The 56,458-nt window shown below is 67.4% G+C and carries 52 protein-coding genes, 1 tRNA gene and 1 pseudogene (1 of these 54 cut by a window edge); 32 read left to right on the forward strand and 22 right to left on the reverse strand.

Annotated features, from left to right (window positions below):
• Positions 1-52 precede the first annotated feature (52 nt).
• Positions 53-1,375, reverse strand: a complete 1,323-nt coding sequence (locus tag F3H13_RS05890) for an RNA-guided endonuclease InsQ/TnpB family protein (RefSeq protein ID WP_149798125.1) — start codon at positions 1,373-1,375, stop codon at positions 53-55.
• Between the two features lie 148 nt (positions 1,376-1,523).
• On the opposite strand from F3H13_RS05890, the gene F3H13_RS05895 reads away from it, so the two are divergent.
• From F3H13_RS05895 to F3H13_RS05905, 3 genes are all read left to right on the forward strand, one after another.
• Positions 1,524-3,572, forward strand: a complete 2,049-nt coding sequence (locus F3H13_RS05895; RefSeq protein ID WP_149798126.1) for an ATP-binding protein — start codon at positions 1,524-1,526, stop codon at positions 3,570-3,572.
• Positions 3,573-3,690: 118 nt separating this feature from the next.
• Entirely contained in the window at positions 3,691-5,181 is a 1,491-nt protein-coding gene (locus F3H13_RS05900; RefSeq protein ID WP_149798127.1) for a carotenoid oxygenase family protein, read from the forward strand.
• A 70-nt stretch (positions 5,182-5,251) separates the two neighbouring features.
• Positions 5,252-5,971, forward strand: a complete 720-nt coding sequence (locus tag F3H13_RS05905) for an SDR family NAD(P)-dependent oxidoreductase (RefSeq protein ID WP_149798128.1) — start codon at positions 5,252-5,254, stop codon at positions 5,969-5,971.
• Between the two features lie 174 nt (positions 5,972-6,145).
• On the opposite strand, the gene F3H13_RS05910 is transcribed toward F3H13_RS05905, so the two are convergent.
• Together F3H13_RS05910 and F3H13_RS05915 are read right to left on the reverse strand one after the other, a co-directional pair.
• Entirely contained in the window at positions 6,146-6,502 is a 357-nt protein-coding gene (locus F3H13_RS05910) for a DsrE family protein (RefSeq protein WP_149798129.1), read from the reverse strand.
• A 100-nt stretch (positions 6,503-6,602) separates the two neighbouring features.
• The gene (locus F3H13_RS05915) at positions 6,603-8,357 is read right to left on the reverse strand and encodes a hypothetical protein (RefSeq protein ID WP_149798130.1); all 1,755 of its coding nucleotides are present in this window, start codon (positions 8,355-8,357) and stop codon (positions 6,603-6,605) included.
• Between the two features lie 450 nt (positions 8,358-8,807).
• Between F3H13_RS05915 and F3H13_RS05920 the strand changes: the two are divergent.
• The 3 genes and pseudogenes from F3H13_RS05920 to F3H13_RS05930 all read left to right on the forward strand — a co-directional run.
• Positions 8,808-10,010: pseudogene (locus F3H13_RS05920) on the forward strand (glycosyl hydrolase family 28-related protein); the annotation flags it as partial.
• 343 nt (positions 10,011-10,353) lie between these two features.
• Positions 10,354-11,142: a TSUP family transporter gene (locus F3H13_RS05925; protein ID WP_149798132.1), complete on the forward strand. Its 789-nt coding sequence runs from the start codon at positions 10,354-10,356 to the stop codon at positions 11,140-11,142.
• A gap of 98 nt (positions 11,143-11,240) precedes the next feature.
• Positions 11,241-12,104, forward strand: coding sequence for a hypothetical protein (locus F3H13_RS05930; protein ID WP_149798133.1), 864 nt, complete (start codon positions 11,241-11,243; stop codon positions 12,102-12,104).
• Positions 12,105-12,156: 52 nt separating this feature from the next.
• Here the strand turns inward: F3H13_RS05930 and F3H13_RS05935 are convergent, their stop codons facing one another.
• Positions 12,157-12,900: a competence/damage-inducible protein A gene (locus F3H13_RS05935; protein ID WP_149798134.1), complete on the reverse strand. Its 744-nt coding sequence runs from the start codon at positions 12,898-12,900 to the stop codon at positions 12,157-12,159.
• A gap of 87 nt (positions 12,901-12,987) precedes the next feature.
• On the opposite strand from F3H13_RS05935, the gene F3H13_RS05940 reads away from it, so the two are divergent.
• Positions 12,988-15,450 (forward strand): penicillin acylase family protein, encoded by a 2,463-nt coding sequence (locus F3H13_RS05940; RefSeq protein WP_149798135.1) that lies wholly within the window; start codon positions 12,988-12,990, stop codon positions 15,448-15,450.
• On the forward strand, positions 15,447-15,860 hold the full coding sequence (locus F3H13_RS05945) for a hypothetical protein (protein ID WP_149798136.1): 414 nt from the start codon (positions 15,447-15,449) through the stop codon (positions 15,858-15,860). The genes F3H13_RS05940 and F3H13_RS05945 overlap by 4 nt, the downstream gene beginning before the upstream one ends.
• Positions 15,861-15,863: 3 nt before the next feature.
• On the opposite strand, the gene F3H13_RS05950 is transcribed toward F3H13_RS05945, so the two are convergent.
• A complete protein-coding gene (locus F3H13_RS05950) occupies positions 15,864-16,229 on the reverse strand; it encodes a cupin domain-containing protein (protein WP_149798137.1) in 366 nt (121 codons plus the stop codon).
• 178 nt (positions 16,230-16,407) lie between these two features.
• Between F3H13_RS05950 and F3H13_RS05955 the strand changes: the two genes are divergently transcribed.
• From F3H13_RS05955 to F3H13_RS05975, 5 genes are all read left to right on the forward strand, one after another.
• Positions 16,408-17,316 (forward strand): DUF7260 family protein, encoded by a 909-nt coding sequence (locus tag F3H13_RS05955; protein WP_149798138.1) that lies wholly within the window; start codon positions 16,408-16,410, stop codon positions 17,314-17,316.
• Positions 17,317-17,990: 674 nt separating this feature from the next.
• Positions 17,991-19,007, forward strand: a complete 1,017-nt coding sequence (locus F3H13_RS05960) for a VOC family protein (protein ID WP_149798139.1) — start codon at positions 17,991-17,993, stop codon at positions 19,005-19,007.
• An 81-nt stretch (positions 19,008-19,088) separates the two neighbouring features.
• Positions 19,089-19,946: a TatD family hydrolase gene (locus F3H13_RS05965; RefSeq protein WP_149798140.1), complete on the forward strand. Its 858-nt coding sequence runs from the start codon at positions 19,089-19,091 to the stop codon at positions 19,944-19,946.
• A gap of 84 nt (positions 19,947-20,030) precedes the next feature.
• Entirely contained in the window at positions 20,031-20,612 is a 582-nt protein-coding gene (locus F3H13_RS05970) for a DUF2150 family protein (protein WP_004595207.1), read from the forward strand.
• Positions 20,613-20,687: 75 nt separating this feature from the next.
• Positions 20,688-21,170, forward strand: a complete 483-nt coding sequence (locus tag F3H13_RS05975) for a DUF456 family protein (RefSeq protein WP_149798141.1) — start codon at positions 20,688-20,690, stop codon at positions 21,168-21,170.
• A gap of 21 nt (positions 21,171-21,191) precedes the next feature.
• On the opposite strand, the gene F3H13_RS05980 is transcribed toward F3H13_RS05975, so the two are convergent.
• Both F3H13_RS05980 and F3H13_RS05985 read right to left on the reverse strand, forming a co-directional pair.
• Positions 21,192-22,001: a DUF63 family protein gene (locus F3H13_RS05980; protein ID WP_149798142.1), complete on the reverse strand. Its 810-nt coding sequence runs from the start codon at positions 21,999-22,001 to the stop codon at positions 21,192-21,194.
• Positions 22,001-22,450, reverse strand: coding sequence for a universal stress protein (locus tag F3H13_RS05985; RefSeq protein WP_149798143.1), 450 nt, complete (start codon positions 22,448-22,450; stop codon positions 22,001-22,003). The genes F3H13_RS05980 and F3H13_RS05985 overlap by 1 nt, the downstream gene beginning before the upstream one ends.
• Before the next feature lie 306 nt (positions 22,451-22,756).
• Between F3H13_RS05985 and F3H13_RS05990 the strand changes: the two genes are divergently transcribed.
• Both F3H13_RS05990 and F3H13_RS05995 read left to right on the forward strand, forming a co-directional pair.
• The gene (locus F3H13_RS05990; protein WP_149798144.1) at positions 22,757-24,001 is read left to right on the forward strand and encodes a glycosyltransferase; all 1,245 of its coding nucleotides are present in this window, start codon (positions 22,757-22,759) and stop codon (positions 23,999-24,001) included.
• A gap of 136 nt (positions 24,002-24,137) precedes the next feature.
• Complete coding sequence (locus F3H13_RS05995) at positions 24,138-24,938, forward strand: glycoside hydrolase family 16 protein (RefSeq protein ID WP_149798145.1); 801 nt, start codon at positions 24,138-24,140, stop codon at positions 24,936-24,938.
• 585 nt (positions 24,939-25,523) lie between these two features.
• Here F3H13_RS05995 and F3H13_RS06000 read toward each other — a convergent pair.
• On the reverse strand, positions 25,524-26,444 hold the full coding sequence (locus F3H13_RS06000; protein ID WP_149798146.1) for a DNA adenine methylase: 921 nt from the start codon (positions 26,442-26,444) through the stop codon (positions 25,524-25,526).
• Between the two features lie 57 nt (positions 26,445-26,501).
• A complete protein-coding gene (locus F3H13_RS06005) occupies positions 26,502-26,801 on the reverse strand; it encodes a DUF7344 domain-containing protein (protein ID WP_149798147.1) in 300 nt (99 codons plus the stop codon).
• Positions 26,802-27,138: 337 nt separating this feature from the next.
• Between F3H13_RS06005 and F3H13_RS06010 the strand changes: the two genes are divergently transcribed.
• A complete protein-coding gene (locus F3H13_RS06010) occupies positions 27,139-27,426 on the forward strand; it encodes a hypothetical protein (protein ID WP_149798148.1) in 288 nt (95 codons plus the stop codon).
• 100 nt (positions 27,427-27,526) lie between these two features.
• On the opposite strand, the gene F3H13_RS06015 is transcribed toward F3H13_RS06010, so the two are convergent.
• Both F3H13_RS06015 and F3H13_RS06020 read right to left on the reverse strand, forming a co-directional pair.
• Positions 27,527-28,579: an NAD(P)/FAD-dependent oxidoreductase gene (locus F3H13_RS06015; RefSeq protein WP_149798149.1), complete on the reverse strand. Its 1,053-nt coding sequence runs from the start codon at positions 28,577-28,579 to the stop codon at positions 27,527-27,529.
• 70 nt (positions 28,580-28,649) lie between these two features.
• Positions 28,650-29,210 carry a universal stress protein gene (locus F3H13_RS06020; protein ID WP_149798150.1) on the reverse strand — a complete coding sequence of 187 codons (561 nt, stop codon included), beginning with the start codon at positions 29,208-29,210 and terminating at the stop codon, positions 28,650-28,652.
• Positions 29,211-29,597: 387 nt separating this feature from the next.
• Between F3H13_RS06020 and F3H13_RS06025 the strand changes: the two genes are divergently transcribed.
• The 4 genes from F3H13_RS06025 to F3H13_RS06040 all read left to right on the forward strand — a co-directional run bounded on the left by F3H13_RS06025 (position 29,598) and on the right by F3H13_RS06040 (position 33,867).
• A complete protein-coding gene (locus F3H13_RS06025) occupies positions 29,598-29,894 on the forward strand; it encodes a hypothetical protein (RefSeq protein WP_149798151.1) in 297 nt (98 codons plus the stop codon).
• Positions 29,895-30,068: 174 nt separating this feature from the next.
• Positions 30,069-31,499: a Fe-S cluster assembly protein SufB gene (gene sufB, locus F3H13_RS06030; protein WP_149798152.1), complete on the forward strand. Its 1,431-nt coding sequence runs from the start codon at positions 30,069-30,071 to the stop codon at positions 31,497-31,499.
• 4 nt (positions 31,500-31,503) lie between these two features.
• Positions 31,504-31,644, forward strand: coding sequence for a DUF7563 family protein (locus tag F3H13_RS16700; RefSeq protein ID WP_432508932.1), 141 nt, complete (start codon positions 31,504-31,506; stop codon positions 31,642-31,644).
• Positions 31,645-32,529: 885 nt separating this feature from the next.
• Positions 32,530-33,867, forward strand: coding sequence for an OFA family MFS transporter (locus F3H13_RS06040; protein ID WP_149798154.1), 1,338 nt, complete (start codon positions 32,530-32,532; stop codon positions 33,865-33,867).
• Positions 33,868-33,900: 33 nt separating this feature from the next.
• Here F3H13_RS06040 and F3H13_RS06045 read toward each other — a convergent pair whose 3' ends face one another.
• A complete protein-coding gene (locus F3H13_RS06045; protein ID WP_149798155.1) occupies positions 33,901-34,305 on the reverse strand; it encodes a hypothetical protein in 405 nt (134 codons plus the stop codon).
• Entirely contained in the window at positions 34,302-34,910 is a 609-nt protein-coding gene (locus tag F3H13_RS06050; RefSeq protein WP_149798156.1) for a class I SAM-dependent methyltransferase, read from the reverse strand. Before F3H13_RS06050 ends, F3H13_RS06045 begins: the two co-directional genes overlap by 4 nt.
• 171 nt (positions 34,911-35,081) lie before the next feature.
• On the opposite strand from F3H13_RS06050, the gene F3H13_RS06055 reads away from it, so the two are divergent.
• The gene (locus tag F3H13_RS06055) at positions 35,082-35,846 is read left to right on the forward strand and encodes a pirin family protein (RefSeq protein WP_149798157.1); all 765 of its coding nucleotides are present in this window, start codon (positions 35,082-35,084) and stop codon (positions 35,844-35,846) included.
• Positions 35,847-36,334: 488 nt separating this feature from the next.
• Positions 36,335-36,859, forward strand: coding sequence for a hypothetical protein (locus F3H13_RS06060; RefSeq protein WP_149798158.1), 525 nt, complete (start codon positions 36,335-36,337; stop codon positions 36,857-36,859).
• A 22-nt stretch (positions 36,860-36,881) separates the two neighbouring features.
• Here the strand turns inward: F3H13_RS06060 and F3H13_RS06065 are convergent, their stop codons facing one another.
• On the reverse strand, positions 36,882-37,925 hold the full coding sequence (locus tag F3H13_RS06065) for a succinylglutamate desuccinylase/aspartoacylase family protein (protein WP_149798159.1): 1,044 nt from the start codon (positions 37,923-37,925) through the stop codon (positions 36,882-36,884).
• Positions 37,926-38,035: 110 nt separating this feature from the next.
• Between F3H13_RS06065 and F3H13_RS06070 the strand changes: the two genes are divergently transcribed.
• The gene (locus F3H13_RS06070; protein WP_188128007.1) at positions 38,036-39,391 is read left to right on the forward strand and encodes a putative ATP-dependent zinc protease; all 1,356 of its coding nucleotides are present in this window, start codon (positions 38,036-38,038) and stop codon (positions 39,389-39,391) included.
• A gap of 430 nt (positions 39,392-39,821) precedes the next feature.
• On the opposite strand, the gene F3H13_RS06080 is transcribed toward F3H13_RS06070, so the two are convergent.
• Both F3H13_RS06080 and F3H13_RS06085 read right to left on the reverse strand, forming a co-directional pair.
• Complete coding sequence (locus tag F3H13_RS06080; protein ID WP_149798161.1) at positions 39,822-40,103, reverse strand: HalOD1 output domain-containing protein; 282 nt, start codon at positions 40,101-40,103, stop codon at positions 39,822-39,824.
• A gap of 174 nt (positions 40,104-40,277) precedes the next feature.
• Positions 40,278-40,874: a DNA-3-methyladenine glycosylase family protein gene (locus F3H13_RS06085; protein ID WP_149798162.1), complete on the reverse strand. Its 597-nt coding sequence runs from the start codon at positions 40,872-40,874 to the stop codon at positions 40,278-40,280.
• Positions 40,875-41,005: 131 nt separating this feature from the next.
• On the opposite strand from F3H13_RS06085, the gene F3H13_RS06090 reads away from it, so the two are divergent.
• Positions 41,006-42,994, forward strand: a complete 1,989-nt coding sequence (locus F3H13_RS06090; RefSeq protein ID WP_149798163.1) for a 3-hydroxyacyl-CoA dehydrogenase/enoyl-CoA hydratase family protein — start codon at positions 41,006-41,008, stop codon at positions 42,992-42,994.
• Between the two features lie 509 nt (positions 42,995-43,503).
• Here the strand turns inward: F3H13_RS06090 and asd are convergent.
• The 4 genes from asd to F3H13_RS16135 form a co-directional block, all read right to left on the reverse strand.
• Positions 43,504-44,550, reverse strand: a complete 1,047-nt coding sequence (gene asd / locus F3H13_RS06095) for an aspartate-semialdehyde dehydrogenase (protein WP_149798164.1) — start codon at positions 44,548-44,550, stop codon at positions 43,504-43,506.
• 703 nt (positions 44,551-45,253) lie between these two features.
• On the reverse strand, positions 45,254-45,964 hold the full coding sequence (locus F3H13_RS06100) for a hypothetical protein (RefSeq protein WP_149798165.1): 711 nt from the start codon (positions 45,962-45,964) through the stop codon (positions 45,254-45,256).
• A gap of 138 nt (positions 45,965-46,102) precedes the next feature.
• A complete protein-coding gene (locus F3H13_RS06105) occupies positions 46,103-47,182 on the reverse strand; it encodes a hypothetical protein (RefSeq protein WP_149798166.1) in 1,080 nt (359 codons plus the stop codon).
• Positions 47,179-47,322 carry a hypothetical protein gene (locus F3H13_RS16135; protein ID WP_188128008.1) on the reverse strand — a complete coding sequence of 48 codons (144 nt, stop codon included), beginning with the start codon at positions 47,320-47,322 and terminating at the stop codon, positions 47,179-47,181. Before F3H13_RS16135 ends, F3H13_RS06105 begins: the two co-directional genes overlap by 4 nt.
• 243 nt (positions 47,323-47,565) lie before the next feature.
• On the opposite strand from F3H13_RS16135, the gene F3H13_RS06110 reads away from it, so the two are divergent.
• A complete protein-coding gene (locus F3H13_RS06110) occupies positions 47,566-48,300 on the forward strand; it encodes an MBL fold metallo-hydrolase (RefSeq protein WP_149798167.1) in 735 nt (244 codons plus the stop codon).
• An 80-nt stretch (positions 48,301-48,380) separates the two neighbouring features.
• Positions 48,381-49,205: a hypothetical protein gene (locus F3H13_RS06115; protein WP_149798168.1), complete on the forward strand. Its 825-nt coding sequence runs from the start codon at positions 48,381-48,383 to the stop codon at positions 49,203-49,205.
• Between the two features lie 115 nt (positions 49,206-49,320).
• On the opposite strand, the gene F3H13_RS06120 is transcribed toward F3H13_RS06115, so the two are convergent.
• Positions 49,321-49,393 (reverse strand) — tRNA-His (locus F3H13_RS06120).
• A 160-nt stretch (positions 49,394-49,553) separates the two neighbouring features.
• On the opposite strand from F3H13_RS06120, the gene F3H13_RS06125 reads away from it, so the two are divergent.
• From F3H13_RS06125 to F3H13_RS06145, 5 genes are all read left to right on the forward strand, one after another.
• Positions 49,554-50,009, forward strand: a complete 456-nt coding sequence (locus F3H13_RS06125) for a DUF5814 domain-containing protein (RefSeq protein ID WP_149798169.1) — start codon at positions 49,554-49,556, stop codon at positions 50,007-50,009.
• A gap of 582 nt (positions 50,010-50,591) precedes the next feature.
• Positions 50,592-51,488, forward strand: coding sequence for a COX15/CtaA family protein (locus F3H13_RS06130; protein ID WP_149798170.1), 897 nt, complete (start codon positions 50,592-50,594; stop codon positions 51,486-51,488).
• Between the two features lie 181 nt (positions 51,489-51,669).
• Positions 51,670-52,494 carry a basic amino acid ABC transporter substrate-binding protein gene (locus F3H13_RS06135; protein ID WP_149798171.1) on the forward strand — a complete coding sequence of 275 codons (825 nt, stop codon included), beginning with the start codon at positions 51,670-51,672 and terminating at the stop codon, positions 52,492-52,494.
• A gap of 76 nt (positions 52,495-52,570) precedes the next feature.
• Positions 52,571-53,410 carry an amino acid ABC transporter permease gene (locus F3H13_RS06140; RefSeq protein ID WP_149798361.1) on the forward strand — a complete coding sequence of 280 codons (840 nt, stop codon included), beginning with the start codon at positions 52,571-52,573 and terminating at the stop codon, positions 53,408-53,410.
• The gene (locus F3H13_RS06145) at positions 53,407-54,135 is read left to right on the forward strand and encodes an amino acid ABC transporter ATP-binding protein (RefSeq protein ID WP_149798172.1); all 729 of its coding nucleotides are present in this window, start codon (positions 53,407-53,409) and stop codon (positions 54,133-54,135) included. The genes F3H13_RS06140 and F3H13_RS06145 overlap by 4 nt, the downstream gene beginning before the upstream one ends.
• Positions 54,136-54,150: 15 nt before the next feature.
• On the opposite strand, the gene F3H13_RS06150 is transcribed toward F3H13_RS06145, so the two are convergent.
• Positions 54,151-55,221 (reverse strand): zinc-dependent alcohol dehydrogenase family protein, encoded by a 1,071-nt coding sequence (locus tag F3H13_RS06150; RefSeq protein WP_149798173.1) that lies wholly within the window; start codon positions 55,219-55,221, stop codon positions 54,151-54,153.
• A 155-nt stretch (positions 55,222-55,376) separates the two neighbouring features.
• On the opposite strand from F3H13_RS06150, the gene F3H13_RS06155 reads away from it, so the two are divergent.
• Positions 55,377-56,458, forward strand: the 5' portion of a protein-coding gene (locus tag F3H13_RS06155) for a sensor histidine kinase (RefSeq protein ID WP_149798362.1). Its footprint extends 13 nt past the window's final position; the window shows 1,082 of its 1,095 coding nt (coding positions 1-1,082); it begins with the start codon at positions 55,377-55,379; the stop codon falls past the right edge of the window.

Raw genomic sequence — 56,458 nt, forward strand, 5'->3', positions numbered from 1 at the left:
TTGACATCCTCCTCCGCGTGAACGCGGAGGAATCCCGACCGCGTTTGGGATATTAGGGTTTGCAGTCTACCACTTGTTCCTGCGGTTGGAATCCGCTGGACAAGTCGTATAGGTGGACTGCGGGCTGTGCCAACCAGCCGGTACTCCTATCTCCGAACGACTGTCCGGGAGACTCGGAGTTACTTTTCTCGTTGATATTGAGTCGGATGTTCTCCGCTCCGTTCACGTCCGCGTTGAACGCCGCATCGCACTCCTCACAGACATACAGGCCACGCTCGACGCGCTGGCTGTCCTCCTCTCTCCCGCACATACAACACGTCTTGCTCGTGGCACTCTCGTCCACTTCCACAACTTCGATCCCCTCGACCTTCGCTTTGTATTCGAGGATGTTGGTGAAGCGGTTGAATGCCCACCCGTGTAGATCGAGGTTGCCGTGCTTGCCCCAGTTTTTCGAGTTGCCGTTCTCGTCCTCACGGACGCCCTCCAAGTTACCGATATTGATACGGCCAACACCCTTCTCGATACATCGTTGAACGATGTGTTTGGCGAGACCGTGGAAGAAGTGGGTGCGGCGTTCCGACCATTTCGCATGGAGACGTGTGGCTCGTTCACCACCGCTGTCGTCGCACTTGGCAATTTCCTTCGGGAAGTAGTACCCGTCCTGTTTCAGACGGGTTCCGGGGTACAGGTCGGCGTCTTCGGTACTGTAGGCGACAGCGGCGAAGTTGCTGATGCCGAGGTCGATGCCCGCTGTCTCGGTACCGGGAGCGGTGGGTGTCTTGGTTTCGTCTGTACAGACGAGGTGTAGTTCCCACCGCTCTTTCGCTTGGTCGTAGACGGCGCGAACCTGTTGAAGGTTCTCGACGGTGACGCCGGGACGCGTCTCGTATTCAACAAGGATGTATTCCCGCGCTCGGGGGTGTTCCTTGTGGTTCGCGCCCTTCGAGAGTCGCACTCGATTGTTCTTGGTGTCGTGGCGGATGCCGTTCTGCTTCCACGTCACCGTGCTACGCGGGTGTTCTTCGTGGACGCGGTTGCCGTCGGTGTCGTAGTAGTTGCGTTTGCGGTAGCCGGGCGGATTCGCCCTGTCGTCGGACTTCCTCTTTTCGTACCACGAGTTGAAGGCTTCAGCGAGTTCCTCCAGAACGCGCTGACTGGACTGCGAATGTAATCCCTTGTACTTGTTGTGGGTCTTCAACTCGTCTTTGAGGTCGCCGTGATCGGGAATCTCCCCGGTTTCTTCCCAGACTTCTCGGGAGTGGTAGTTGGCGACGTTCCAGAGTTTGCTGGCGCTCCACCCGTGCCGGTCGAGTATCTCAGCCACTTGATTGTGGTTAAGAATTTTGGCGCGGTGGGTGCGGTGAACCTCCAGCATTCTGAACGCCTATATAACCTGTTATACGAGCTTTTCTTGTAAAGGTTCGGCTGAGAGCGTGGAATATCCGGCCTTGCTATCGGCGGTGGATTGTTGAACGGGTTGTCGGATTCATCCCGCGCCTAAAGGCGCGGGTATTCTCCTTGCGATTTATAATCTTGGAACTGTCGGACAAATATACGTCGGCGTCTTTGCGCTCAGCGGTCTGATCTGTTTTGCCGCCATCGGTCGGGCACAGGAGTTTCAGGACCCCGACGTCCGCCGCGGACTGGTATGGTTACTCGCCACTGCCGGCGGGTGGGTGCTGTTTAGAGTTGCTGGGTTTTTGCTTCCCGACCCGTTTCGTGTGCCGGCGTACATCATCGGGCTCGCCGTTGGCTTCGCTACCGTGTGGGCGTGGCTCTACTTCTGTTCTGCCTACTCTGGACGACGATACCATCGAAACACGTCGTTGCGACGGGTGAGTGGGGCCATCTTCCTCGCCGTAATCGCGGTCAAAGCAACGAATCCCATCCACGGAGCGTACTTCACAGCGACGGAAGTGTCGACGCCGTTCGTTCACCTCGCGGTGGAACACAACGTGCTCCACTGGACCGCGACGGGCCTGTCGTACGTGTTGGCGGCGGTAGGGCTGTTCATGATCTTTCAACTGTTCTTCGAATCCGGATACGACACCCGACCCCTCAGCGTGCTATCGGCCCTGATCGGCCTCCCAGTCGTGCTCGATATCGTCGCTCAGTTCACGCCACTACTCATTAACATCATCTACGCGCCCGTCGGGGTGGCGGTGTTCGCAGTCGGTGTGCTGTTCGTCTTCGAACGCCGCTTCCTCGCGGTACAGCGAGCGTCTCTCGGCGACGACCTGTCCATCTATCTCGACGAACGGGGCCGTATCCGCGACTACTCGGCGGCCATCAGGGAGGTGCTCCCGGAACTCGACGGAGCGACGGGTGACCGGCTCTCCGAGACTGTTCCCGCAGTCGTTGCGGCGCTCGAGACCGACGATCAGATACTCGAACGCGAGCAGTCCGGCGAACAGCGGTACTACTTCGTCTCGACGAGTACCACCATGTTGGGTGAGTCTGGAGCGCAAATCCTCCTGCTATCCGACGTGACGCAGACGGAGCGCCAGCGCCGCCAACTCGCCGACCGCGAGACCGAACTCAACGAGCAGAACGAGCTGTATCGAGGCGTCATTGACGCTAGTTTCGGCGTCGTCTTCCGAATCGACAAACAGGGCCGGTTCACCTTTGCCTCGCCGTCTGTCGAGGGGTTCCTCGGCTACTCGCCGACGGAACTCGAAGGCCAATCGATCTCGGTCACGCTACCGAACGAGTCGACGACCGAACGGGCGTGGGAGGAGATCGAGCCGATACGCAACGGCGAACGTAACGTGGTGCGGGACTTTCCACTAGAGCGGAAAGCTGGGACGACCGTGTTCACAGACGTACGCGGCGTTCCAATTTATGAGGCGAGCGTTCCCACCGCCGAGCGAACGACCGAAGATATCGTCGGCATTCAGTTGATGGTCCGTGACGCGACGAACCGCCGCGAGCGTGAGGGCCTCATCAGCGTCATCAATCGCGTGCTACGCCACAACATGCGGAACAAGATGGGTATCATCACCGGGTACGCGGAGATGCTCGAGAACCGACTCAGCGGCGACGACGCCAAAAAAGCGTCACAGATCAAAGACACGGCCGACCTGCTGTTCGATCTGACCGAGTCGGCCCAGCAACTCGAGGAGTTCCGGGACCTGTCACCCGATCTCGAACCGGTCGATATCACCCCGATGCTCGAGGACACCGTCTCGGAACTCCAGATGCAGTATCCCGAGGCGTCCGTGACTGTCAACGCTCCTGACACCGTCGTTGCGGATACCCACGACCGTCTCAAAACAGCGCTCTGGGAGGTCCTCGAAAACGCGGCCGAACACGGCGGCGATCCGCCGGTCATTGAGATCGACGTGACAGACACGGAGACTGGCGTGACGATCGCTGTCAGGGATACCGGACCGGGTCTTCCCGAGATAGAACAGGAGGTCCTCGAGTCGAGCAGGGAGACGCCGCTGGTTCACGGCGAGGGGCTCGGCTTGTGGCTGGTCCACTGGATCGTCACCAGCCTCGACGGCGAACTCGAAACGACGGTGGCGGATGCGGGGACGACGGTCACGATCCGCCTCCCGAAGCCCTCGTGAAGGGGGCGCTCTGCGGTTAGCCGTTCCCGCCTCGTTCCACTCGACGGAAAACGGCGGCGACGCAGGAGGGGCAGCGACCGCCGTCAGACCTTAGCCTGCCGCGCCCTCGTTGATTGTCATGGACTCGCACGCCGGATTTCACTCGCTTCACGGGGAGACGGCGGCGTCGGTTCCGATCAGGGGCGACCTGCCACCGTGGCTTCGGGGCAGCCTGATCCGGAACGGACCGGGGGCGTTCTCGTTTCCGAACGGCAGCGACGTGGACCACTGGTTCGACGGCCTAGCGATGCTGTACCGCTTCACCTTCGACCCGGGCGACCGCGCCGGATCGGGTTCGGCGGGCGACGGCGACGCCGTCCACTACCGCAACCGCTTCCTCCGGACGGACGCGTACGAGGCGGCGACGAGCGGCGAGTTCGAGGGCGGGTTCGCCACCGGGGAGACTACCCTCCGCTCGCGGCTGTCAACCTTCCTCGCGGAGCCGTACGACAACGCGAACATCGTCGCCGAGCGGATCGGCGACGAGTACGTGGCGCTGACCGAGTCGCCGAGGGGGGTCCGGTTCGACCCGAACACGCTCGCGACGACCGGCCACGTCGACCGCGAGGGAGACGCCCCGAGCGGCCAGCTCTCCTGTGCTCATTTCAAGCGCGACCCGGCGACGGGCGCGCTCGTCACCGTCGACACCGAGTTCGGTCGGACGAGCCGATACCACGTCACCGCGTGGACCCGAGACGGGGACCGGCGCCACGTCGGCAGCGTCGACACCGATCGGCCGGCGTACATGCACAGCTTCGCGCTCACGCCCCGCTACGTCGTCCTGACGGAGTTCCCGCTCCGGCTGGACCCGCGCCGATTCCTGAAACCGGGCCGGCAGCCACCGTTCATCGAGCAGTTCGAGTGGGAGCCGGAGCGCGGGACCAGGATCGTCGTGTTGGACCGAACGACGGGCGACGTCGTCGCTGAACCCACCGCAGGCCCTCTCTTCGGCTTCCACCACGTCAACGCCTTCGAGCGGGACGGCGGGACCGAGGTCGTCTTCGACCTCGAGACGGTCCCGGACGCGACCGCGATCGATTCGCTGTACCTGAAGAACGTCCGTGCCGGCGAGATGGGGACGATGGCGGGCCGGATCGAGCGGTTCACCGTGGACCTCGGGTCGGCGACCGGTGCGGACAGGTACGGCGGCGGCGACGCGGCTGTGACTCGAGAGTCGTTATATGACGGCGGCAGCGCGCTGCCGACCGCGTCGCCCGCGCGGTGGTGCCGCCCCCACCGCTACGTCTACGCCATGGGGATGGACACGCCGGTCACGGAGTGGGCGCGTCGGATCATAAAGGTCGACGCAGAAACCGATAACGTCGAGACCTTCGACGACGGCGGCGACTACTTCGGCGAACCCCTGTTCGTCCCGGCTCCCGACGGCGACGCAGAGGACGACGGCGTCGTCGTGACCGTCGCGCTCAACGTCGACGCCGACCGGTCGCGGCTCCTCGTCCTCGACGGCGAGACGCTCGACGAGCGCGCCCGGGCGACGCTGCCGCACGCGCTTCCCTTCGATTTCCACGGCCGGTACTTCCCGGAGATCCGGGCGTCGGCGAGCGAGTGAGAGACGACCGCGGTCGGCTTGTCACCGACGAAGGGCCCACCGTTTTCACGCGCCGGTCCGTATCACGGCTATGACTCGCACGGCAGTCATCGCTGGCGTCGGTCCGGGGCTCGGAGAGTCGCTCGCGCGGACGTTCGCGGCGGAGGGGTGTCGGGTGGCACTTTTCGCCCGCTCGACGGAGTACATCGAGGAGCTCGCCGACGACCTCCCCGACCCGGGCGAGGGGCTCGCGGTCGCGACGGACCTCACCGACGTCGACGCGGTCCGGGAGTCGTTCGAGACGGTCCGCGAGGCGTTCGGGCCGGTAGACGTGCTCGTCAACCACGCGAGCGCCGCGTCCTGGACCGGGCTCATGGACACGAGCGTCGAGGCGTTCGAGGAGGCGTGGGCGGTCAACGGCCGCGGTGCATTCGTCTGCTCGCAGGAGGCGGTCGACGACATGCTCGAGACCGGCGGCGGCACGGTGATCTTCACGGGCGCGACCTCGGCGGTGCGGAGCCGCGGCGGGGCGATCGGGTTCACGGCCGCGAAGTTCGCCGCCCGCGGGATGGCGATGGACATCGCACAGGAGTTCGGCGGCGACGGCGTCCACGTCGCGCACGTCGTGATCGACGGGCAGATCGACTCGCCCGAGGCCCGCGAGCGCCAGCCCGACCGCGGGGCCGAGACGTTCCTCGACCCCGACGAGATGGCCGAGACGTACTGGCACCTGATCGAACGGGACGACGTCGGCACCCAGCCGTTCGAGGTCCATATCACGAACGGGCCGAACCCCTCGGAGTTCATCTAACGGGGCGGCGGCGAGGGACGGGAAGTTCCGGACGGGCGGGCTCGACTCTTCGTCCGAGTGGACCGCCGAGAACCGCGGCGTCACCGCCGACAAATGCCCACGGCCGGAGAACGGTCGGTCGTCCGGGGCGGTCAGCTCCGACCTCCGTCAGGGCGCCAGGGGGCGCTCCGGCGCTCAGAACGTGATGATCTCGTAGTCGTCGTCGACGAGCGAGCGGATGCTCGGGTGGCCCTCGTACTCGTCGAGCGTGACGAGCCCGGAGTCGGCGACGGCGTCCTCAACGCCGAACGCGCCGGAGCAGAAGTCACAGACCGCCGCGTCGTCGCGGACCGCCTGATACAGCTCGTGGTAGTCGCTCTCCTCGTCTTCCAGCTCCGGGATCCACTGCGTCCCGGCGCCGTCGAAGATCAGCTCCAGCTCGTCCCCCTCGGTCTCCGCGAACTCCTTTGCCGCTTCGAGGGCGTTCGCGAGGCGGCCGTAGTCGGCGTGCGATTCGTTGCCGGCGAGAATCACGATTGCTGCTTTTGCCATCGTGACTCTTTATAAACCACACTCGTACAAAACCCGTCCGCGGCTGTGTGTTCGGAGCGTCATTTCGACACTCGACGACGCGTCGGACCGCCGCCGACTCTCACGACCCGCCGACGGCGCTCCGGACGACGCGCTGTGCTCGATAGAGGGTGTACGCGACGGAGAGGCCGACGAGGGCGACCACCGCCCCGACGGCAGCGAGCTCCGGACCGGACGCTGGGGGTAGCAGGTCGTCGTCGGGTCCGCAGTTCCCGCACCCGTCCTCGCCGCAGTTCCCGCACCCGGGTAGGTCCGCGTCGGCGGTCTCGTCGGCCGCCGCTCCCTCGTTTCGAGAAGCCGATGCGGTGGAATCGGTCTCGGCGCGTACGTCCGCAGCCGGGGCGTCCGACGAGTCCGTGCGCTCGGGCGTCACGGCGTCGGCACCGGCCGCCGTTGACGCCTCGTCTGTTTCGTCGGTCACACCGACCGGCTCGGGGGATGCGTCGACCGATTCGGCGGTCGAGTCGGTCGATTCGGGGGTTGCGTCGGCCGCTCCCTCGGACGCATTGGCCGCTCCCTCGGACGCGCGGGTCGCGCCGTCCGCCTCGTCGAACAGGTGCGGCGCGTGCGACCGGAGCGCGTCCAGTCCCGCCTCGATTTCCTCGCGGTCCTGGTGGCCGACCGCAAACGCGGACAGATCCTCGACCATCGAACGCGCACGCTCGGAGCGGTCCGTCTCGACGTAACAGCGGGCGGCGTCGAACATCGCCCGGCCGAGCCAGTGCGCGAAGACCGGGTTGTCGTACCGCTCTTCGAGGGCTTCGAGCCGTTCGAGCTTCGCCTCGCCGGCTTCCACGTCACCGTCGAAGAACGACGCTCGCGCCGAGAAGAAGGTCGCGACCGCCGTCCACGTCGCGCTCGACGGCGTCGAGAGCCGCTCGTGGTGGGCGGCGGTCTCGCCGGCCCAGTGTTCGACCCGGCCGACGTCGGCCGCCTCGAAGCCGGCGCGCGCGGCGTTCGCCGTCGCGACCGGGAGCCACCGGACGATCGACTCCTCCTGTGCCGGGTACCGGTCGGCGAGCGCCTCGATCCGGCCGATTCGCTCTTCGATCGCCTCCACGTCCGTCCGCTTGGCGTCGGCGTTCGTCCGCCCGGCGAGGACGCCGGCGAGCCCGGCGGCGACCTCCCCGTCCGGATGCGCCCGGAACAGCTCCTCCGCGCGGGCGACGCGGTCGCCGCGGGCGTCCGTTCCGGGAGGCGTGTCAGCCCCGTCGAGCGCGTCGTCGCCGCCGAGGGGGACGTCGTCAGACTCCTCGGCTCCCCCGTCCGCGCCGAGATACAGTTCCGCGTGAGCGTACGCCCGCAACAGCGAGGCGGCGACGTCCGGCTCGGCGTGCGCGTCGTACACCGTCTCGAGCCGGTCCAGCAACGGTTCGATCCGACCGCGACGGTCGCCTTTTCCGTTCGCGTGGATCGTCTCGGCGGTCGCCCGGGCCAGCGGCGCCGCGATCACCGGGTCGGGACGTCGGTCGTACAGGTCCTCGATCCGGCCCCTGTACGCCTCGATCCGGTCGGGGTCGATCGCGGTCGCGTAGAGGTCGTCGCGGTCCCGCACGCTCGTCGCGTTCGCGAGGGCGTTCGCGAGGTGGACGTCGACGTCGGCGGCGCCGCTCCGGCCGCGCAGTCGGTCCAGCCGCGCGATCATCTCGGCCTCGGCGTCGAACTCGCCGCGCTCGCCGTAGGCGTCGGCGAGCGCGACGAGGGCGTCGGTCAGCCGCGCGCGGTCGTCCGCGTCCCGCTCGGCCGGTGCCGTCGCGTCGATCGCCTCGACGCATCGCTCGAGCTCGCCGACCGACCGCGTGTCGCTAGATACCATATGTGTTGATTCGTGGTTGGGGCGAACCGACGTAAACGCTCGGCTTCGAGCGCGAGCGCGGTCACGACGACCGGGAAGGCGGCCCCCCGCCCCCACGCCGTACAACACGTGGGGCAGCGTCCCCTGTTTCAAGTGTGCCGCAGACTGCTCGTCACCGACGAACGGGGCCCAGATGGCGGCCGTCGGCGGGGGAAGCCATCGTGATCTGCGACGCGCGCCGACGATCCGACAGCGGTTACGTTCTAATGACAGCGCGCGAACGGACGGGTACCGGGGTTACCGGTCGGTTGCGGTCGGGGCGGGAGGTGCGGTGTTTATACACCATCGAAGCGGGTGGACGGCATGAACCGCTCGCAGTTACGGCGACGGGAGTTCCTCGGCGCAGTCTCGGCGGGCTGCGGAGCGGTCGCGGGGTGTACCGGTCGACATCGCGGTGCGTCGGACGACGACGGCGTGTGGAACGTCGCGTCTCACGGAATCGAGGGAGACGGGAACACTGCCGTCGGCGAGGCCGTTCACAGCCTCCTCGATGAGGTACATGACGCTGGCGGCGGGATCGTTTACTTTCCGCCCGGGCGGTATCTGTTCGACCGGACGCCGCTGGTAGGCGACGATACGATTCTCACCGGGGCGGGACGGGCGACTGTCTTTGAGGGTTCTCGCCCCGGCGACATCACGGGAAAGGCGCTCCTGTCCAACAAGGGATTCGACGCGACGGGATACAACGGTGCCGCGAACTGGGGGGTTCGGAACGTCCGTATCGACGCTCCGGATTCGAACGGCATCATGCCTGCTCACGCGGAAAACGTTCGACTCGAGTCGATCTACGGCGACGCCATTCACCACCATCATATCGACATCGTCTCGTCGAAAAACGTCGTCGTGGACGGGTACTGGGCGAGTCGAGGTGGAGCGGGCGACTCGGATGCCCCGCTACAGGTCGACGCACAGCAGTCCGGAACCACGTCGAACGGGGTGTGGAGCGGGACCGACACCGACCTAGCCGCGGACGACGGCACGCCCACGAGACGGTGCCGGATCACGAACTTCGAGATCGACCCCGAAAACGGTCCGCAACACGGCATCCACCTCCATCGGGGACCCCACGAGTCGATCGCCATCACTGACGGGTACATCTCCGAGTGCCGATACACCGCGATTCGCTCCGACCCCGACGAGCTGGTGACGGATCTGACGATCGACCGCGTCTCGTGTCTCGGAAACGCGCGCGGGATCACGCTGGGTCACGTCGACGGCGGACGAAGCGGATTGACCGTCAGCGACGTGACGATCGAGACCGAGGACGAGGAGACAGCCGCCGGGTCGGGACTGTACGCGGCCGGATTCAACGAGAGCGGTCTCTCGAACGTCGTCGTGACGGGCGAGTTTACGAACTCGATCATCTTCGACGAGATGACCGATTTAAAAATGAGCAACGTAACGGCCACGGGGGCCACGGATCAGGCGTTCCGCTTTCGCGAGAACGTTGAGGCGACGCTCACGAACGCCCGTGCGGAGGACTGCGGCGGCGCAGGTATCTATTCAGGCCCCGGAAGCAGCGTCGCCTACGGCGGCGTCACGTTCGAGAACGTCGGGAGCGAGGTCGCAGCCGACGGCGAGATACGCGAGTGGGCTTCGTCGACGAGCTCGTAGCGACGCTACTTTTGACGCGTCACCAGTGCCGGAGTAGTCGAACAGTCTCGGACGAGTCGCCAGCTAAGCGTTCTGTGTTTCGAACGGGTATCAGAATGTCTCTTTCGAGTAGCCGAGACTTCTCGAGGAGAATCCGTGGGCACACGCTATCGGCCGTGTCACTCCTTGGATCTGAAACAGCGGTCCGACGAACCGGGTTTATAAGTGGCGCGACGCGGGTATGACTCTCTGCCGATTGTAAGAGAAGATCACACACGACCGCCGCCCCAATGTCGGTCCACGTGCGTCCACTCACGTCGCACACCCAGCAGCGATTTATCAGCGAGCGCCCCGTCTCGGCTGTATGACACTCGCGCTCTCGGCCGGACTGGTGGCGGGGATCGCCGTCGTCGTCGCGGTTGCGGGCGCCGTCAACGGGGTCGCGGGGTTCGGCTTCGCCGTCGTCGGGACGATGGTCCTCGCGACGGCGCTCGACCCCGCGACCGCCGTCGCGTTCATGATCCTCCCGATGTTCGCCGTGAACCTCGCGCTCGTGGGGGACCTCACCCGCCAGGAACTGCGCACCTGCGGCGCGCGGTTCGCGCCGCTGCTCGTGGCCGCGCTCGTCGGCACGATAGCGGGAATGGCGCTGCTCGACCGGCTCCCGGAGGCGCCGGTGCGCGTGCTGCTCGGCCTCGTCTCGCTCGGCTTCGTGGCGAGCGCACAGCGCGCGGTCCCGCTGCCGTCGCTGTCCGGCGCAAGCGACCGCGAGGCCGCCGAGTCACCGGTCACCATGGCGGTCGTCGGCGCCGTCTCCGGCGTCCTCTTCGGCGCGACGAACGTCGGCGTCCAGCTCGTCGCGTACGTCCGGCGCTTCGACCTCTCGCACGGGCTGTTCGTCGGCGTCGTCGCGCTGGTGTTCGTCGGGATCAACGGCCTGCGCGTCGCCGCCGGCGGCGCGCTGGGGCTCTATCCGGACGCGGCGTTCGCCCTCGCGTCGGCGGCGGCCGCCGTGCCCGCGGTCGCCGGCGTCGCGGTCGGGAAGCGCCTCCGAAGTCGCGTGGGCGATCGGCTCCGGCGCGGCGTCGTCCTCGGCCTGCTGACGGTCATCGGCGTCAGGCTCGTGCTCGGCGGCGCGGCGGGAATCTTCTGACCGCCGGCGGCGTCGCGCCGGCGCCGGAGATCCAGAACGAACACTACGTCGACGGCGACGCGGTCGCGAACGACACGCCCGGACAGGCGACCGTCGAGATGGAGTCGACAGCGCCGTCACAGACCGTCCTCGTCGATCCCGACGTCGAGCCGCAGGGCGCGGTGCCCGCGAGCCCGCTCGCGCTGCTGGGCCTCGGGGGGTCTGAGGTCGCTGACCGCGACATCCGGCCGCTGGCGAACGCGCTTATCGAGAACGGCCACGACGTCGGCGTCTACGTGCCGGACCCGGAACAGCAGCGGCGAAGCGTCGCTCGGGGCGGCGAGCAGGGGCCGACGCAGCTCGGCGAGCGGCTCGCTGAGGCCGACGCGTTCGTGACGTTCCGCACCGACTACGACAAGCGGGAACTCGAAGAGATTGAGTCGTTCGTCGAGTCGGGCGGCCACGTGATCGTGGCGACCGAGCCCGACGCCGCCTTCGACCAGCCGGGGGCGGCCGGCCTCGACGCGACGCTCGACGTCACGACGAAGCCGGGCTACGTGTACAACATGGCGGAAAACGACCTCAACTACCAGCGCGTGTATGCGTCGCCGGCCGACGACGCCGACAGCGCGCTGACCGAGGGCCTCGACCGCGTCGTCCTGCCGTCGGCGACCCCGGTCGGGACGACGGCCGCCGGCAGCGACGTGCTCGCCCCGATCGACGGCAGCGAGCTGTCGACGACCCGAGCGCCCACTGAGGCGCCGCTGCTCGTTCGGAACGACGAGGTGGTGATGGTCGGCGACAGCGACTTCCTCTCGCCCGAGAACGCCGCGCGCGCCGACACCGACGTGCTGGTCGGCAACCTCGCCGACTTCCTCGTGTCGAACGACCGGACGCCGCCGGGGACGGCCAACGGGACGCCGCCGACGGGTCCCACTCCGCCCGGGTCGGACGGTCCGACGGGTAACGAGACGGCCGGGTGATCCGGACCGACGTAATCGGCGGTCGACGGCGACCCGCAGCGACTCCCCTTTTTTAGTCCCAGTCCCGCGACACTGGCGTCTCGCTGGCATTGACGTGCTCCAGCAGCCACGCCGTGGCCGCGTCGAGTTCGTCGTCGTCGGTGGCGGTCACCTTCAGCCGGTTGTGGTCGGCCTCGCGGTCGGGGTAGCAGCCGACGGCGACGTCGAACTGGTCCATCGCCTCCTCCAAGGCGGCGATGATGTTCGACTCCGGCTCGACGGTGTAGCAGAACCGCGAGCGCCGGTCGCCCGCGAACTCGTCGGCGACGGCCTCGAACGTCGCCTTCAGCTCGTCCGGGATGCCGGGCATGACGTAGACGCCCTCGATCACGCAGCCGGGCGCGAGCCCCGCCTCGGTCACCAGCGGCCGGCTTCCCTGGGGGACCGACGCCTCGGCCTCGACGTCGACGTCGAACTCGCGGTCGGGCACCCGCTCGCGGATCGCGGCCAGTCGGCGCTCGACCGACTCGCGCGTGAGGTCGGTCGGGGCCATCTCGCGGTCGAAGGCGTCCGCGACCGCCTCCATCGTCACGTCGTCCGGGGTGCTGCCGATCCCGCCCGTGACGATCACGGCGTCGAAGTCGGCGGCGTACTCCCGGACCCGCGCCGCGATCTCGGCCCTGTCGTCCGGGATCGAGAGGATCCGCGGCACGGCGACGCCGCGCTCGCTCAGCTCGGCGGCGAGCCAGTTGGCGTTCGTGTTCACCGTGTCGCCCGAGAGCAGTTCGTCTCCGACCGTGATCAGCGCGACCTCCATCGGTCCGCCGTACGGCCGGGCGACGGATACGTCTCTCGCCGGATTCCGATCCGAATAATAATGAGGGACCGCGGCGTCGGTCGGGAGGTGACACGCGACACCACGCGGCGCGCGGTCCTCGCGAGCGTCCTCGCCGCTGGGACAGCCGGGCTGGCGGCGAGCGACGCGGCCGACCTCCTCGACTCGTTCGCCCCGCTGTCGGGCGAGGCGTGGGACGCGGCTGACCGCTCGCTCCCGGACCGCGTCGAGAGCCCGCACGGGGCGGCGACGGTCGCCCGCGACGAGTTCGGCGTGCCGCAGGTCGAGGCCGATACGGAGCCGGCGGCGTACTTCGCGGTCGGCTACTGTCAGGCGTTCGACCGGCTGTTCGCGATGGACCTCCAGCGCCGGGTGATGCGCGGCCGGCTCTCCGAGGTGATCGGCGAGGCGACGCTCGGCGGCGACGAGTTACACGTCGCGATGGGGTTCGCCGACGCCGCGGAAGCGACCTGGGACGTCGTCGCCGAGACGCGCGCCGGCCCCCTCGTCGAGGCGTTCGCCGACGGCGTCAACGCCGCGACGGAGGACCTCCCGCTCCCGCTGGAGTTCGAGCTGATCGGCTACGAGCCCGAGCCGTGGACCCCGGTCGACTCGATGCTGATGGAAAAGCAGATCTCGTGGACGCTCACGGGCAACTTCGGCGAACTGCGGCGCGCGCTCGTCGCCGACCGCCTCGGCGCGGAGCGCGCGGCGACCCTGTTCCCGACGCGGTACGACCACGAATACCCGATCCTCGACGGGACCGAGACCCGGCTTTCCGAGGCGACGGCGAACGCGCGCGATGCGGACCGGCGCGCTTCGGGCGGCCGACCGGTCGGTTCGCCGGCCCCCGTCGACCCCGCGCTGACCGACTGGCTCTCCGGCTTCGAGTCGCCGACGGGCGTCGGCTCCAACAGCTGGGTCGTCTCGGGCGATCACACCGCGAGCGGGACGCCGATCCTCGCGTACGACCCGCACCTCTCCCTCCAGGCGCCGCCGCTGTGGTACGAGCAGTCGGTCGAGACGCCGGAGCGGTCGGTCCGGGGCGCGACGTTCTCCGGCGTCCCGTTCGTCATCGCGGGCGCGAACGACCGCGGCGCGTGGTCGTTCACCAACCTCGGCGCCGACGTCCTCGACTGCTACCGGTACGAGATCGACGACGCGGGCGACCGCTACCGGTACGACGGCGAGTGGCGCGACTTCGAGACCGACGAGCGCGAGGCGATCCCGGTCGCGGGCGGCGACGACCGGGAGCTCCGCGTCCGGCGCACCGTCCACGGCCCCCTGATCGAGCGCGAGGGACGGACGGTCGGCGTCGCGTGGACGGGCCACACCGCGACGCGCACCACGGCCGCCATCGAGGCGTACGGGCGAAGCGAGGGGATCGACGACCTGCTGGAGGCGACGCGCGACTTCGACCTGCCGACCCAGAACCTCGTGTACGCGGACGCGGACGGCCGGACGCTCTACTTCGCGACCGGCCGGCTGCCGATCCGGCGTATCGACGGCGAGGTCGTCGACGGCGACCGGATCTTCGACGGCTCCGCCGGCGAGGGGGAGTGGGCGGGGTTCGAGCCGTTCGGCGAGTCCTCGTGGGAGGGGTTCGTCCCCTTCGAGGAGAAGCCGCACGCGATCGACCCCGACGTCCTCTCGACGGCCAACCAGCGCCCGATCGACGACCCGGTCCACTACGTCGGCGTCGGCTACGCGACCCCGTACCGCGGCGCGCGGATCGCCGACCGGCTCGACGAGGGGGTCGGCGGGAGCGAGGGCGGGGACGGCGACTCCGGCGGCGAAGGACCGACCGACCCCGACTTCCACCGCGGCCTCCAGAGCGACGTGCGGGACGGGCGCGCGGCCGAACTCGTCCCCGAACTGGTCGAGGCGGTCCGCGACCGGCACGGCTTCGACCAGGACGTGATCAGAGCGGCCAACGACCTCGACGAGTGGGACTACCGAATGGAGCGCGACTCCCGCGCCGCGCTGGTCTTCGCCCGCTACCTGCCGAAGTTCCGCGAGCGCGTCTTCGGCCCGACCTTCGACGACGCCGACCTCGGCGAGGGGTACTACCCGAGCGACTGGACGCTCGCGCGGCTCCCCGACGACGACCCGCTGTTCGACGGGCGCCCGCGGGGCGCCCTCGCGGTCGCCGCCCTCCTCGACGCGCTCGACGAGATCGAGGAGGCGGGGTGGGACCGGTACGGTGACTACAACACCACGCGGGCGATGAGCCACCCGCTCGGCGGCGAGGCGCCGTTCCTGAACTACGAGGAGCTGCCCGCTGACGGCTCGCCCGCGACCGTGAAGAACTACCGCGTCGAGTCCGCGGTCGGATCGAGCTGGCGGATGGCCGTGCGGCCGGGGACCGACGCGACCGCGGTGCTGCCGGGCGGGAACTCGGGCGACTACTTCTCCGAGCACTACGACGACCAGCTCCGGCGCTGGCTCGACAACGACCAGCGCCCGATGCCGCTCGGGGCCGGCGGCGACCCAGTGGTGCGGTTCGAGCCGTCGACGGAGGGGTCGCAGTGAGCGACTCACCCGAGTCGGCCTCGGAATCGACCGAGCGTTCGGAGTCGGCTGCGCCCTCGGAGTCGACCGCGTCTTCAGGGTCGCCTTCGCTCCGCGACCGCGTCAGGACCGAGCCGCGCCCGCACGCGGTCGCGGTGATCGGCGCACTCGTCGCCGGCGTCGGGCTCGCATCGCTCCACTGGCTCGGGCTGATCGCAGCGGGCGCGCTCGCGTCGCTCGCGGCGCCAACGGTGCGCCGTGGGGCGGGGTACGCGCTGGGTGCCGGCGTGGTCTGTCTCGCCGCGTTCGCGGCCTCACTCGGGCCGGCGGCCGGTGCGGCGTCGGACATGCTTCCGGTCGTCTACGTCACGGTCGGCGCGGGGCTGGGGCTGCCGCTGTTCGGGTCACTGACCCGTGCGGTCGTGCCGTGAGAGTCAGTCGAGGCGTTCGAGGTCGGTCACGGTCTCGTCGGTCTCGACGTCGCCCGTGTTGCGCGTCTCGCTCGGTTCGAACAGTAGGATTTCGGCCTCCGGCTCGGCGACGGGTCGGTGTTCGGTCCCGCGCGGGACGATCGTGAATTCGCCTTCCTCCAGCACCGCGTCCGCCTCGTCGCGGAACTCGATCCGGAGCCGGCCCGCGTTGACAAGGAACAGCTCGTCGGCGTCTTCGTGGTGATGCCAGACGAACTCGCCGTCGGCCTTCGCGAGCTTGACCGCCTGCCCGTTGAGTTCGCCGGCGAGCCGCGGGGACCACGGCTCGTCGAACGAGTCGAACGCCTCCGCGAGGGACACCGTCTCCATATCGGCGGTGGGGGGCGGAGGGATAAAGTCGCTGTCCACCGGTGTCGAGACCGACCGGGGGCGACCGCCGAGATGCGGTAAGGGGGATATATACTGCTCCGGAGCGGTCCGGACGTCTCGGCTGGCCGCGATACCCCTCATATAAGGGTTTACGGGGGATCTGCGTGTGCCGCGTCGTATGGCAGCGACTCACGCGGACGAGGGGAGCGAGCCGATCCGGGCGGCGCGGGCCGCGCTCCGCGTCGAGCGGCGCCGCATTGTCGACGAGCGCGAGGCGTTCCAGGCGTTTCGCGGTCGGGTGTCGTCGATTCCGGACGTGAGCGGGAGCGCGGGCGCGTCGGACCCCGCCGCGGCCGACAGGTTCTCCGGTGCGGGCGGACCGGCCGGCGTCCGCGGCGCAATCGGGGGAACGACGGGGGGAACCGGCGGTGCGGCGTCGCCCGGCTCCCGGCTCGTCGCGGTGCGCGACGCCTACCGGGCGACGGTGATGTCGGTCCCGCACTACGAGGCGGAGTACGACGACACCTACGAGCGGAGCGTCGCCGAGGAGTTCGGTCCCGAGCTCGCGTACGCGCTCACCCGCACGGACTGCTTCCACGAGGAGTACAAGCGCTCGCTGCTGAGCGCCGTCGAGACCGCGGTTCAGGAGCGCGAGGCGTTCCTCGACGCCGTGGAGTCGGAGATCGAATCGGTCGAGCGCGCGGACTCGCGGCTCGAACCGATCCGGACGGAGATCGAGGCGATCGAAGACGAAGTCGGCGGCGACGAAAGAGCAGTCGACGGCGACGGGGGCGACTCGGCGGGCGACGGTGGCGACGCGGCGGCTATCGGGTTCGGCGCGCTCGACGCCTGCCGGACCCGGACCGCGGCGCTCAGAGAGGACTGCGACCGCATCGCGGCCCGCCGTCAGCGCGTCCTCGCGGACCACGAGCGCCAGCTATCGCTTGGCGACGAGATCGACCTGCCGGGGTACTGCTACCAGGACCTCGACGTCACGTACCCGGTTCTCGCGGCCGTCGGCGCGGTCGGCGACCGACTCGAAGGGCTCAAGGGGAGGATCGAGAAGGCGATGGCGCGATCTCGCTGATCCGTCGGGCCGGCTCGATAGAGGGACTGCGATCGCAACTGTTCTACTCGAACGCGGTCGATACGGACGCGCGACGGCATTTATATACGGAGGCGATCCAGCGGTTAGTCCTCCAAAGCCCCAGCCGCTCGCTTATAAGTGACTGACTGGAGATCGGCGGAGAACACTTCCAAAGCCCCAGCCGCTCGCTTATAAGTGACTGACTGGAGATCGGCGGAGAACACTTCCAAAGCCCCAGCCGCTCGCTTATAAGTGACTGACTGGAGATCGGCGGAGAACACTTCCAAAGCCCCAGCCGCGAGGCCGCAGTACGCTCGTTGCGCTCCTCGCTCGCTTCGCTCGCTGCGGTGCTTACGTCGCCTACTGCGGCCTCGCGACTGCCCCTTTGAGTCCCGCCCCGCACAGCAACCGCACCTCACGCCTCCCCAACCTCGCGGCTCACGGCTCGCGGCTTCGCCGCTCGCGTTCGCCGCGTCCCTCGCGCGTGCTGCCTCGCGGCCGCCGGGGGCGGCCGCTCGCAGGCACGCGCCACTACCCGTGTTTATAAATGACGTCGTCGCCGGTCACGGCCATTTATAAACCATCTCCGACTGTCGGGTTTCGTCGACACACCTCTTACCCGGTAACACCCGTGTCCGCGCCGATTCAAGTCCCTCCGGGACGTAGCATGTAGCATGACAGACGAATCAGCGAACGCCGGAGACGGCCCGACTCCGACCCCCGGAATCCACCACGTGACCTGCGTCGCGGGCGACCCGCAGCGCAACCTCGAGTTCTGGGTCGAGACGCTCGGCCTCCGACTGGTGAAGCGCTCGATCAACCAGGACGACCCCGGGACGTACCACTTCTTCTACGGCGACGCCGAGGGCACGCCCGGCACCAGCATGACGTTCTTCCCGTGGACGGACCTGCCGGAGGGCGATGTCGGCGCCGGGCAGGTCTCTCGGACCGCGTTCCGCGTGCCCGAGGGGAGCCTCGACTACTGGGAGGCACGGTTCGACGAGCGCGGCGTCGACTACGACGCCCGCGAGGAGCGCTTCGGCGAGACGGTCCTCCCCTTCCGCGACCCAGACGGGCTCCCCGTCGAACTGGTCGCGGTCGATATTCCGGACGACGACCCGACGACCGCGTGGACCGCGTTCGTCCCCGAGTCGGCCGCGATCCGCGGCTTCCACTCCGTGACGCTGTGGCTCGACGACCCCGAGCGCACCGAGCGCCTCCTCCGGACGATGGGGCTGGAGGCGGAGGCGACCGAGGCGGACGCCGCGGCCGGAAGCGACCGAACCCGCTTCGTTGCGGGCGGGGACGTGGGCAAGTACGTCGACGTCGTGGAGACGGACCGACAGGGGAGTTCGGGCCGCGGCACGGTCCACCACGTCGCGTTCCAGACGCCGACGGACGCCGACCAGTCCGCGATGCGCGACGCGGTCGCCTCGATGGGGCTCCGCCCGACCCAGCAGATCGACCGCCACTGGTTCCGCTCCGTCTACTTCCGGGAGTTCGCGGGCGTGCTCTTCGAGCTCGCCACCGCCGAGCCCGGGTACGCGAGCGACGAGCCGCTCGACGCGCTGGGCGAGCGACTGGTGTTGCCCGGCCAGTTCGAGGACCGCCGCGAGGCGATCGAGGCCGGGCTCGCCGACGTGACGGTGCCCCGTCCCGACACCGAGTTCGCGGCGAACCGCGCGGACTAAGCGGGCGCCGAGCGGTCACTCGTTCCCGAGACTGCTCTCCGAGACCGATCCTTCTAATCGCGCGCGGCCGAACGCCCTCCCATGACAGAGGACCTCGGGACGCCGGTGCTGGACAATCACCTCCACCTCGACCCCCGACACGGCCGCGGGGTCGAGGCCGTCGAGGAGTTCGCCCGGCTCGGCGGCACCCACCTGCTCGTGGTGAACAAGCCCTCGTGGCTGCTCGACGTCGAGCCGGACGAGCCGGCCGACTTCCGGGCCGTCTTCGAGGAGACGCTGGAGACCGTCGCGGCCGCGACGGAGGTTCTTCCTGGGCGCGCGTGGCCCGTCCTGGGTGTCCACCCCGGACTGATAAGCCGGCTCGTCGACGAGCGCGGCTTCTCGCCGGAGGCGGCCCGCGACCTCATGCGCGGCGGGCTGGCGGTCGCGAGCGAGTACGTCGCGGACGGCGACGCGCTCGCGTTAAAGTCCGGCCGCCCCCACTACGACGTGAGCGACGCGGTGTGGGCGGCGTCGAACGCGGTCACGCGGCGCGCGTTCGAGCTCGGCGCCGAGGTCGACTGCGCGGTCCAGCTCCACACCGAGGCCACCGAGGACCTGACCGACCTCGCGGCCGTCGCGGAGGAGGTCGGGCTCGACCCCTCGCGCGTCGTCAAACACTACGCGGCCGGCGAACTCGCGGGCGTCACGCCGAGCGTGATGAGCGACAAAGAGCGGCTGGAGCGCGCCGCGGAAGCGGGCGAGCCGTTCCTGATGGAGACCGACTTCGTTGACGACCCGGACCGCCCGGGGATGGTGTTGGGACCGAAGACCGTCCCGCGGCGGGTGCGCTGGCTGTTGGAGGAAGGGCACGACGACGCGATCCGGCGCGCGCACGTCGAGACCCCCCGAGCCGTGTACGGAATTGACACCGAGGCGACGCTCGAACGGGAGCCCTGAATCCGGGATTCTCGCGGGTGAGACGCGGTCTCGGGCGGCGATCGATAGGAAAGGCATTTGAGTTGGCCGGGCGACGTACGGCACATGACCGACGACGACGCCGTTGAAACGTTCTATACCGACGAACGCTGGCAGAACTGGCTCGACAGGCTGGCCGAAGAGGAGCTCGACCCCGAGAACGAGGACTCCGCCCGGCTCCTGTTGAACCTTCAGGACGACGCCGCCATCGCCGTGGTGAAGGTGCTGGCCGCGTTCGACGAGGACCGCATCGACGAGGAGCGCGCCGTCGAGGAGGTCCGCGACATCCGCGAGATCGTCCTCGCAGACGTCGAGTTCGACGACGAGGACAAGGTGATGCTGATCGACGGCGTCCAGACCTCGCTCGTCCCCGTCTTCTACGCGGCCGAGGAGTACGTCGTCGGCGGCGTCGTCGACGGCGACGTGAGCGAGTTCGTGCGCGCGGCCGCCGAGGCCGAGGAGGGCGACGACTTAGACGCCGCCCTCGGCTACGTCGTTCAGGCCGGCACGCGCGTCATCGACGGCGAGGCGCTCGACATCGAACTCGTCGAGGACCTCGAGTACGGCCTCGTCTCCGAGTGGGTCAACGGCCTCGACTCCCTCCAGTCGGCCATCGAGGACCCGGAAGTCGTCGAGGAAGAGGACTAAGCGTAGCCCCGCCGACCCGTTCGTCCAGAGCCCCGTTCGAGACACCGTTTTGAACCCTCGCGGCGTGAATCCTCTATGGCGTTTCCCGCGGCCGAACTGGCGATAGCGCTGCTCGTCGTCTGGACGGCCAGCTCGTTCGTCCCGCTCGTGCCGAGCGGCGTCCTCGCGGCGTTGACCGTCGTCGGCTACGCGTACACCACCGGCTTCGCGGAGCCGAGCCTCGGCGTACTGCTCGCGCTCGTCCTCGTCTCGCTTCTGGCCTCGGCCGCGGAGCTCGTCTCGGGGATGGTCTCCGGGAGGCTCGGCGGCGCGTCGACGCGGACCGTCGTCGTCGGCACGCTCGCGGGAATCGCGCTCCTGTTCGTGATGGGCCCGATCGGGCTCGTCGTCGGGCTAGGCGGGGTCGTCTTCCTCGCCGCCCTCTACGAGGAGGGCGCCGAGCCGCGGGTCGCCGCCCGGCGCGCCGCCTTCGCGGTGGTCGGCGCGCTCGCCAGCGCGTTCGTTCAGGCGGTCATGCTGGGCGCCGTCGCTGTCGTCTTCGCGGTCGCGGTCCTGTGAGGCCGGACACCGGAGCCGGCCTCACGCCGCCACGGAGAACAGCAGCAGGTTGTGCGCCGCCGGGCCGAGCCCCATCGCCGCGACGAACCCCAAGAGGAGGTACCCCTCTCCCGGCTCCTCGCGGACGTAGGCGGCGAACAGCCACACGACTGCGGTCGCGACCGCGAGCTTCACGAGGAGGAACAGCCATCCCTCGCCGACCACCGGGAGCGAGGGGAGTCCGCCGACCTCCAGCAGGAGCCGCGAGAGCGGCGTGCGCTCGCCGAAGCCGAGCTGGGTCGTCCCGACCGCGGTCGAGACGCCGTCGAGCGCGTGGCCGAACACCGCGAGCGCGCCGACGCTGCCGGTAATCGCGGCCTCGGGCCTGACGCGCGTCAGGCCGACCCAGGCGGCGCCCGCGATCGGAACGGTGAGCGCGAGCGCGACCGCCGACCAGCGCGCGCCAGCGGGGGAGAGTCCGGTGCCGACGGCGACCGCGACGACAGGCATCAAGAGGAGCCCGCCGGCGACCGCGAGCGTCACGGCGACGCGGTCCGGACGGACGGCGTCGGCCGCGAGCCACGCCGCGCCCGCGAGCGTTCCGACGGTGAGGTAGACGGTCGGCGAGCCGGCGAACGGGGCGAGCGAGGACGGGAGCGCGTCGACGACGTAGAGGACGTGGGCCGCGGAGCCGAGCACGATCCACGGCGCGAGCGCCAGCACGCGACGCGCGGTGACCCGCGGGCGGCGTCGGCGGAGCGCGGCGACGACCCCGCCGGCGGCGAGCAGGACGACGAGGAGGTACGGCGCGGGCGGCAGCGTCGTGCCCGCCGGGAGGAGGCCGCCGACCATCAGACGGACAGGACGGGCTGGCTCGCGTAGAGGAGGACGTACTCCGCGGCCTTCCCCAGCACCTCGCCGGGGTCGCCGGAGACCGGCTCGCGCGGGACGACGATGAAGTCCGATTCCAGCTCCTCGGCCGTGTCGAGGACGACGCTCCCGGGGTGGACGGTCTTCACCGAGGTGGAGAAGCCGTACGCGATGGAGTTGCTGTGAGGCACCCCGGCGGCCTCCGCGCGGCGCGCGACGGAGTCGGTGAACGCCTCGGAGTCGTCGGCCACCTCGCGCTCGTCGACAACGCCGTGGTCGATGGCGCGGACGACCTCCTCGTCGAGGACGTACAGCGCGTGGACGCTCGCGCCGTACTCGCTCGCGACCGCGATGGCGTAATCGACCGCCTCGTGTGACTCCTCGCTGCCGTCGACCGGCACGAGGACGAGGTCGATGTCGAGATCGGTCATACCCGACCCGTCGGCGGGGGAGGTCAAAAAGCCCGCCCCAACGGAGCGGTCCGACGACCGCACGGGTCCGCGATGTTCGCGGTACCCCGGTCTGCGCGATTCCGTCGAGGCGCTCCTGTTGAATCCGTTTCTTCAGACGAATTCTCGCCTGAAACGACTGGTCGCTGAAGCGTGCGAACTGACCGACGAGAATCCTACCAGTTTCAAATCTTGGACTACAATCCCACATCGAACACCGGCGGATATGCTAATTCTGCTGTTTCAGACTCACCGAAAGAAGTAAGTACTTAAATAGCCTTGTGCGTCATGGCAACCGTGCTCACACTTGCCGTATTGACTCTTGTCTGGAGTATCTTTGTTCTGTACTCGCTGTCTGTTTTGTTTTGGCTATACGAAGTCCTCGTTCTCGCTCGCAACCAGTTAGTCTCGGCTGATGAACTGGCATACGGTCACGACGACGTACAGGTGCGGATATTGACGATTGGTGCCGAATCAGTCGTTCAAGCAACAGTTAACTCGGTCCCAGATGGGGTCGATGATATTCGAGTTATTGCGGAAGAAGATATCCAAATTAGCGGGGCAACAGTACACGTAGTCCCCGATGAATTCGGCTGTAAGGCCCGACACAAGGGACGTGCGCTCGAATGGGCCCGTCGAAACGTTCCATGCTCTCATGAGTTTATTCTGTATTTGGACGAAGATACCATCGTCCAGCAATTCCGGGGCTTGCCCGACGCGGACGTTGTCCAGATCACCGAGATGCCACTGTACACCGGCTCGTGGATCGCGTATTTATCAGAAACATTCCGTATCGGCTATCAGTACGAGCAACGTGCCTTCGGTCGGTTCAAATATCCACTCTACGCATGGGGTGGCGGCATTGCCATTCGAAAATCGTTAGAAGATGCGATTACGTGGGATACAGAGACGATCACAGAAGACACGAATTTTATTTGGCGCGCAGCACAGGCAGGCGACCTTGATTTCCGAGTTCTGAATCTGAAGTTTCGGAATCAGGCCCCACCGTCGCTTCGAGGAATGTTTCGACAGCGGCGACGGTGGTTTGCCGGTACCCAACAGTCATCAGACTTGCTTCCACAGAAGTACCGTCTCTTTCTTGGGTTCCGGATGGTTGCGTGGTCGCTGTCTCCACTAATCCCCGTCATGTCACTGCTGCTGTTTTTATTTCCACAGTTTCTTCCACAGCCGATATATTATCAATTCGGCTCACTCGCGATGTTTCTCGTCTTATTCGTGATCACACTCGTCGGCGTGTTCGTGTATATCCGACGAGAACGGGTTCCCCTACTGGCTATCCCGCTGACACCCCTTTTGGTCGTCTTAAACACCGTTGGCGCTCTGTGGGGATGGATCTCTCCCGTGGAGACCTTCGCTGTGACTGAAAAGGTCGCACCAATAGCTGAAAAAGTTTCACCGAAAACAATAGAGAAAAAGAATCCATGGCTTGGAGAAGGTGACTTGGAGAATCATGATGGCGAAGAGCTCCTCATCGAAGACGGCGGTTTCGAGGCGGTAGTATTAGACGATTGATTGGTGGTGTGGATTAATATAATTCCGGGCAAAATCACAGATAGTGGTTTCAGATCGCTCTCGGCGAAGGGCTTTACTTGCTACCGTCGGATCCGTGAGTCTCGCTGGCTGTCTTCGTTCTGGGTTTGACGAGATAATGTCACGTGATACACAATCCGGTAGCGGTCCAGATGGTGAGTGGCAACTCGTCGTCGACGAACAGTGGGAGTCGTTTGATACGGATGGATGGGGAGTCGGGTTCATCGACCCCGAAGACTGGATTCCAAATGATGATGCGACAGTGCGTGCGGACAACGTGACAGTCAACGACAGGATATGTGAACTGACAATAGAATCTGAAGGGACTGGCCCGAGTGGTTGTTATCAGGGTGTGATTAATTCAAGTACCGGGGGAGAGCCCCATCACCCGACAGCGGGTATTCCGATCGACCCGACAAGGGGGCAGTACGTTGAGGCACGGCTCAAACTTCCCGGAAGAACCGGTATCCTACCCGCCTTCTGGATGCACCCGGCAAATATGAATTGGCCACCGGAGATAGATATTATTGAACTGTTCCAACCGGGAGAGAATCCAGAATCGGAACGCCAGCAACTTCACGTGAATGTTCACTGGAGCGAGTCGGGCGAGCCAAATGACAGAGAATCCCATACCGATAACCCGTTCTCAATGGACAGTGGAACCGATCTCACGGAGAGTTTCAATACGTACGGTTGTGCGGTGTTTGAAGATCGAGTCGAGTGGTACTTCAACGGGAACCATGTCGTAACACGCTCCTCACCACCAGCGATGATCCAGTCACTGACTGCCCCTGAAGCCCGCCCGTTCGGCCTGATCTTCTCAAACCATGTTAACCGGATTGGGCAAGCAAATCTCAATGAGCGATGGACAGAACGACTTGCCATCGATTGGGTCCGAGTCTGGGAACTGAACTCGTGATGTTGTACTGGCTTTGACATCCTCTCCGCCCTGAAGGGCGAAGATTCCCACGGCACTGTACCTCTGGTTTGGGATGTTCACGGTTTGTAGCCGTCTTGCTGACGGCTACTGGCGGTGCCAACCAGCCGTTACCCCTATCCCGGCATGGGATTCGGAGGTACTTCTTATTGCCTGTACCCTATTTCGGCACGGAAGAGGGTGTCTTCCGCCTGAAATTAGGGAATCCCGATATTGTCCGATTAGTGGGGCGGGTAGACCGCCTCGGTTGTGTTTATCTACAGTTCCAACTCAGTTAAAACATCCGTTCAGTGCGTCGAACGTAGTTCGTGTAGGGGTGTCGGATTCATCCCTGCCGTGAACGGCGGGGCTTTCTCCTCGCACCTCCGTAAGTGATCCAGAAGAAGTATTCATATCAATTTTCACAGATATAGCCTTTGTGCTAGGATCGGTGTCTCGTATATTTTGTGACAGTGAAGCCAAGACTGGCCACGACATATACGCTCTGTGTCGGTCAATTCGCAGGCAGTACTGAGCGATCGAGGACGAAAAATATCGAACCCCAAGCATTTCAACGAAGCCGCAGGCTCAGAAATCGGGCAGTTCCCGCTGCCCGGCTTCCCGGCGCTCGACGGGCGGGACGTTGGTCGCGACGATCTCGTCGACCGCGTCGCGGTTGTCGGCGTCGCTGTTGATCGCGCGGGTCGCGTCCTCGCGGTCGACGCGGAACCCGGCCTCGGCGTACGCGTCGTACATCACGCCGCTGTTCGAGAGGACGACCCACACCCCGGCGTCGTCGAGTTCGGCGGCGACGTCGAGCAGGCGGCGCTGGTCCTCGCGGTCGAACCCCGACGCGCTGTACTCGTTGAAGTTCGCGGTCGCGCTCATCGGCTCGTAGGGCGGGTCGAAGTAGACCAGGTCGCCGGGCTCGGCGGCGTCGAGGACGTACGCGAAGTCCTCGTTGCGGATCTCGGCGTCGGCGAGCAGGTCGCTCGCGCGCCGGATCCGGTCGCGCTGGACCCAGTCGGGGTCGGCGTACCGCCCGACCGGGACGTTGAACCCGCCGTCCGCGTTCTCGCGGTAGAGGCCGTTGTAGCAGGTGCGGTTGAGGTACAAGAGGAGGGCCGCCTCCTCCAGTGGGTCGAACTCCCCCTCGTACGGCCGGCGGTTGAACCGCGCGCGCTGCTGGTAGTAGTAGGCGTCGACGTCGCGGCCGCGGGCGGTCGCCTCGGCGTACGGGTGGTCCGGGTCGGGGTCGCTCTCGGGGTCGTCGAACGACGCGAGCCGGCCGATGAGCTCGTCCGGGCGGTCGCGAACCTGCTCGTAGAAGTTCACGAGCCGCGGGTTCGCGTCGTTGACCGTCGCGCGGGGCGGCTCCAGGTCGAAGAAGACGGCGCCGCCGCCGACGAACGGCTCGTGGTACCGACCGAACTCGGCCGGGAACCGGGCGTACAGCTCGTCGAGCAGCTGCCGCTTCCCGCCGGCCCACTTCAGGATCGGCTCGGCCATCGCTGTCGGGTGTCGCCCGCGCCCGGGCATAAACGTCCCGGGCCGCGTCCGCGGCGGTCAGTCGTCGGAGGGCTCGACCTCCGGCAGCGGGAGGTCGTCGACGTGGCGCGCGGCCTCCTCGAAGTTCGGGCCGGGCTCGATGGTCCCGGCCTCGCGGTCCCACTCGATATAGCCGGCCTCCTCCAAGGCGGGGAGGTGCGTCTCGCGGAGCTCGGCCGCGATCTCGTCGGCCCGCCCGCGAACGCGCAGGTCCGCGACGGTCTCGACGACGCCGTCGGCGAGGCCGGCGACCACGCGCTTGCGCTCCGACGCCGCGACGGCGGCCGCCGGATCGGATGTGGGAATGTCCGGTGTCATCGTGTGTCTATCCGTATCTACGAAAGTCGTTGGATCGGAATAAAAGCACCGCCGAGCGCGACGCGGCTCGCTCCCCGAGAACGCCGACGAGTGCGATTCGCGCCCGGGACCGCGACCTGTCCGCGTCCGTCGAACGCCGCCCGGACCGAGTGCGACGAGCACCGTATGACGCGACACCTCACAGAAATATGAGAAGTATACCAACGCGTACCATGCTACTACTTACACCCCATGAACAACCGTTTCAGATGTTTTGCGTGCGTGTTCCGTGGTATCGTTTCTCAAAACCTATTTGAGAAGTGAAAGGTTTTAGTCGGCCGAGAACGTACGGTGAGATATGTACCAAGGCTCTATCACCTCGGCGGAGGCGCACCGCTCGATCGGCTCCGAGTCGCCGCCCGCCGGTCGCTCACCGCTGGGGACGCTCGTGTACCTGGCGCTCGTCGTCGTTCCATTCGTCGCGTTCGCGTACCCCGTCGCGACCGTCGCGTTCCTGACCGGGACCGTCGCGCTCGCCGTCCTCTCGCGGTCCGTTCTGCGGACCCTCCGACGGCGTAGCGGTCGGGTCCAGACGCTCACGCTCCCCGGACTGGGCACCGTTGAGTACCGCATCACGACGAACTAAGCGCTCCGACCGCGGTTCGGACCGCTCTCGCATCGCTACTTCGGAAAAGTCGTTTCCTGGGCAGCGACGGCGCTGTCGATCGCACCGCCGTCCCTGGTTTTTAGATCCCGTACGCGACGCGCTCGCCGACGTCGAGCCCGTTCGCGATCGCGGCGTGGAGCCGTCCCTCGCCCGCGACCCAGTCGCCGAGGAGGTACAGCCCCGCGTCGCGCGCCGAGTCGACCGGCCCGCGGTCGACGCCGCCCTCGGGGAGCGCGTAGCGCCACCCCTGGTGGTCGGTCCACGCGGGGTCGGCCAAGCGCTCGTCGCCGACGATTTCGGCGGCGTGACCGGCGAGCGACGCGACGTTCTCGACCGGGTCGTCGTCGTAGTGCGCGTCGGACCACGCGTCGTTGGCCTGAACGACGAGCAGCGTCTCGCCGTCCGGGACGTGGCCGGCCTTACACTCCTCGCGGGAGATCCAGCCGACCGCGTGCTCCTTGTCGGTGTTGACGAGCGCGTAGTAGGGGACGTCGAGCGCGAACGGGTAGCGGAGGACCGCGGTCCAGACGCTACGGTACTCGACCGCGCCGACCGCCTCGGCGAGCGTCTCGCGGAGCGGGTCGTCCCACTCGGCGGTCCGGAGCAGCTCGGCCGTCTGCGGCGCCGGCGGGTTCATGAGGAGCACGTCGAACGGGCCGTGGGTCTCGCCGTCGGCGTCATCGAGTTCCCATCGGCCGTCGCCGTCCGCGCCGTCGACCCGCCGAACCGCCTCGACCCGAGTCCGTCGGTGGACGGTCGCATCGGTGCGGCCGAAGAGGCGCTTCGCGATCTGGGTGAGCCCCTGCCGGTAGCTCCACTTGTGCCCGTCCGCGTCGCGCCCGGGCGACACCGCGCCGTCGGCCTCGAACGTGTACACCGGCTCCGTCACGTCGACGAGCCCCTCGTCGTCGAGCGTCTCGGTGATCAGTTCGACGACGCGGTCGTCGTCGCTCTTCAGATAGTTCGCCCCGTAGTCGTACGTGAGATCGCCGTGGCGACGGGTCGCCGCGCGCCCGCAGAGCCCGCCGGACTTCTCCAGCACGGTCACGTCCGCGTCGGGTACGGTGCCGTCGACCACGAACGCCGCCGCGGCCGCCCCCGCGCCCGCGCCGACGATGCCTACGTCAGTCACACCGACTGTTGGGGGCCGATCCACTTAACCGGTCCTCCCGCACCGCGGTCGGCGGCGCCGTACGACGCGGTCAGTCGTCGGCGCCGACGACCAGCACAGGCGCGGACGCGCGCCGCTGAACCCGGGTGGGAACCGTCTCGGGGTGGGCGAGCCGGTCGAGGCCGGTGCGGCGCGCCGACCCGACCACGATCAGGTCCGCGTCGTGGGCGTCGGCGAAGTCGAGGACCTCCTCGTGGGGCGTGCCGTACCGGAACCGCTTCGCCACGTCGACGCCGACCGCCTCGCCGCGGGCCGCGGCGTCCTCGACGAGTTCCTCGCCGGCGCGCTCGCGGCGCTCGACGGCCACGTCCCAGTGTTCGGTCGTGTCGACGACGTACAGCGCGTCGACCGTCGCGCCGTGGGCGGCGGCGACGTCCAGTCCGGCGTCGACCGCGGCGCGGCCGGCCTCGTCGTCGCCGGTGACGACGAGCACGCGGTCGAAGACGGACCCGACGCGGTCGCCGTCTGCGGCGGCGCCCTCGGCGGGTTCGGCGGCTACAGTCGAGCCCTCGGACCCTGCGGTCGCGGTCGGATCGGCGGCGTCGGCGGCGTCGGTGGCGTCGGTGGCGTCGGTGTCGATTTCGGCGGACATGTGTGGGAGGCTTGGCCCGTTTGCGGAGGGCCGTTTTGTTCGATTTACTCTTCGGGCAGGCGCCACTTAACGATTTTCGACAGTATAGACGATTATCATTATTTATACAGTCGTACTCCCGCATATATTGTAGTATTCTATCAGAGATCCCCGATATTTCTTCATAAACGTCTATCCAGCCGAACGGCGAATTCGAGAAACTATCGGACGCTTCGGCCCGAGACCGATCGAGGAGCGTGCGCCGCCGCGGCGGTGACTGCCGGCCGCTCGGTTCGGTTGACGGTGCCACTGGCTAACTGGGGGTCGTGCTCGGCTGGAGACGTTCGCGAGCACCTGGAGTGTGGCTTGGCGCAACAGTTCTTCACAGTGGGTGCCGATACACTAACCATGACCGACGAATTCGACGTCCCGACCGAGCCGCGGGCCGCGGTCGACGCGCTGGCGACTCACCTAACTGCGACCGCAGACCGCCCGGTACCGCCAGCGACGAACCGGTGGCTCGGCGAGGCCGAAGCCGTCGCCCGCGATGCCACCAGTGACGATCTGGACACGCAAACCAGACGGAAACGGGTTCGCCAAGTTGCCACACTGCTCGAGTCGGCTGACGAAACGGACGACGCCGTCGCCGACCGCCATATCGAAGCGGCGATCGAGTGCTGTCGAGTCGTTCTCGCTACCGAGTGACGGCGTTCCCATTTATACGGAGTAGCCCCTCCCCCACATATTAAATTCTATTAACCAGAGAAACCAAATTAAACCTCGTAGAGTTATTCACTTTCGTTAAAGAAACTTATATAGGTTACAAGCGTATGTTCTAGCGCATCACACTTATATTCGTAGTCTCTGAAGAATACTTTGATGAGTTCAAAACAAGACGATCTCAAGGAGACGAACACCGAGGCTCGCTTCGAGTTCAAGAAGGAGGAGAACTCCGCCTTCAAAAGCGAGAAAGGCCTCACCGAGGAGACGGTCCGCGTCATCTCGGAGGACAAAGACGAGCCGGAGTGGATGCTGGAGCGCCGCCTGCGCGCGCTCAAGCAGTTCCAGGAGATGCCGATGCCGACCGACTGGCCCGGCCAGCCGGACCTGAGCGAGGTCGACGTCGACGAGATCGTTCCCTACATTCGGCCGGACGTCGACGTTCGTGCCGGCGTCGACGACTGGACGGAGCTCCCGGACGACATCAAGGACACGTTCGACAAGCTGGGCATCCCGGAGGCCGAGAAGAACGCGCTCTCGGGCGTCGGCGCGCAGTACGAGTCGGAGGTCGTCTACCAGAACATGCAGGAGCGCTGGGAGGAGAAGGGCGTCATCTTCTGTAACATGGACGAGGCGGTCCAAGAGCACGAGGAGATCGTCCGCGAGCACTTCATGACGAAGTGCGTCCCCCCGAGCGACAACAAATTCGCCGCGCTTCACGGCGCCATCTGGTCCGGCGGCTCGTTCGTCTACGTCCCCGAAAACACCACGGTCGACATGCCGGTCCAGGCGTACTTCCGGATGAACTCCGAGGGGATGGGCCAGTTCGAGCACACGCTCATCATCGCCGAAGAGGGCTCCGAGGTCCACTACATCGAGGGCTGCTCGGCGCCGAAATACTCGAAGTTCAATCTTCACTGCGGCGGCGTGGAAGTGTTCGTCGACGAGGACGCCCACGTCCAGTACTCGACCGTCCAGAACTGGTCGAAGAACACGTACAACCTGAACACCAAACGTGCCATCGCGGAGAAGGGCGGCCGCATGGAGTGGATCTCCGGATCGATGGGCTCGAAGGCGACGATGCTGTACCCCTCGACGATCCTGAAAGGCCGCGGCGCCTCCGACAACCACATCACTATCGCCTTCGCGGGCGAGGGCCAGGACATCGACACCGGCGCGAAGGTGTACCACAACGCGCCCGACACCAAGTCCACGGTCGAGTCGAAATCTATCGCGAAAGACGGCGGCCGCACTAACTACCGCGGCCTCGTCCACATCGCCGACGGCGCCGAGAACTCCTCGACCGCCGTCGAGTGCGACGCGCTGATGTTCGACAACGAGTCCACCTCGGACACGATGCCGTACATGGAGATCAACGAGTCGAAAGTCGACGTCGCCCACGAGGCGACCGTCGGCAAGATCGGCGACGAGGACATCTTCTACCTCCAGTCCCGCGGGCTGGACGACGACGACGCCAAACAGATGATCGTCTCGGGCTTCATCGAGCCCATCACCGAAGAGCTGCCCATCGAGTACGCCGTCGAGCTCAACCGGCTCGTCGAACTCGAAATGGAGGGCTCGCTGGGGTAATTCGATGCCGGAGTGCGCCCACTGCGGAGCACACGTCTCACAACAGTTTGTGACCGTGTTCGGGTTAGACGGCGGTGACGTAGTTGCCTGTCCGGCGTGTTCCGGTCGGGCACACATCGCAGAGACGATCGTGGATCGGTACTAGTCAGACCATGGAACACTGCTTCGCGTGCGAAACCGATTACGGATACCTCGGAACGGCCCCGCACGACGGGTCCTGTCCAGCCTGCGGCTCGACGACTGTCACCCCAGCAGGCGAGCTCGGCGTCGTCGACACGACAACGTGGGAGAGCGCGAACGGGCTCTCGACGATCCACGTGACGGCGACCGACGACCGGTCACGTCTCTTCGAGTTTGTGATTGCGGCGCGGCGCGGACGAGGGAAACTCGTCTGTCTCGCGATCGATGGAGTGACCGTACCCACCGAGACGGTGTGGTCGGTTCCATCCGCCGTCGCGACGAGAGTTACCGCGCACGGCGTCAGGATCAGCGACTCGATGTCGGCTCAGAGCCCGTGATGGAAAGATAGACGACACACAGTCGGCGGCGTCTATTCTGCCCCCGTCACGGGAGTGAATACGACGAGGTAACGGCTGAAGGCAATCAAGAGGCTGTTGCCGAAGTCACCGATGGAGACGTCAAATAAGAACTGAGTGACTTGCCCCCCGACCAACAGAGTGGTACGGGGTCTCTACCGCCCGAACCCCGGTGGATCCGTTATCACAGATAGAGGCGAAAAAACACGGTCACCGAGCGAGGTCGCTGCCGGCGAGGAGGGCAGCGAGCAGACCGGATCCTCCCCGACGGAGACGCACTGCGACGGACCCGGACGCGCTCTGCGCGTCGCCGGTTGTCAGAGGCGATTCGGTCGCGGGTCGACGAGGCAAGTACGTCCCCAACGACGCGTTTTAATCGGTCAGTCCGAACAGTACCGGTACGCACCCGAGCGGCGCGACGGGGAAGCCCCGCGTCGCGACCGAGGCACACGAAATGACACCGAACAGCACCACGCGGTCGACGGACGGCAACGATGGGTGAGGCGAACGACGAGGGAGGTCCCGCGGACGACGACGCCGGCGGGATCGATTACGCCGGGCGCGCGGCCGAGACGCTCGGCTTCTCGCGGTGGTGGCAGATCGCCGCCGCGGCCGGGATGATGGCCGCGGTGAGCCCGTACCAGTACGTCTGGTCGTCCATCTCGCCGGAGCTTTCCGAGGGGCTCGACATCGCGCTGCCGGCGCTGGGCGCCGTCTTCTCCTTTTACGTGGTGTTCCAGTCGCTCTCGCAGTTCCCCGCGGGCAAGTGGCGCGACAGCCGCGGGCCGGGGGCGCTCACGTTCCTCGCCGCGCTGCTTGCCGGTGGCGGGTACATCGGCCTCGCGTACGCGACGAGCCTCTGGCAGCTGTACCTGCTGTACTCGCTGGGGGCGGTCGGCGTCGGCATCGTCTACACCGTCGCGGTCAACACCGCGGTCAAGTGGTTCCCCGATCGCACCGGGCTGACGACCGGAATCGGGACGATGGCGTTCGCCGCGGGGAGCGCCCTCGTCGTCCCGTACGTCCAGGCGAACGCGACCGTGGCGGCGTACAGCGACGTTCTCCGCAATATCGGGATCGGAATCTTAGTCGTCACGCTCGTCGGCTCGTTCCTCCTCCGGGACCCACCAAAAGACTGGCTGGATCGGCAAAGCGAAGACGACGACGGCGACGACGGAAACGACGAGGGCCTCGCGGCGTCGATCCGCGGCCGAAACTACTCGACGCGCGAGATGCTCTCGACGTGGCAGTTCTGGCTGCTGTTCGCGATGTTCATCGCGATGGCGAGCGCCGACCTCCTCGTCATCGCGAACGTGGTCCAGTTCGCGGAGAACTTCGGTCTCGCGGAGCTGATCGCGACGCTCTCGGCGACGCTTTTACCCATCGCCGCCGGCGTCTCGCGGATGATCCTCGGCGAGGCGATAGACCGGTTCGACCGCAAGCGCGTGATGGCCGGGTCGTTCCTCCTCGCCGGGCTGTTCCGGGTCGGCCTCGTCGGCGCCGGAGAGGCCGGCAACGGGGCCGTGTTCGTCGCGTTCGTCCTCGGCGCGATGTTCTTCTCCTCGCCGCTGTACGTGTTCTTCCCGTCGCTTTTGGCCGACTACTACGGCGCGGCCAACTCCTCGGGCAACTACGCGGTGCTGTACACCGCGAAGGTCGGCGGCGGCGTGTTCTCCGGGGTCGCCGCCGGCTACCTCGTCGCGACGATGGGCTGGAACCCCACCTTCATCCTCGGCGGCGGGCTCGCGGTCGCCGCCGGGCTCGCGGTATTCGTCCTCCGCCCGCCGAGCGGGTCGGGACTGGAGTCGACGGAGCCGTCGGCCGCGGACTGACCGGCCGACCTCATCTCCCTCCCGGCTGGGGGCCTACCGCGTCGCTCGACGGACGGCGAGCGACCAGAGGCCCACCGCGACGCCGGCGACCGTCAACACGCTGTTGACGCCGCGGGGTTCGAGCCCGAACGGGGTGAACGCGGGCGCCACCGCGGCGTGAACCAGGAATCCGGTCGCGACCGCGGCGGCGGCTCGGCGCGGGCGCCACACCCACGAGTCCGCGGCTCTCCCGACGGGGGCGAAGAGTCGGTCCCCGGAGGCGACGAGGACGTGCCCGGCGCCGAACACGAGGCCCACGGCGACCGAGCCAGCGAGGTCGCCGGCGACGCTCGACGCGAAGAGGCGGTACCAGAACGCGTGCGCGAACCGCGCGGCGGCGCCGAGCGCGACGACGAGCGAGAGGTCGAACAGCGCGACCGCCGCGCGGCGAGGGGTCACGGGAGCGTCCCCACCACGGCGTAGAAGGGGTCCCCGTCCGGGCGCTCGGCGATGCGCTCGGCGACCTCGAATCCGCCCGCGGCGAGGTAGCGCTCGACGAGGTCGGCGCGCTCGTCCATCGAGGCGGCCCGCCACGCGCGGATCGCCTTCGTCGGGAACATCCGGTTCGAGAAGCTGACGACGACCGTGCCGCCGGGCGCGAGGACGCGCGCGAACTCCGCGAACGTCGGGCCGGGGTACTGGAGGTACTGGACCGAGAGCGCACAGCAGACCGCGTCGAACGAGTCGTCGGCGAACGGGAGCGACTGCCCGTCGTTGAGGTCGCTGACGACGAACTCGTCGAGGCGGTCGTTTGCCGCCAGCTCGGCCTCGTTGAGCCCGTGACCGACGACGCGCTCGTACTCGGTGTCCGGCAGGTGCGACACCCAGCTGCTCATCGCGTCGAGGACGCGGTCGCCGGGCGCCGTCGCCGACGCGTACAGCGACGTCAGCCGGTCGAGGAACGCGTCGTCGGCGTGGGTGACAAACCGCGGGTCGGCGTAGAACGTCTCGTCCGGCCGGTCGTCGCGCTTGCGTCGGTCGCGGTCCGAGAGGACGGTCGTCACGATACCGAAACGTGGGGTTCGGGGCAAAAGAGCGCGTCGCCGCCGCGGGACGCCGTCCAGCCTCGTTTGCCGTCGACGCCCTGATTCCCGCCCACGCCCCGATTCCCGCCCACCTGCCGCTCGTCGCCCCCACCGGACGGCTTTTGTCGACAGAGATTTTACCAGTTGGTAATGGACTTTACCACCGCCGTCGACCGCGGACTCCACCCGGCGCCCCGCTCCGAGGTCTTTCAGGACCAAGGGAAGTTCCGCACTCGGTTCAACTTCCCGGGTCGAAATCTCTCGGACCACGACGACCACGGGTACGGCCCGCTCTCGACGGTCGTCGAGTCGTTCATGGATCCCGGGACACTGATCCGGATGCACCAGCACCGCGACGAGGAGATCGTCTCGTGGGTCCCCGCGGGCGTGATGCGCCACGACGACCGCGAGGGCAACGAGCTCGTCACCGACGCCGAACACCTCCTCGTGATGAACGCCGGATCCGGGTTCTGGCACGCGGAGGAGACGCTCGCCGACGACCCGCCGCTCCGGATGCTCCAGATATTCGTCCGGCCGACGGAGCTCGGCTTGGAGCCCGGGATCCAGCACGGGCCGCTGCCCGACCCCGAGCCGAACGAGTGGCGCCGCGTGTTCGCGCCCGCGGGCGCCGATCACCCGTTCACCGTGCGCAACGCGGTCGACTGCTACGACGTCCGCCTCGACGCTGACGCGGGCGGGACCCTGCCCGAGATCGAGGGCCGGGACGCCTACGTGTACGTCTTCGAGGGCGCGGCCGACGTCGACGGCGTCGCCCTCGACGAGACGGAGAGCGTCCTGTGGACGGGCGACGGCGCCCCGCCGACCGTGACCGCGGGCGACGAAGGCGCAACGGCCGTCGCCTTCCTCGTCGACCCCGACGCGCCCGTGACGCGGCAGGGGACGATCGGGCGATAAGGGGACGGTGAGACCGATTTCGGGCGTTTGCGAATCGGACCGCTGCGAGGAAACTGTATTTAAATACCCCGAGCGCCGCCGACGATTACTTATAAAGAATCTGCGGTGGCGCGTGCCGATGAGCGCCCGAAGGGCGCGAATCGCACGCGCGAGGGAGTCGATGGTCCGGAGCGAAGCGGAGGACCATCGACGAGGCTGGGGAGGTGTGAGGTGCTTTGCGGTCGCAGTCGGGCGGGATTCAAAGAGGCAGTCGCGAGGACGCCGCAGACGACGTAAGCACCGCAGCGAGCGGCGCGAGCGAGGAGCGCAACGAGTGTGCGGCGTCCTCGCGACTGGGGCTTTGGAGGGGTTCGCCGGAGAGTAATCGGCAGCGATTTATAAGCTATCGACTGCGGTTGTGGAGGTGTCTATCGCCGGTCTGCCAGTAACCATTTATAAATGCGCGTCAAGTCGGAAAGGCTCAACTCCCGGCCCGCCGAACGCGGCGTATGCGCACCCCGCTCGCGGCCGCCGGGCTCGTCGCGCTCGGCGTGCTCCTGATGGCGAACCCCCTGTTCCTCCCCGTCGCGGTCGGCGAGCCGGACCCCGCCTACACGCACACCGTTCAGCCGGTGGGGGAGGGGTCGGTCGCCGGCATCGAGTCGCCCGCGAGCGACGAAGTGGGCGAGTCCAACACCTCTGACGCCGTCGTCGCGTACGACGACCTCGACCCGGCGGCGCGCGCGGCGTTCGACCGGGCTCGCGATGCGCCCGAGGGCGGGTTCGGCGTCGAAGCGCCCGACGAGCGGGTCGACTCGCTGTCGTACCCGACGGACCCGACGCTCGGGGACGGGCTGCTGATCGTCGAGCGCGACGGCGAGCGGTACGAGTTCTGGACCCGGACCGTCGAGCGCGAGCCGGGCGCCGTCGTCGCCCAGCGAGTCGTCCTCCAGCCGGTCGCGTTCCTCGTCGGGTTCCTCACGATCGTCGCCGGCGCCGCGGTCGGACTCCGGGGACGGCTCGGGGCCGAGTGACGAGGGGGAAGGCGGTGCGGCGCTACTCGGAGGCCGTCGACGCCGGCTGACCGACCGGCTTCGGCGCGTCGCCGGCCTCGATCGCCCGGCGGGTCGACTCGCCAATCTCCACGAGGTGACACAGCGGGTTGCCGGGGTAGACGACCGGGTTCTCCAGGAGGCCGATCAGGAGGCCGGTGAAGGGGGCTTCGACCGCGACCGCGTCCTCCTTGAACGGATTGGTGATCGTCGCGATTCGCTCGCCCTCGCGGACGAGCGAGCCGCTCTCGAAGTGGGTGTCGACGATGCCGCCGGAGTCGGCGCGCAGCCACGTCTTCTCGCCCGCGCCGGCGACGATCGTGCGCCAGCCGGGCCAGCGCACCGTGTCGGTCTCCAGCAGGCCGTACTCCGCGAAGACGGAGCGGACCCCGGCGAGGGCGTCGTCGATCAGCGGGCGCTGGAACCGGTGGGCCTCGCCCATCTCTATCGTGATCGTCGGAATTCCGTCGTCGGTCGCCTCGCCGCGGAGGGTGCCGCTCGGGCCGTCGCTGTCGATGATCACCTTCGAGCCGAACGCCATCGCGAGCCGGTGGACCGCCTCGTCGGTCATGTCCGCGCGGACGTGGAGCATGTTCGTCCGGCCGCGCGTGGAGGTGTGGAAGTCGAGCCCGAAGTCGCAGGGCGCGATGAAGTTCTCGTAAATCTGATGTGCCATCCGCTTCGAGCTCGTCGACCCTCGTTTCCCGGGGAACGAGCGGTTCAGGTCGCGGTCGTAGACGGGGAGGTAGCGCTGCTGTGCGAGGAAGCCGGGGACGTTGAGGACGGGGAGACAAACGAGGGCGCCAGCCAGCTCCGCGAGGTCCCACTCGTGGGCGACCTCGCGGACGACCTCGATCCCGTTGAGCTCGTCGCCGTGCGCGGCGGCGGTGAGGTACGCGGTCGGCCCGTCGCGCTCGCCGTTGACGATGGTGACCGGGATCCGCACCGGGTCGCCGAGGTACGTCTCGCTGATTCCGTAGCGGATGTTCTGGGTTTCGCCGGGCGGTACCGCCCCGCCGTTGTACGTGAACGCCCGGTCGTCGCTCATGCTCGAGCGGAACACGGCGCTGGGTATATATATGGCGGCCCGCGGATCCGGTCTCCCGACCCGCAGGAGCGATCGGCGCGTCTTTTAGGTCGGCCCACGCAGTGACGCGTATGAGTTCGGACTCGGTTCGCGTGGGTGTGTTGTCGCTGCACAACAGCAAGGAGACGAAGGCGATCTGTAACGCGGTCGAAGACCTCGGCCACGAGCCCGTGTGGCTGCGGGAGGAGAACGCCGCGGTCAGCGTCGAGGACGGCGACGTCTCCGTCGAGCCCGCGGTCGACGTGATCGCGAACCGCCTCCTCTTGTCGAACACCGACCAGCCCGCGGAGCTACTAGGGCTGGCGGCGACGTTCGAGCGCATCCGGCCGATGTTGAACGAGCCGAACGCGGTGCTGGCGTCGATCCACAAGTTCGCCACGGCCGCGACGCTGGCCGACTGGAACATCCGCGTGCCCGACGCGCTGCTCGCGCTGTCGAACGACCGCCTCAACGAGGGCCGCGAGCGGTTCGGCGACGTGGGCGTGTACAAGACCGCGATCGGGACCCACGGCGGCGGCACGTGGAAGGTCGACCTCACGGAGCGCGTGAACCCGAAGGTGGGCAACCGGCAGGCGTTCCTCCAGAAGCTCATCGACCGCGACGACGAGAAGCACCGCGACCTGCGGGTGTACGTCGTCGGCGACGAGATCGTCGGCTCGATGTACCGCTACGCGCCCGAGGGCGACTGGCGGACCAACGTCGCGCTCGGCGGCGCGGTCGAGGACGCCACGGACGACATGCCGGAGGAGGCGGCCGACACCGCCCTCTACGCGGCCGAGGTGATGGGGCTCGACTACGCCGGCGTCGACCTCGTCGAGGGGTACGACGGCTGGTACGTCCTCGAGGTGAACCCCACCGCGGGGTTCAAGGGCCTCTTCGAGGCGACGGGCACGAGCCCCGCGCCCCACATCGCGAAGCTCGCGATCGAGACGGTGGGCGGCGAGGTGGACGACGACGCCGTCGAGCGCGTCGCCGCGACCCTCGACGACTCGCGGCCCTCCTGCGCGCCGGCGCCGAAGCCGAGTTCGACCGAGCAGCCCGACATCGGCTACATCGAGGAGGTCGTCGTCACCGGCACCTCCGGCTCCACGCAGGCGCTCGCGAAGTCGGACACGGGCGCGACCCGGACGAGCATCGACACCCAGTTAGCCGCCGAGATCGGTGCCGGCCCGATTAAGAGCATGACACGCGTCAAGTCGGGCAGCGTGAAGGGAGGGAAAGCCCGCCCCGTCGTCGACCTCGTCATCGGTATCGGCGGGAACCAGCACACCGTCACCGCGAGCGTCGAGGACCGCGGCCACATGGAGTACCCCCTCCTCCTCGGCCGCGACATCCTCACCGACTACCGGGTCGACGTGCGCCGGCGCGCCGACACCGACGAGACCGAACGCGACGAGGCGGGCGAGATACTCGAAGAAGAGGAGTAGCGAGGATAGAAATCGACGATTTCTGAACCCTTGCGGTGGCGCGTGCCGATGAGCGCCCGCAGGGCGCGAATCGCACGCGCGAGGGAGTCAGTCGCCGGAGCGGAGCGGAGGCGACTGACGAGGCTGGGGAGGTGTGAGGCGCGGTTGCGGGGCTGGGCGGGGCGGGACTCAAAGGGGCAGCCGTGAGGGCGAAGGCGCGCGACGAAAGCACCGAGGGAGCGAACGGAGTGAGTGACCGAGGCGCGCAGCGAGCGCACCGAGCCCTCGCGGTTGGGGCTTTGGAAGCGTTCTCCGCCGGCCTGTTGCCGCCTATTTATAAGCGAGCGGCTGGGGCTTTGGAAGCGTTCTCCGCCGATCTAACATCAATCACTTATAAACAAACGACTTCGTTTTGGCGGTGTTCGCCGCGGAGTCCCGGATCACGTCTCGCCTAAGACCTATCCTGTCGGTGCGACTCGATCTTAATGACCGGGCTGCCGTCGCGGTCGGCGATGATCGTGGCCGTCGTCGTGTCCGCCTCGAACTGGAGGGTCATCTTGAGGTTGTTCTCCTGGAACAACCCGTCGAGCGCGTCCGCGTTGATGTCTTCGCTGATGACCCACCGTTGTTCGAGCACGTCCTCGTCGTGCGCCTCCGCGACCGCCGTCACGACCTCCGTGCTCAGCTCCTCGTCCTCGTCGGGCTCGTAGTAGAACTCCCTCGAGTCTCCCATACGCACGATGCCGTCGCCGGCGGCAAGTCGGTTGTTACCAGCCGGTATCGGGGTAGTCTCGTGTCGGCCCCGACGGAGCCAGAACGCATCGCCGGCCGCGGCAAAGCGCGACCGCACCGCCGACCGCACCGGCGGCCGCGGGTCGTGCCCCCGTCACGAACCGCAGACACCCCCCTAGGACTCGTACTCGGCCCAGATGTACCGCGTGCCGTAGCTCCGGTAGGGGCGCCACGCCTCGCCGATCTCGCGCATCTCCGCGCGCGACAGCGCCTCGCCGTCGTTGTAGACCTGCTCGATCCCCTTCCGCACCGCCAGATCGCCGAGCGGGAGCACGTCTTCGCGCCCGAGCGCGAAGATGAGGTACATCCGCGCGGTCCACGCGCCGACGCCACGTATCTCGGTGAGCCGGTCCACGACCGCCTCATCGCTCACGCCGGCCAGCCCCTCTCGGGTGAAGTCGCGCTCGTCGTCGCGGAACGCGGCCGCGACGTTGCGCAGGTACTCGACCTTCGTGCCGCTGAGGCCGGCCTCGCGCAACGCGTCCTCGTCGGCGGCGAGGACGCGCTCGGGCGTCGGGTCGCCGCCGAGCACGTCCAGGAACCGCTCGCGGATCGCGTTCGCGGAGGCGGTTGAGAGCTGCTGGTTTACGATCGAGGTACAGAGCCGGGCGAACTCGTCGGCCGCGGGCGCGACGTCGAGCGGGCCGTGCCGGTCGACTAGCGCCGCCATCGTCGGGTCCTCGCGCAGCGTCGCCGCCACGTCGTCGTCCATGTCTGGGAGATGGGGCCGCGGGCAGGAGTACAGTTCGGTTCGGCTGTTCCGCGTCGCCCGAATAAACTAACGGTGCGTTTCGCGTTTGGAAGATGAAAACGTTCAACCATGACGGTTCCGACCGTTCGAGTATGCAACTCGAAGACGTCCAGCGTGTGACGGTGCTTGGCGCCGGGAACATGGGCCACGGTATCGCAGAAGTAGCCGCGCTCGCCGGCTACGACGTGTCGCTCCGCGACATCAACGACGAGCTCGTCCAGGAGGGGTACGACCAGATCGAGTGGTCGCTCGGCAAGCTCGCCGAGAAGGACCGGATCGGCGACGACGAGGCCGACGCCGCGCTCGACCGCGTCGACGCGTTCGTCGACCTCGAGGACGCGCTCGACGGTGCCGACGTCGTTGTCGAGGTGGTCCCCGAGAAGATGGCTATCAAGAAGGACGTGTACGACGAGGTCGTCGAGTTCGCGCCCGACGAGGCCGTCTTCGTCACCAACACCTCCAGCCTCTCTATCACCGAGCTGTCGGAGGTCACCGACCGCCCCGAGCGCTTCTGCGGCATGCACTTCTTCAACCCACCGGTGCGGATGGACCTCGTCGAGGTCATCTCCGGGAAACACACCTCGGAGGACACCCTCGAACTGATCGAGGGGCTCGCGGAGTCGATGGGGAAGACCCCCGTCCGCGTCCGGAAGGACAGCCCGGGCTTCATCGTCAACCGCATCCTCGTGCCCCTGATGAACGAGGCGGCGTGGATCGTCGAGTCCGGCGACGCGACGATGGAGGCGGTCGACTCCACCACGAAGTTCGACATGGGCCTGCCGATGGGCTCGTTCGAGCTCGCCGACCAGGTCGGCATCGACGTGGGCTACCACGTGTTGGAGTACATGCACGAGGTCCTCGGTGACGCCTACCGGCCCTGCCCGCTGCTCGGCGAGAAGGTCGAAGCGGAGGACCTCGGCAAGAAGACGGGCAAGGGCTTCTACGACTACGAGGACGGCGACGGCGCCCAGATCCCGAGCGACGCGCTCGATGACGACGTCCGCCGCCGCCTGCTCGCGGTGATGGCCAACGAGACGGCCGGCCTCATCGGCAACGACGTGGCCGACGCCGACGACATCGACGAGGCCGTCAAGCTCGGCGCGGGCTTCCCCGACGGTCCGGCCAAGCTCGCGGACGAGGAGGGGCTCGACGCCTTAGTCGAGACGCTCGACGCGCTCGCCGAGGAGACCGGCGAGGCGCGCTACGAGGCGACCGACTACCTCCGCGAGGCCGCCGAGTCCGGCGGGTTCCGCGGCGGCGCCGGAGGTGGAGACGCGGGCGACGCGGACGGCGGCCCCGACTACGAGGTGCTGAACGTCGAGGTTGCGGACCGCGTCGGCCACGTCGAGATCGACCGCCCGCACCGGATGAACACGATAAGCGGCGAGGTGCTCGACGAGCTCGCCGACGCGATCGACCAGCTCGACGCCGACGACGACGTGCGGGCGATCCTGCTGTCCGGCGCCGGCGACCGCGCCTTCTCCGCGGGCGCGGACGTCCAGAGCATGGCCGCCGGCGGCGCCGACCCGATTCACGCGGTCGAGCTGTCGCGGCAGGGCCAGCAGACGTTCGGCAAGTTAGAGGAGTCCGACAAACCCGTGATCGCCGCCATCGACGGCTACTGTCTCGGCGGCGGGATGGAGCTCGCGACCGCGGCGGACATGCGGATCGCTTCCGAGCGCTCCGAGCTCGGCCAGCCCGAGCTCGACCTCGGCCTGCTGCCGGGGTGGGGGGGCACGCAGCGGCTCGCCCGGATCGTCGGCGAGGGCCGCGCGAAGGAGATCATCCTCACCGCCGACCGTTACGACGCCGAGACGATGGCCGACTACGACTTCGTCAACGAGGTCGTCCCCGGCGACGAGCTCGACGAGCGGGCCCAAGAGCTGGCCGAGCAGCTCGCCGGCGGCCCGCCGATCGCCCAGAAGTACACGAAGCGCGCGATCCACGCCGGGCGGACGGATAACGAAGCCGGCCTCGAAGTGGAGGCGATGGGCTTCGGCCACGTGATGAACACCGACGACCTCATCGAGGGGGTCACGGCGTTCATGGGCGACGGCGAGCCCGAGTTCGAAGGGAAATAAGGCGCGAGCGGGTCGGCCGTGGTAGTGGAAACGGTCGCGTCTCCGACCGCGCATTTATAAGTGATTACTCGCGGAGTGCCAACGAACACCACTGAAGCCCTAGTCTCTCAGCCGGAAGACGATACTTGTTATAAACAACTGATCGACATGAACACCACCGAAGCCCCAGCCGCGAGGCGAGCGCACACTCGTTGCGCTCCTCGCTCGTTCGCTCTGCTCACTCGCTGCGGTGCTTACGTCATCTGCGCTCGCCTCGCGGCTGCCCCTTCGAATCCCACCCCGCACAGCACCGCAACCGCGCCTCACGCCTCCCCAGCCTCGTCGCTGGCACCCTCCGCTTCGCTCCGGGAGCCAGCGACTCCCTCGCGCGTGCGGTTCGCGGCCAGCGGCCGCTCACCGGCACGCGCCACTGGGAAAAACTGACATTCCCATCTGGGGTCCGGTCGCTGCCGGCTATTTAAATACAGTCGCGGTTGCTGGGAACGACGGCGACCGACCGAATTCGAGAGTTAAACGTAGCCTTCCTCGACGAGCAGTTCGCCGTTGAGGAGGGAGGCGCCGGCCGCGCCGCGGATCGTGTTGTGCGCGAGGCAGTTGTACTTCGCGCCGGTGTCGGTGGTCTGAACGCCGCCGGCGACGATCCCCATCCCGTCCGCGTACGTGCGGTCGAGGCGGGGCTGCGGGCGCTCGGGCTCGTCCTCGCCGAACACCTTGATCAGCTGGTCGGGCGAGCTCGGGAGGTCGCCGGCGCCCTCGAACGAGCGCATCGCCTCGCGGAGGTCCTCCGGCGAGGGGTCGTCAGCGAACTCGGCGAAGACGTTCTCCAGGTGGCCGTCGAGCGTCGGGATCCGGTTACAGGAGGCGGCCACGTCGGCATCGTGGAGGCTGACCTCGGCGCCGTCGAACTCGCCGAGCAGCTTCCGCGACTCAGTCTCCATCTTCGCCTCCTCGCCGCCGATGTGCGGGATGGCGTTGTCGATGATCTCCATCGAGGTGACGCCGGAGTAGCCGGCCCCCGAAACTGCCTGAAGCGTCGAGACGCGGACGCTTTCGAGGCCGAACTCGTCGATCGCCGCGAGCGTCGGCACCATCGTGATCGTCGAGCAGTTGGGGTTCTTCACGAGGGCGCCGTCCCAGCCGCGCTCGTCGCGCTGGACCTCGATGAGGTCGAGGTGGCCGGGGTTGATCTCGGGGATCGTGAGCGGCACGTCCGCCGCCATGCGATCGTTCGAGGAGTTCGAGGAGACGACGTATCCCTCCTCTAAGAAGGCCGGCTCGACCTCGGCCGCGACGTCCGAGGGGAGCGAGGAGAACAGAAGGTCGACGTCGGCGTCGGCGACGCCAGCGGGCGTCGTCTCCGCGACCTCCATCTCGGCGACGGCCTCCGGGATCGGGGTGTTCACGCGCCACTTGGCCGCCTCGCGGTAGCTCTTGCCCGCGCTCTCCGAGCTCGCGGTGACCGCGGCGAGGTCGAAGGTCGGGTGGTCGTCGAGCAACTGGATGAATCGCTGGCCCACGGCGCCCGTCGCGCCGAGGATGCCGACTCGGACTGACATTGCGCGAGGGTCCGTGACAGGGACGTAAGTGCGTTCGGATAGCCGTCGATACCGCCGGTCGCGGCCGGCGTCGCATCCGCGGGTCGGCCCGATCCCGCCGCGGTCTTGCGATTAGCTCCGTTAGGGAACGCATTATCGATGGGGATGCGTGGCACTAACACGCTACGTCCGAGTTCGGGGTCCGCTCGGTCGTCCCGCCGCTGCTCGCCGTCGCGCTGGCGATCGTCACCCGCGAGGCGATCCTCTCGCTGTTCCTCGGCAGCTGGTCGGGCGCCGTGGTATACACGGGCGGGCTCGGGATCGTCCAGACGTTCGACTGGATCGTCGCAGGACCGACCCCGCCTCGGTCTCGGAGCCGCAGGCGGACAACGGCGAGCGCGTGGTCGGCGCCGGGACCGAAAAGGACTGAGCGACCCGACCGTTTAACCCCACTCGCCGGCTAGCCGGACTCGCGCGCCATTAGTCCCCGCCCGAGTACTCCCCGATGGGAGCGATGACAGCGCGGAGAACCCAGGCGCGTTACACCGGTCGCACACGCGACCCGCCCGTCGCCGCGCAGGCGACCGCCCGCCACGAGGGTTTCCCGGTCGACGCGGCACGCCGCCGGAGATGAGACCGGTCGTTAGTGTCGCGGGCGACATCACAACCGATAGACGCTTCTCCAGCGTCCGCGGTCCGAAGTCGGTATCGACTCGCTACCAACTCAGAGGGCAGACGTCTCTTCGACGGCTTCGACGACTCGGTCCAGAAAGTCAGCCTCGTACCGCTCTCCGACGTGGTTGATATTCCAGAGGCCCGACTCGGCGATCTCGCGTCGGGGGCTCTCACGGCCGAGCCAGTCGTCGTCCCGGGGGTCGATCGACTCAGTTCCATCGTTGCTGACGAGCGCGATCGCGTTGCGCTCGACGTAGGCCCGGTCGCTCTCTGGCCCCGGTTCGTCGTCGATTTCGACCCACAGAAACGGAAGGTCACGGACGTATCGGCTGACGCGCCGTTCGTGGTCCAGTTCGGCGAGCCGTCGCTCTCGCTTCGCGCCGGAGCCGTCGCCCCAGTGCGGGTACTCGTCGTGACGGTCGTCGCGTTCGATCATCGCCTCGCCGACGCGCTTGCGGAACACCGACCCGCGGTGGTTTCCGCCGCCCTCGTAGGTCCCGCTGTTCGCGCCGCGGTGTGTCCGGAGCCGGTCCCACAGCGACGTGCCGGAGCCGGAGGAGACGGCGTGGGTTCCAACTCGGGTGAGTCGCGGCTGGTCTGTCGACTCCCGCGTCTCGTCGGCGGCGAAAAAGAAGTAGACGCCGCGTTCGGGCCAGTCCATGTAACCGGTACAGTCTCGGAGTCGCCGCGGTCCGCCGGTTCGCTCCGCGAGATCGTCGAACAACTCATAGAGCCGATCGACGTCGGCCGCCCGTGACATTAGTTGATGTTCAAATAGAGCGGATAAAACATGCGGGGTGTTCGGGGCAGTGTTCGGGAGTTACCGGGGTTGTATGCTAGTGTTCCCAGATTTCACAGATTCGCTTGGGTCAGTTTCACGCACCAGCGGCCGACCCCGTCACCCCGAATCGCGTAACACCAGCGGCCCGATCGCGAGCGTCCGCTTCGCGAGGGTCAGGACGCGGAGCAGGTAGGAAACGAAAAGCGAGAACGGGAGGAGCGTGACCGCGAACGCGCCCGCGACGACGAGCGTCACGTGGTCGACCCCGAGCGTCCGACCGGGGAACGTTCCGGCGTCGACGACAGAGAGGGCGAGGCCCGCGACGAGCAGCGCCGGCACCGCGGCGTAGAGGATGAGCCGCGAGAGGTCGATCAGCGCCCACTGGAAGTACAGCGTCTTGACGTGTTCGCGGGCGGGACCGAACAGCGACAGCGACTCCGTCAGCTCCCCGAGGCGGTCGCGCTCGTCGTCGGTGAGCGCCTCGTCGTGATCCGCGACGAGACGCTCGACCCCCGCCATTTTCGGGCCGTAGTCGAAGTTGAGCGCGGCGAACACGACGTCGAAGGAGCCGAACTCGGCGCCGTCGAGCTGCCCGCGCACGGCGGTAGCGTTCTCGATGACTCCTTCAGCGAGGTCGTCGACGTCCTCTCGGAGCGCGGCCCGGTCCGACCTGTCGCCCCCAGCTCCCCGGTCGTTCACCGAGTCACGGAGCTCTTCGGCGCGTTCCGCCGCAGCGCCAAGGATCGCGTCGAGGAACGCGGCCGGGTCAGTCGGGGTCGGCGCGCCGGTCAGGGCCGCGATGTCGTCCCGGACCGCGAGCGTGGCGTCCATGCGCTCCTGTTGGTCGCCGAGGGGACCGTTCTCCCCTGTGAGCACGAGCTGCCCGATGGTGACGACGAGCGTCGCCCCCGTGACGATGGCCGTGATCATCGAGGCGAACAGCGTCTCGATCGGGTCGCTCGCGCCGACCTTCTCCGCGAGCGACGGCGAGAGCCCGACGGCGACGGCGACGAACACGACGAAGATCGCGAGCGTCAGGACCGCCACGACGACGAGTCGGTCCGCGCGCAACAGCAGCCAGAGCTTCGCGCGGTTCTCGCCGGCGCGCTCGCGCATCGTGTCGGCGGTGTCGGTGTCGCTTTCGGCGGCGTCCCCGCTTGCCGACCCTCCTGGCGACCCCTCTGTGGACCCGCTCATCGCGGGTCGGCGCGCACGGAGCGGTCGTCGACGTAGCGGGTCGCGTCCGCCACCCAGATCACGGCGGCGCCGACGGCACCGACCCCCGAGGGCTGCCGGAGCGTCCCGCGTCGAGTCGCCGCCGTCTCACGTCCGTCCATGACGGGAGTGACGACTCGCGAGCGGCATATAAGTACGCGGGCGCTACGGAGCCGACCGAAGGGACGAACTCGGCAGACCGGTCTTCACACCGCCGTTCGAGAACCGAGACGCACAGCGGTCGAGAGCGTCGACTGTCCGGATTTCGGGCGTCGGGTGACGCGAGGGGCCGCCGGAGACGCTGGCGACACCCGGGAGGGGACGGCGACACAAGCCACAACACCGCGCCCGACGAAGGAGCGGTAATGTCGAAAGCCGCCGGCGCCGCCGTCACCCTCGTTCGCAACGCCACGGTTCTCGTGACCGTGGGCGAGACGACCTTTCTCGTCGATCCGCTGTTCGCCTCGCAGGGCGCGCTCCCGCCGATCGATAACACCCCGAACGACCGGCGGAACCCGCTCGTCCCGATGCCAGAAGTCGACCGCTCGCACGACGCGGTGGTCGTCACCCACCGCCACCCGGACCACTTCGACGACGCGGCGGCGGCGGAACTCGACGCCGACGTGCCGCTGTTCTGCCAGCCCGCCGAGGCGGACGCGTTCGCGGAGGACGGCTTCACCGACGTGCGACCCGTCGAGGGCGAGGCGTCGTTCGACGGCGTCACGCTCCACCGGACGCCCGGCCGGCACGGGCACGGGGAGCTGGCCGAGCGGATGGGGCCCGTCTCCGGGTTCGTCTTCGAGGGCGAGGAGACGCTGTACCTCGCCGGCGACACGGTCTGGTACGAACCCGTCGCGGAGACGCTCGCGCGGTTCGACCCCGACGCCGTTATTCTCAACGGCGGCGCGGCGCGGTTCACCCAAGGCGAGCCGATCACGATGGGCGTCGACGACGTCGCGGCCGTACGCGAGGCCACCGACGCCGCGGTCGCCGTAGTCCACATGGAGGCGATCAACCACTGTCTGCTCTCGCGCGACGAGCTCAGAGCGGAGACGGAGGGCGTGTCAGTCCCCGAGGACGGAGAGCGGATTGAGTTCTAAAGAGAGCTTTCTTAGAAGGCTACCACCACTGCGCCGAAGGAAGCACTAAAAAACAGCAATTTATAAGATAGCTTGTAATTATGCCGCGGCAGTCCGAATTCATTGGGAAATCACACGAGAAGCTCACACGGGATCTGCTGAACAGCGATCAGACCCAGAACGATACGGAAGAGCAGTTATCGAAACTTGATAAGACGAATAGGGACCGGGTACGGATCGCTTCGGAAAAGAGTGCCGAGTACATTCGTCAAAAGACGGATTTTCCGATTGCCGAGGCCGAAGAAGTCGGTGACAAATTAAAAGCCGGAAGTAGCGACACGGACCTCAGAGTGTTCGGACCGAACGGACAGCGAAAACCCTTCTCGTTAAAGATCGATTCAGGAACGACAACGAACGTCCGGAACCCGACGCTTCGATCGCTATCTCGTGGCATTTTTGATCAGAAACTCAGCGAACTTCTCACAGACGAAGAGCACGATCGGCTCGGGAGGCTCACATCGCAGTACGCGACCGGAAAGATTCCTTCGACAATGAACGGGGAACTGCTCGATATTATGGAGCCAAAATTCATTGACTTCCGGAATCGCAACGAGAGCGCGCTGCGGAAAGCGCTGTTAGACGAGATGCGACTGGAAACCAACTTAGTAGCATGTAAAGTAACAGGAACAGCTAACTTTGATGGGTTTTTCTCGACGAATCAGCCGATATTTGAGCGTTTTAACTCAGGTGACGGAAAGCTGGATATATATACTAAATCCACCAATAACAGCTCGCTGTTCTTTGCGCTGGATAATGAGGATCTCCTCCAAATAGCGATGTACGGACAGTCGCAGGGGAGTGAATCGAAACCGGGAGCCAGGGCAGTGATACGCGTCGCATTCGGGGACGCAGAAGAGCTTGAGTAGTTGGGCAACGTTGCGTCCGGGCGAAAGAGTTCGAGAGCCCGAATCGAACGAAAATCACAATTCACTCGATTCAAAACGGGTTGCTGCGGCTCGCGGTGTTGCTCGCCGCGAGAAGGTCCGGGTGCGAGAATCGAACCCGCGTCTCAGCCTCCACAAGGCTGAAGGATAGTCCACTACCCTAACCCGGACACGCGTCGAAATGTACCCCGCTTCGGTAAATAACGGTTACGACTCCCGGACGGGCGTGGCATCGAGTGGCGTCCGATGCGGAGCGCCCGGGCGGGGCGCCGCTCGCATCTCCGATCACCGCGTCGCTTTTGAGGGCCGCGGGCGTATCGAGAGGTAACTGTGGCCTTTACCGACAAGATCTACGTGAAGAACCACCGGCAGCTCGCCTCTCAGCTGGAGGCGAACATCCCGAAGGGGGCGTTCGCCGGCGCCACCCTCGACCTGCTTTTCACCGGCGACGGCCTCTCGAAGCTGGACGAGACGACCCGGGACCGCGTCCTCGACTTCGCCGAGGACTTCCTCGACTGTAGCTGTGACGCGAACCCCTACTGCGGCTGTCCCGAGGAGAAGTTCATGCGCTACGTCCTCGAACTGCGCGCCGAGGGGCTCGGCCCGCAGGCCATCGTCGACGTGATGACCGACGATTACATGGTGTACGCGTACACCGGTGACGTGCTCTCCTTCCTCGACGACGCGGTGCGGAACCTGGAGGCCGTCGAGACGCTCGCCGACGTCGACGGCAACGCGGAGATGTCCGAGCGGGCGCGGACGGCGAAGCGCGATTTATCCGGCTGAAACTGACGGTGAGCGGTTTCGGCGGCTGGTTGGGTCGATATACTATGCTGCTAGCAACGGCGAACACCGCCAAAGCCCCAGCCGCTCGTTTATAAATATGTACTGACGGCGGATCGACCGTGAAGGCCTCCAAAGCCCCAGCCGGGAGGCGGGCGCACGCTCGTTGTGCTCCTCACTCGGTCGCTCACTCCGTTCGCTCCCTCGTTGCGGTGCTTACTTCGCCTGCGCCCGCCTCCCGGCTGCCCCTTTGAGTCCCACCCCGCACCGCGACCGCACCTCAGGCCTCCCCAGCCTCGTCGGCCGGCCTCCGCTTCGCTCCGGCCGCCCGACTCCCTCGCGCGTGCTGTCGCCGGCGCTTCGCGCCGGCTTCCAGAGGGACCTTCGGTCCCTCGCGGCTCGGCCGCGGGGCGGCCTCGCAGGCACGCAGGGAGGCGCGACGCGCCTCTTACAGCCGGCGGCTCTGCCGCCGGCGACGCCACCGCAGTTCATTTATAAGTAGTTCTGTCGAATATCGACCGACTGGCTTCCCGAGCGCGGGGAGCGGCCGAACGGTCTAAGTACGCGCGCGCCCGAAATCGGCCAATGAGTCTTCGGCCCGCGTGGCTAACGTTTAGGCGATACGCGGCGGCGACGACGGGGATGACGCTCGTCCTCTTCTCGCTCGGCGTCTACACCGCGGCGACCGGCTCCGGACTGGCGTGTCAGGCCCAGTGGCCGCTGTGTTCGGACCAGCTGATTCCGGCGCTCACGATCAACCCCGACTTCATCGAGTGGTTCCACCGGGCGTGGGCGATGGTCACCGGCTTCCTCATCATCGGAGTCGCCGGGTGGACCTGGCTTGGGTCCGGGTTCGAGCGCCGGACCAAGCTCGCTGCGATGCTGGCGGTCGCGATCTTACCGCTCCAGATCACTGTCGGCGCGATCACCGTCACCCTCGGCGGGCTCGTCCCCGGCGGGTACACCGTGTCGACTCACGCCGCGCACCTGATCGTGGCGCTGACGATCTTCACGCTGCTCGGCCTGGCGACGATCTGGGGCGGCGGGCGCGGGAACGCGCGGCTGCTCCGCGCCGCCGCGGGGATCGCCGTCGCCGGGATCGTCGCCAGCGCGGTCTTCTCGCGCGCGGTGCCGTTCCTCACCTACGCGCCGCCCGCGCAGGCCGCCTTCTACGTCACCGGGCTCGCCGGGCACCTCGGGCTCGTCGCGACGATCGCGTACGCGACGCAGGCGGCTCGGAGCCGCTACGACGGGCTCGACACCGGAACGGCGGGCACCGTCCGCGCGCTCGCCGCGGGGTCGATGGCCGCGCTCGTCGGGACGCTGCTGCTCGGCCGGGACCTCGTGTTGTACACGGCGACGTGGCAACAGATTAACCTCGTCGCGCTGGGCGTCGCGGTCGCGCTCGCCGCGGGCGCGGCATGGACCCTCCGCGGCGCCGACGAGATGCGCGACGGTACCGCGCCGATCGGCGGCGACTGACCGCGCCGATGGGCGGCGACTGACCGCGCCGATCGGCGACAACTGACGGCGCTGTTCGGCGGCGGGTCGGTTGGCTACCACCGCGTGTGTCCGGAACGACCCTGTCAGATCCCCGGCGTGTGGCAAATATTGCTTATCTTCGGTCGAAACGTTGAAACCGTGATCAGCCGAGCAACGGTGTATGGACGAACGCAGTTCCCTGAACCGGAGACAGTACCTGACCGCTGTCGGAGCGAGCGGCCTGGCGGCCACCGCTGGCTGCATCGGCGGCGGCGGAGACGACGGCGGCGAGACGATCACCATCGGCTCGGACATCCCGTACGCGCCCTTCGAGTACCGAAACGAGGCCGGCGATCTCATCGGGTTCGACGTCGAGATCGCCGAGGCCGTGTTCGGCGAGCAGCTCGACCTGAACTACGAGTTCCAGGAGACCTCCTTCGACGGGATCATCGCGTCGCTGAACAACGCGAACTTCCGCGTCATCATGAGCGCGATGACGATCAACGAGTCGCGCGCCGAGCGGGTCGACTTCTCCGACCCGTACTTCACCGCGTACCAGACCGTCCTCGTGTTGGAGGACGGTGATATCTCGTCCCGCGAGGACCTCCGGGGCGAGGCGGTCGGCGTCCAGCGCGGAACGACCGGAGAGGCCGCCGCCGAGGACCTCCAAGAGGAGTTCGACGGCGAACTCCAGATCGAAAGCTACGACCAGATCAACGGCGCGTTCGACGCGCTGCTCAACAACCAGGTGTCGGCGGTCATCAACGACAACACGGTGAGCGGCGAGTTCGCCGCGGAGAACGACGGCGTCGTCTTCCTCGAAGGCGACGGGGTCGCGGCCGACCAGGAGGACGCACCGCCGTACCTCACGCTGACGATCGAGAACTACGGGATCGCGTTCCGGCAGGACGACGACGAGTTCCGGGAGGAGGTCAACGGAGCCCTCCAAGCGATCCGCGACAACGGGACGTACGACGAGATCTACGACGAGTACTTCGAGGCCTGAGCCTTCGACTCTCGTCGGTTTAATCTGATACCCAATGGCAACACAGACCGAATCGGAGTCGAGCGGCGGCGTACTGATGCGCGACCGGCTAGTGAAGCGGGTCGGCGAGGTGGCCGCCGGCGGGTTCGTGCTGGCTATCGGCGGACTGCTGGTCTGGATCCTCTCGACGCAGGTCAACTACGAGCTGCTCTCCTCGCCGCTCATCGCCCGGCGGTTCGCGGAGGCGTTCTTCCTCGTCGTCCAGATCGTCGTGATTTCGAGCCTGCTTTCGGTGTCGCTCGGCGTCCTCGTGGGACTGGGGCGGATCTCGACGTCGAACGTCACCGGACGGATCGCGAAGGGTTACGTCGAGTTCTTCCGCGGCACGCCGCTCCTCTTTCAGCTGTTCGTGATCTACTTCGGCGTGCCCCGTCTGTGGGCGACCGGGGAGTTCCCCTTCTCGGACTGGGCGATCCCGGCCGCGATCATCGGACTCACGCTGAATCACGGCGCGTACGTCGGCGAGGCCATCCGCGGGGGGATCGACGCCGTGCCGGACGGACAGATGGAGGCGGCGCGGTCGCTCGGGATGTCCCGGGTGATGGCGCTGCGGGAGGTCGTGCTCCCACAGGCGTGGCGGAACGCGCTCGCGGCCATCGGGAACGACCAGATCATCCTCGTGAAGGACACCTCGCTGCTGACCGTCATCGCCGTCCCGGAGATCATGAGCGTGTTCCGCAACATCAACAGCAACCAACTGGACCCGTGGACCCCGCTCGTGTGGGTGTGCGTGCTCTACCTCGCGATCACGATGTCGATGAGCCAGCTCGTCAACGGACTGGAGCGCCGGTCGGACTGGGGGTCTGACAGCCGGATGTTCGGTCGGCTGTCGGGGCTCGGCTCCGGCGACGACGCGGACGGAGGTGAAAAAGCGTGACGGGCCCGCTCGTGGAGTTCGACGGCGTCGACAAGTCGTTCGGGGACACGCAGGTGCTGTACGACGTCGACCTCTCGGTCGACGAGGGAGAAGTCGTCGTCGTCATCGGCCCCTCCGGCTCTGGGAAGTCGACGCTGCTCCGCTGTGCGAACCGGCTGGAGGAGATACAGGGCGGCGACATCCGCCTCGACGGGCGGTCGGTGATCGAGACGGACGTCAACGCGATCCGACAGCAGATCGGGATGGTGTTCCAGTCGTTCAACCTCTTCCCGCACAAGACCGCACTGGAGAACGTCGCGCTCGCGCCTGAAAAGGTGAAAAGCGAGACGGGGGCCGAAGCGAAGGAGGACGCAGCGGACCTCCTCGACCGGGTCGGACTCGCCGACCAAGCCGACTCGTACCCCGGCGCGCTCTCGGGCGGGCAACAGCAGCGCGTCGCCATCGCTCGCGCGCTCGCGATGGAACCGAAGGTGATGCTGTTCGACGAGGTGACGAGCGCGCTCGACCCCGAGCTGGTCGGCGAAGTGCTCGACGTGATCGAAGGACTCGCGGCCGACGGGATGACGATGGTCCTCGTCACCCACGAGATGGGGTTCGCCCGCGAGGTCGGCGACCGGATCGTCCTGATGGCCGACGGCCGGGTCGTCGAGCGGAGCGAGACGCAGTCGTTCTTCGACGAGCCGTCGACCGATCGCGGCCGACAGTTCCTCTCCCGGCTGCTGTGAGCGGCTACTCAGAGCTCAGAACTCGGTGACGACCTCGACGCCGCGCGCGTCGTACTCGTCCATCGCCGCCAGCCGGTCCGAGACCGCCGACAACGACAGTTCCCGGGAGACCAGTTCGCCGGGGTCGATCCCCGTCGCCTCGATCAGCGCGAACAGGTCCGGATAGCTCGTCGGCGGCATGCCGCGCGAGCCGAGAAAGGAGATCTCCCATCGGGTCATCCAGTCGGTCGGCAGCGACACCTCGCCGCGCTCGGCGTCCGTGGTGAGCCCGACCTGGACGTGCGTGCCCCGCGGACGCAGCGACCGGACCGAGTTCCGACAGGTCTCCGCGATCCCCAAGGCGTCGAGGGAGATGTCGGCGCCGCCGTCGGTGCGGTCGCGGATGCGCTCGGGCACCGAACTCTCTTCTGGCAGCGATTCGGGGTTCACGGTCTCGGCCGCGCCGAACTCGGTCGCGAGCGCGAGGGCCTCGTCGTCGACGTCGACCGCGATCACGCGCGCGCCGAGCGCCGCGGCGATCTGGACCGCGGAGAGCCCGACGCCCCCGCAGCCGTGGACGGCGACGGCGTCGCCGCCGCCGACGGTCGTCCGCTCGGCGAGGGCGTGGTAGGCGGTCATGTACCGACAGCCGAGCGCCGCGGCCGCGGTCGCGTCGAGCCAGTCGGGACGCTCGACGAGGTTGTAGTCGGCCGCCGGGACCGCCACGCGCTCCGCGAACGCCCCCGGGGCCGCGGCCTCGAACCCGAGCGCGCGCCCGTCCTCGCAGACGTTGCCGGCCCCGCGGCGGCAGTGCGGGCAGGTGCCGTCGCCGAGCGAGAAGGGGACGACCACGCGGTCGCCCGGGCGGAACCGGTCCACCTCGTCGCCGACCGCGGCGACCTCGCCGGCCGGCTCGTGGCCGAGGACCTGCCCGCGGGGGACGCGGTCGTCCGCCCACTCGCCGTGGCCGGCCCACGCGTGCCAGTCGCTGCGACAGACGCCGCAGGCGTCCACGCGGACGACTGCGCCGTCGGGGTCGGGCTCGGGGGCGGGGAGTTCGCGGACCGCGAGCGGCTCGCCGTACTCTCGGAGGATCGCTGCGCGCATACGGCGATCGTTCGACGGACGCGACAAAGGTCTCCCGGGGAGTCGGCCCGCCAGTACGATTATTTCGCTCGTTTTTGACTTTATCTCAGTGTCTGACACATGATAGGCGAGTAAGGTTTATGAGTTCCGGATAGCCTCGTTGACACGTGCGACAGATGGAACGGCGCCCCGGTATCGCTTACCATCGGCCGGAGGGAGACCCCTCTCGGTTCGTGATCGAGGCGGCCGGCGAGTCGCGGCTCGACGCTCCGGAACGGCCAGACGGCGGGTGGCTCGACTGCGTGGCCGGCGAGGACCGCGACCGGCTGCGCGAGGCGCTCGATGACGGTCCCGTCGACGTCGTGTATCGGGTCGCCGCCGACGGGAAGCCGCAGTGGGTCCACGAGCGCGGGCGAACGACCGACGGCGGCGACGTGGTGGGGTACCTCTTCCTCGCTGACGAGCGTGTCGAGCGGCGGAAGCGGCTGGAGCGCCAGCGCGAGCGGCTCGAGGAGTTCGCGAGCGTTGTGAGCCACGACCTCCGGAATCCGCTCTCCGTCGCGGTCGGCAACGTCGAACTGGCCGCGGAGCTGGACGGCGAAGCGTCGACCGAGCGGTTGGAGCGCACGCTCGACGCGCTCGACCGCATGGACGATCTCATCGGAGACCTCCTGACGCTGGCCCGAGAGGGGAAGACGGTCGACGCTGCCGAGCCCGCCGACCTGCGATCGGTCGTCGAGCGCGCGTGGAGAACGGCGGGCGAACCGGCCGGCGCTGCGCTCGCGATCGACGGATCCCTCGGAACGATCCGATGCGACCCCGACAGGGTTCGACAGGGGCTCGAGAACCTCTTCCGGAACGCGATCGAACACGGCGCGCCCGACGCGGACGCGCCCGATACGGTCGCGCCGGGTTCGAGAGCGGAGCGCGACGACGCCCGGAGGGAATCCGACGACGCCGCGGTCCGCGTCCGCGTGGGGCGGACCGACGAGGGGTTCTACGTCGCGGACGACGGGCCGGGGATCGACTCCGACCAACTGGAGGCCGTCTTCGAGCCGGGATACACGACGGCGCCGGACGGCACGGGCTTCGGGCTGGCGATAGTCGAGCGGATCGCTGCGGCGCACGAGTGGAGCGTCTCCGTGACGGAGAGCCGCGAGGGCGGCGCCCGATTCGAGTTCCGCTGTGGAGACTCGATCGAGGCCGCCGGGGCGAGCGAGAGCGAGTCAGAGCCGAACTCGCCTCGGCTCAGCGACGG

Origin of the sequence: Halorubrum xinjiangense (assembly GCF_900102375.1) — an archaeon.
In the GTDB taxonomy this organism is placed as follows: Archaea; Halobacteriota; Halobacteria; order Halobacteriales; family Haloferacaceae; genus Halorubrum; species Halorubrum xinjiangense.

What these genes read in the sequence shown, in the direction of transcription:
- F3H13_RS05890 (WP_149798125.1), bottom strand. Translation starts at nt 1,375, where the DNA reads ATGCTGGAGGTTCACCGCACCCACCGCGCCAAAATTCTTAACCACAAT.
- F3H13_RS05900 (WP_149798127.1), top strand. Translation starts at nt 3,691, where the DNA reads ATGGACTCGCACGCCGGATTTCACTCGCTTCACGGGGAGACGGCGGCG.
- F3H13_RS05905 (WP_149798128.1), top strand. Translation starts at nt 5,252, where the DNA reads ATGACTCGCACGGCAGTCATCGCTGGCGTCGGTCCGGGGCTCGGAGAG.
- F3H13_RS05910 (WP_149798129.1), bottom strand. Translation starts at nt 6,502, where the DNA reads ATGGCAAAAGCAGCAATCGTGATTCTCGCCGGCAACGAATCGCACGCC.
- F3H13_RS05915 (WP_149798130.1), bottom strand. Translation starts at nt 8,357, where the DNA reads ATGGTATCTAGCGACACGCGGTCGGTCGGCGAGCTCGAGCGATGCGTC.
- F3H13_RS05925 (WP_149798132.1), top strand. Translation starts at nt 10,354, where the DNA reads ATGACACTCGCGCTCTCGGCCGGACTGGTGGCGGGGATCGCCGTCGTC.
- F3H13_RS05930 (WP_149798133.1), top strand. Translation starts at nt 11,241, where the DNA reads ATGGAGTCGACAGCGCCGTCACAGACCGTCCTCGTCGATCCCGACGTC.
- F3H13_RS05935 (WP_149798134.1), bottom strand. Translation starts at nt 12,900, where the DNA reads ATGGAGGTCGCGCTGATCACGGTCGGAGACGAACTGCTCTCGGGCGAC.
- F3H13_RS05950 (WP_149798137.1), bottom strand. Translation starts at nt 16,229, where the DNA reads ATGGAGACGGTGTCCCTCGCGGAGGCGTTCGACTCGTTCGACGAGCCG.
- F3H13_RS05955 (WP_149798138.1), top strand. Translation starts at nt 16,408, where the DNA reads ATGGCAGCGACTCACGCGGACGAGGGGAGCGAGCCGATCCGGGCGGCG.
- F3H13_RS05960 (WP_149798139.1), top strand. Translation starts at nt 17,991, where the DNA reads ATGACAGACGAATCAGCGAACGCCGGAGACGGCCCGACTCCGACCCCC.
- F3H13_RS05965 (WP_149798140.1), top strand. Translation starts at nt 19,089, where the DNA reads ATGACAGAGGACCTCGGGACGCCGGTGCTGGACAATCACCTCCACCTC.
- F3H13_RS05970 (WP_004595207.1), top strand. Translation starts at nt 20,031, where the DNA reads ATGACCGACGACGACGCCGTTGAAACGTTCTATACCGACGAACGCTGG.
- F3H13_RS05975 (WP_149798141.1), top strand. Translation starts at nt 20,688, where the DNA reads ATGGCGTTTCCCGCGGCCGAACTGGCGATAGCGCTGCTCGTCGTCTGG.
- F3H13_RS05980 (WP_149798142.1), bottom strand. Translation starts at nt 22,001, where the DNA reads ATGGTCGGCGGCCTCCTCCCGGCGGGCACGACGCTGCCGCCCGCGCCG.
- F3H13_RS05985 (WP_149798143.1), bottom strand. Translation starts at nt 22,450, where the DNA reads ATGACCGATCTCGACATCGACCTCGTCCTCGTGCCGGTCGACGGCAGC.
- F3H13_RS05990 (WP_149798144.1), top strand. Translation starts at nt 22,757, where the DNA reads ATGGCAACCGTGCTCACACTTGCCGTATTGACTCTTGTCTGGAGTATC.
- F3H13_RS05995 (WP_149798145.1), top strand. Translation starts at nt 24,138, where the DNA reads ATGTCACGTGATACACAATCCGGTAGCGGTCCAGATGGTGAGTGGCAA.
- F3H13_RS06000 (WP_149798146.1), bottom strand. Translation starts at nt 26,444, where the DNA reads ATGGCCGAGCCGATCCTGAAGTGGGCCGGCGGGAAGCGGCAGCTGCTC.
- F3H13_RS06005 (WP_149798147.1), bottom strand. Translation starts at nt 26,801, where the DNA reads ATGACACCGGACATTCCCACATCCGATCCGGCGGCCGCCGTCGCGGCG.
- F3H13_RS06010 (WP_149798148.1), top strand. Translation starts at nt 27,139, where the DNA reads ATGTACCAAGGCTCTATCACCTCGGCGGAGGCGCACCGCTCGATCGGC.
- F3H13_RS06020 (WP_149798150.1), bottom strand. Translation starts at nt 29,210, where the DNA reads ATGTCCGCCGAAATCGACACCGACGCCACCGACGCCACCGACGCCGCC.
- F3H13_RS06025 (WP_149798151.1), top strand. Translation starts at nt 29,598, where the DNA reads ATGACCGACGAATTCGACGTCCCGACCGAGCCGCGGGCCGCGGTCGAC.
- sufB (WP_149798152.1), top strand. Translation starts at nt 30,069, where the DNA reads ATGAGTTCAAAACAAGACGATCTCAAGGAGACGAACACCGAGGCTCGC.
- F3H13_RS16700 (WP_432508932.1), top strand. Translation starts at nt 31,504, where the DNA reads ATGCCGGAGTGCGCCCACTGCGGAGCACACGTCTCACAACAGTTTGTG.
- F3H13_RS06040 (WP_149798154.1), top strand. Translation starts at nt 32,530, where the DNA reads ATGGGTGAGGCGAACGACGAGGGAGGTCCCGCGGACGACGACGCCGGC.
- F3H13_RS06055 (WP_149798157.1), top strand. Translation starts at nt 35,082, where the DNA reads ATGGACTTTACCACCGCCGTCGACCGCGGACTCCACCCGGCGCCCCGC.
- F3H13_RS06060 (WP_149798158.1), top strand. Translation starts at nt 36,335, where the DNA reads ATGCGCACCCCGCTCGCGGCCGCCGGGCTCGTCGCGCTCGGCGTGCTC.
- F3H13_RS06065 (WP_149798159.1), bottom strand. Translation starts at nt 37,925, where the DNA reads ATGAGCGACGACCGGGCGTTCACGTACAACGGCGGGGCGGTACCGCCC.
- F3H13_RS06070 (WP_188128007.1), top strand. Translation starts at nt 38,036, where the DNA reads ATGAGTTCGGACTCGGTTCGCGTGGGTGTGTTGTCGCTGCACAACAGC.
- F3H13_RS06080 (WP_149798161.1), bottom strand. Translation starts at nt 40,103, where the DNA reads ATGGGAGACTCGAGGGAGTTCTACTACGAGCCCGACGAGGACGAGGAG.
- F3H13_RS06085 (WP_149798162.1), bottom strand. Translation starts at nt 40,874, where the DNA reads ATGGACGACGACGTGGCGGCGACGCTGCGCGAGGACCCGACGATGGCG.
- F3H13_RS06090 (WP_149798163.1), top strand. Translation starts at nt 41,006, where the DNA reads ATGCAACTCGAAGACGTCCAGCGTGTGACGGTGCTTGGCGCCGGGAAC.
- asd (WP_149798164.1), bottom strand. Translation starts at nt 44,550, where the DNA reads ATGTCAGTCCGAGTCGGCATCCTCGGCGCGACGGGCGCCGTGGGCCAG.
- F3H13_RS06100 (WP_149798165.1), bottom strand. Translation starts at nt 45,964, where the DNA reads ATGTCACGGGCGGCCGACGTCGATCGGCTCTATGAGTTGTTCGACGAT.
- F3H13_RS06105 (WP_149798166.1), bottom strand. Translation starts at nt 47,182, where the DNA reads ATGAGCGGGTCCACAGAGGGGTCGCCAGGAGGGTCGGCAAGCGGGGAC.
- F3H13_RS16135 (WP_188128008.1), bottom strand. Translation starts at nt 47,322, where the DNA reads ATGGACGGACGTGAGACGGCGGCGACTCGACGCGGGACGCTCCGGCAG.
- F3H13_RS06110 (WP_149798167.1), top strand. Translation starts at nt 47,566, where the DNA reads ATGTCGAAAGCCGCCGGCGCCGCCGTCACCCTCGTTCGCAACGCCACG.
- F3H13_RS06115 (WP_149798168.1), top strand. Translation starts at nt 48,381, where the DNA reads ATGCCGCGGCAGTCCGAATTCATTGGGAAATCACACGAGAAGCTCACA.
- F3H13_RS06130 (WP_149798170.1), top strand. Translation starts at nt 50,592, where the DNA reads ATGAGTCTTCGGCCCGCGTGGCTAACGTTTAGGCGATACGCGGCGGCG.
- F3H13_RS06135 (WP_149798171.1), top strand. Translation starts at nt 51,670, where the DNA reads ATGGACGAACGCAGTTCCCTGAACCGGAGACAGTACCTGACCGCTGTC.
- F3H13_RS06140 (WP_149798361.1), top strand. Translation starts at nt 52,571, where the DNA reads ATGCGCGACCGGCTAGTGAAGCGGGTCGGCGAGGTGGCCGCCGGCGGG.
- F3H13_RS06150 (WP_149798173.1), bottom strand. Translation starts at nt 55,221, where the DNA reads ATGCGCGCAGCGATCCTCCGAGAGTACGGCGAGCCGCTCGCGGTCCGC.